The organism is Streptoalloteichus tenebrarius (assembly GCF_024171885.1).
Classification (GTDB): Bacteria; Actinomycetota; Actinomycetes; order Mycobacteriales; family Pseudonocardiaceae; genus Streptoalloteichus; species Streptoalloteichus tenebrarius.
This window is the reverse complement of sequence record NZ_JAMTCP010000020.1, coordinates 1-57,671: the sequence shown is the minus strand read 5'-3', so window position 1 is coordinate 57,671 and position 57,671 is coordinate 1. Positions and strand designations below refer to the sequence as shown.

Below are 57,671 nucleotides of genomic sequence, written 5' to 3'. Positions count from 1 at the left end.
CCCTTGACCAGGTGCTTCCCGGCCGTCCCTCCGTCTCTGCCGTCGGAGGTGGTGGCGACGGCGCGGGGTCAGGGCTCCTCGCCGAACCGCACCGGGTCCATGTCGTAGCCGAAGTACCGGGGGCCGGCGAGTTCGATCCCGCCGGGCGTGTGCCACCGGGGGTCGGCGGGGGCGACGATCACCGTCAGGCGTTGGCCGTAGCGCAGCGCCTCGGTGGTCACGGCTGTTCCGGTCTCCGTGTCCAGCGTGCAGAGCAGGTCCGGCACCGAGGCCCGCACGACGCCGTCGACCTCGGCGATCAGGTGCTCGTTCTGGAACCGCAGCACCAGCTCGCCGCCGGCGTGCTCGTCCGTTCCGGACAGTCGCGCCTCTCCCCTGGCGAATCCGGTGACCGTCCGGCGCGCGACGTCCACCACCTTGCCGGAGAAGAGGCGCCCTCCCCGCAGTCGGGTCACCACCCCGTCCACCGGGTCGCGGTGCTCGGCCTTGCTGGTGCGCAGCAGCCGGCCCAACTCGCGGCACAGCGTGAGGGTCCCGGGGACGAGGCTCTCCCCGGCCTGCTGGCCGGTCATCGGGCACGTGGCGATCACGGCGGTGCAGCCCATGTCGATCGTGGCCGACCTGGCCAGGCGCTCGGCCCAGTGATTGTCCACAGTGTCCAGAACAGCCCGGTTGCCCTTCTCGTCGGCGATCACCATCGGCGTGGTGGGCACGCCGTACAGCGAGGGCAGCACCATCTGGAGTTCGGGAAAGGCGCGGCCCATCATGTCGGCGTCCACCAGGGGCACGTCCAGCCGCGCGGCGGCGACGAACGGGATCAGCGAGTTGACGCCGCCGGCCTCGGCGCACGCGATGTGCGTGACGGCGCGGCCGAGGTAGCCCGCCAGGGTGTCGACCACGAGCGCGACCTGGTCGACCGAGGGAGGTTTCTCCACCATCACGGTGGGCGCGCCCATGAGCGACACCGGCAGCACCACCGCGTCCGAGGGCAGGTCGTCCAGACCGACCAGGCGCACGGGGCCGTGGCGGCGCAGGGCGGCGGCGGCCAGGAGCCGGCCGATGTGGGGGTCCCCGCCCCCTCCGGTCCCCAGGATCGCCGCACCAGCAGCGATGTCCGGCAGGTCCTCGACGTCCACAAAGGACACTTTGGTCGTGGCCATCAGGGCTCCTCGGGGACGGCCGCGCCGGTCCCACCGGGGTAGGCCAGGTCGAGGTCACCGACCGCCCTGACGCGGATCCGGGTCGCGTTGCCCGGCAGGTACGGGAGGGGGACCTCGTCGACGTCGACGACGCGCACGGTGGCGGGGTCCGCTCCCGCGGCGACCGCCCGGTCCACGGCCTCCTGCGTCGCCTCCGCCACGGCCGCGTCCCGTCCGCCCGGCCTGATCGCGAACACGCGGTCGACCTCGCCGCCGATCTGCGCGATCGCGGCGCCGATCGCGTTGGCGACCGGGAAGTGTTCCGGGCGGCGCACGGACCCCGCGCCGGGGAGCGCGTCGGGCAGCAGGACCGAGCCGCCACCCACCACGACCACCGGGAGCGGCTCGGGTGACGTGCGCATCCGGTCGATCGCGTCGGCGACCTGAGCGACCACCTGGTCCATCGTGGCCCGCACCAGGTCCCGGTCGAGGCGGGCGACCCTGTCGGGGTCCCCGATCTCGGCTCGTCCGGCCGCCACCGCGACGTCGGTCGCGGTGAGGGTGTCCCCGCCGAACACCAGCGCGCGCGAGGTCAGCTCGTAGCCGACCGAGTCGGGGCCGACGCGCGCTCCGGTCGTGGCGTCGTCTCTGACCCGGCTGCCGCCGCCGAGCGCGAGGGAGACGACGTCGGGCATGCGGAAGTTCGTGCGGATTCCGGCGATCGTCACCTCGGTGGTGGCCTCCCGGGGGAACCCCCGGCGCAGCACGCCCACGTCGGTCGTGGTCCCGCCCACGTCCACCACGGCACAGGTGTCCACATTGGACAGCATCGCGGCCCCGCGCATCGAGTTGGTGGGGCCGGAGGCGAGCGTGGCCACCGGGTGACGGCGGGTGAAGTCGAGGTCCATCAGGGTGCCGTCGTTCTGGCTCAGGTACAGCGGCGCGGTGATCCCGAACCCCGCCACCGAGGAGGCCAGCCCGTCCACGATCCGCGCGGCCAGCTCGCGCAGCGCCGCGTTGAGGATGGTCGCGTTCTCCCGTTCCAGCAGGCCGATCCGGCCGATCTCGTGGGAGAGCGAGACCGCCACGCCCGGCAGCTCGGCGGCGACGATCTCCGCCGCCCTGACCTCGCACTCCGCGTTGACCGGCGAGAACACCGAGGTGATCGCGACGCTGCGGACCCCGTGGCGTCCCATGTCCTCGGCCGCGCGGCGCACCTCGGCCTCGTCCAGCGCGGCGATGCGCCGACCGTCGAACTCGTGGCCGCCGTGGACCAGGTAGGCGCGGCCGGAGAGGGCGTCCACCATCCTCCTCGGCCAGTCGACCAGCGGTGGCAGCGAGGCCGTGGCCGGCAGGCAGAGCCGGAGGGCCGCGGTCGGGGCCAGGCCCCTGGCCTCCAGGAGCGCGTTGACGAAGTGCGTGGTGCCGATCATCACGGCGCGCACGGCGGCCGGGGCGAACGCGCGCTGGCGGTGGAGGCCGTCGAGCGCCGCCATGATGCCGGACGTCACGTCCTCGGTGGTGGCGGTCTTCACCGTGGCGAGCACCCGGTCGCCGTCCATCAGCACGGCGTCGGTGTTGGTCCCGCCGACGTCGATGCCGATGCGCACGGCGTCCCTCCTCCCGCTCGCCTCGCGGCCGGCGACCCCGCTGGCCCGACACCAGGCAACCACGTTCCGTGCCCGTGGTCGACGGACCCCGAAACGACAACGAAAGGGCACTGGACGGACAGCGGCAGGTGCCGCCCGCTTCCGGCTCGGTGCTCGCACCTGGGCGAACAGTGCGGGCGGGTCCGCGCCGCCCGTTGTCCGGCCACGGGAGGGCACAGGGCTCCAGTCCACTCCATCGGGCTACCGCGGCCGCTCACCGAGGCGCGGGGCCACGGGTACAGCAGGGACATGACGGAGTTCGAACGGACCCAGCAGATGCCGGGGGACGCCGCACTGGTCTTCGCCCTGGCCAGCGACGTCTCCGCGCTCAACGACTGGCTGCCGGAGAACGTGCAGGTGGAGCCCTCCGACCGCGACCCGGGCGTGCTCCGCGCGCACGCGGTGACCGGGACGGAGGAACGCGACGAGATCGGCGTCGTCGACATCGACCGCGAGGAGTTCCGCATGGAGTGGGGCGGCCGGGACACCGACAGGTACACGGGCTGGTTCGAGGTGGCGCAGGGCGCGCCGGGGCACAGCACGGCCACCCTGCACCTGACCTTCCGGGGCGACCTGCCGGAGACGGCCAGCGGCGAGGCGGCCGAACAGGTCGACTCCGGCCTGCGCGCGGCGTTGGACCGGCTCGCCTCCCTGGTCGCCGAGCGCCAGCGGTAGCCGACCGAGGGGCGCGTGTCCGGCGATGACACCGGTCCGCGTCATCTCGGACCCAACCCCAGGTCAGCCCCCACCCGCCCTGGGGGGCGAGCCCCGCTCCAGCCTATCCAGGAACGACCGCCCGTCCAAGAGCATCAGCGCGCCCTGTGGATAACTCGGGCGCCTGTGGACAAACCCATCGCCCAACCGAACGACACGCTTGACACACGGAACACGAACCCTAACCAACGCCGGGGCTGGGAACGGCCTGTTGTCTCGCTCGGCACCGGCCCGTCCGATGCTCCGCTGACGCGGTCCGCCTCTCTTCCCGAGTCGGCGGACGTGCCAGTGACTCGCCGGCCATGCCAGGCGATGGCGCGTGGGCGCGTTCCCGCGACTCCTCCCGATGCGCCAGGATCTGCACGCGTGCCGACGCTCCGGGCGGCACGGGAGGAGGTGCGTGTGTCGCCGTCATCCGTCGTGGCCGGCCCGGACGTGGTCAGGGAGTTGCAGGAGAGGGCGGCCCGTGCGCTGCCCGCGCTGCACGTCGAGGAGGCGGACGGGTGGTGGCTGCGCCACAACCCGGGTTCGGTGTGGTGGGCGGGAACGGTGCTGCCGCATCGCGAGGCCGAGCCCGACGAGTTGGTACACCGGATCGCCCGGGCGGAGAGGTTCTACGCCGCCCGCGGCGCGGTCGCCCGGTTCCAGATCAGCCCAGGAGCCTGCCCCTCACGGCTCGACGCGGAGTTGGCCAGGCGTGGATACCGCCAGGAACGCCTGGTGTCGTTGCGGATGGCTGCGACCGCGCAGGTCCTGGTCCGCCTGCCGGACACGGCGATGCGGGTCGACGTGGAGGACCGCCCGACGCCCACGTGGTTTGACGGTTGGTACGCCGTGCACGGCCACGACAGCGATCCCGGCCTCGAACGGAGCATGCTGGAACGCGTGACGTCGCCGAGTGGTTACGCCCACGCAATGATCGGGAGCGAGGTCGTCGCGGTGGGACGCGCGGTCATCGACACCGGGTGGGCTGGCCTGTTCGGCATGGCCACACTCCCCCGGGCACGGGGGAAGGGCGCGGCCCGTAGCGTGCTGGCCGCCCTCGCCTGCTGGGCCGACGCGCACCGCGCCGACCACATGTATCTCCAGGTGGAACACGACAACGTCCCGGCTCTCCGGCTGTACGAGCGGGCCGGCTTCACCGAGGTCTGTCGTTACCACCACCGCAGCGCGGAATGACAGGGCCAAGCGCTGTTTGTGCCATGCAGCCTCGGTGTCAGACAGAGCCCAGCTCCTCCCGCACGTACCTCGCGGTGTCGGGCTCAAGCCCGGCGGCCACGACGTCGACGAGCCAGCTCTCCAGCGCGCGGTCCGGATCACCGAGTCGCCGCTCGCCGCCCTGGCGGTCCCGGACGACGACGACACCCCGTGACACGACCACCTCGGCGAAGGGGTGCTCGTCCGACTCGTTCACGATCCTGATCCCCCGGTAGCCGAGCCCGGTGGCCGGTGAGCCGTGCGCGGTGCTCGACAGGGCCGCCAGCCGCCGCACCAGTTCGGCGGCGGCTTCCCCGCCGAGTGGGAGCCGAGGGTTCGGCCGTCCGCTGTAGAGGTCGACCTCGATCTCCACGTTCTGCTTCCTCCTCGTCGCGGTGGTCTGCCACGGCCCCCTGTCCGTCGCAGGACGTCAGCACCCGTACCCACGGATGCGCCGCTGCTGTGTCCTACAGCTATAGAAGTACCCGCAGAAGTCCGTGTAGCGGCCGCGGTTCGCCGTCTTCGGGTCCTTGATCACCACATTGCTGTTGTCCAGGTTCGTCACGGCCGTGGCGCCCGGCTTGTGCCCCCAGAACCCGTCGGAGACATAGCGGTACCAGTGGTAGTCGTAACCGGGACCAACCACGAGCGCGATCAGCCAACGCGGCTTCTCCGGGTCGGGGAAACAGTCGATGTAACGGCGCCCCACTCCGTCACAGCGCGCCGCGCGGGTGACCTCGTCGCACCGGAGCGCCTGGTAGACGCTTCCGCAGCCGAGGCCGGGCTGGGCGAAGTTGTCGGTCCGCCAGTTGCTCGCGTAGTTGTAGCAGTTGTTGCACCAACGGACGGTCGAGTCGTTGTTCCAGAATCCCGGGTTGTACGGGGCGTGCTCGTAAAAACAGGTGGCCTGCGGGGCGGCCTCCTCGGGTTGTTCACCGGCGATGTCGGGGACGGACGCGGCGGCCGTGAAGCTCTGACTGGCACTGTAGTCCAGTTCCGTTGTCAGGAACTGCTGGAGGGGCGCCTCCAGCGGCGGAAGCTCGTCCTGCATCCGCACACTGGTGCCCTCCTGGCCCAGCAGACCGATGAGGCGCTCGCCGAGTTCGTCGGATCGAGGTCCCCGTGACTCCCGACCGACCGGCAGATAGACGCTCGACCCCAGCTCGAAGCCCTGGGCGAGTTCGTCGCTGAACAACTGGATTCTGAAACCGCGGAAGCCCAGCCCGCTGTTGGGCGGGACGTCCTCGGTGAGCAGGCTCTCCTCCTGGCTCAACGCGCGCAGGGTCTCCCGGACCCGCGCCTCGTCGTCCACCGTCCACACCGGATTCGGCCTTCCGGAGAACAGATCCGCGGCGATGCGTAGCATGATCGCTCCTCACGGTGGGTGAACCAGTTTTCTCGCACGGGACGAAACCGACGGTGAGCCGCACGCGATCAACGCGAACAAGCACACGGCTCGCCGCACAGCGAATGGCGTCAGGCTTGTCTGGTCCGTGTTCCTCGTCCCGGCGACGCCTACACGCCCGGCCCCGAGCACCATCCCTGTGAGTGAGGGTGGCCCTACGCACTGAACAGTCCCGCTGTTCCCGTCATCCGACGACCGACCCACATTCCTTGCCCCGCGACAATCACCGGCAGTCCTGACAGTCCTGCTGTCGCGCCCGGGAGGCGTGCCGAGCGCAGGTCGCTTCCGCGTCTGCCAGCCATTCGAGATACCGACGATCGAAGGTCACGCGGCCCTGGGAATCCGTTTTCGGGTAGATGCCGTATTCCGCCGCGCGGTCGTCGATCCACACAGCACCGTGATCAGGGCCGTTGACCACGAGCAGGTCGAACGTACCGCAGCCTAGGTGGCACAGGGGAAGCGTGCCATGACACAACGTGAGGTCAGCCCTCGCAGACCGTGTCCATGTCCCGCAGGAGGGCGTCGAGCCGCGCCCGGTCCGTCTCCAGTTGCCGCTCCATCTCCCGCAGTCGCCTCCCCAGCTTGGGGACGATGGAGAGGTCCGTTCCGGGCTCGATCACGAGCCGGGTGAGTTCCCGTCGGAGGTCGAGCACGGTCCGGCGGAGACGGACGAGCCTCTCCGCCTCGTCCTCGGCCACCCTGCGCATCGTCTTCCGGGGGGACTCACCGAATCCGGGGCTGTTCATCGCCTCTCCCTGGAGTTGGTTCGTCGTCGCCGGCGCGCTGCCTGGCCACGCTGGCGGCGCCGGGATGGACGGCGACGTCAGTCCTGGGGCGGGTTGGGCAGGAACGCGATCTCGTTCTGAGGCGCGGTGGGGTCGGAGGCGAACCTCTCCAGTTCGGCCTCCAGCTCGGTGATGTGGTCTCTCAGCCTCGGGACGACGGGCGGGTCCGTCCCTGGTGTGTTCTGGAGGGTCGCGAGCGTCTCCTGTTGCCCGGCGATGTTCTCCCGCGTCCTGAGGAAACGCTGTTCGTGCGCGGCCGCCTCTCGTTCCAGCACCTCGCACAGTTGCTCAGGATCCTTCTGGTTCCCCATGTCCCGCCCCCCTTCGGTCCGTCCTTCTCGAAGATCGCGAGATCGCGCGAGCGTCCTGGAGGGAGAACCCGAACTCCGTGGCGCCTCAGACAGGTGTCACTTCGGCGGCGTCCCCGTGCCGGTGCGCGGTGACCACGAACGGCGTCGCCCGGGGACGGAACACGCGACGTCCCACCTCGAAAGGCGCGACGACGCGGTAGTAGAGCGGGGTCACGCCTGGGCGTGACGCCCCGGTGGCAGTCGCGCTGGGCTCGAACGGGACGAGCGGCAGCGGCTCGTTGCCCACCACGAGACGCGGCACGCTCCCGAACTCGGAGAGGATCCATTCGAGGATCTGGCCCCTCTGGCCCCACTCCCCCGCGCGCACGTCGATGCGGTAGTCCAACCTGACCTGCTGCGGGCGCGGCCGGACGTACACCCCGGCCTCGGTGTCGTTGTCGCACTCCTCGCCACCGTCGGCCGCCAACGGCAGGACGGCCCACGGACTGACGAGGATGTGCGGGAGCCCGTCCACGGCAGGGCTCCCCGGAACGTTCATGATCGCTGGAACGGCCGTCGTGGTTCCGTTGTCCTCAACGAAGATCCGCCCGTGGAGTCGCGCCACGAGGGCGGCTTCGACATCCCGGACGACCTGCGAGCGCCAGGCGCACAGGTCGTCCACGCACGCCTCGAAGGCGTTTGTCCGGCTCGTCCCGCGCAGGCGCAGCACACCGACCGCACCGCGCAGCGCCGCGGGCATGTCCTCCAGGAAGAACCGCTGCAACTCCCACCGGTTCGCCTGGGCCAACCTGATGTAGCGGGACCACCGCGAGGAGCGGTCGTCCACGTCAGCGGCTGCTTCGAGGACGAGGTAATAGGGGCGGTCAGGGCAACCGGTCGCGGCGCGGTCGCCCCGCGTCCACAGGCGCAGCTCCGCGACCTCGCGCAGGTCCAGCGCCGGCTGGAACACCCGGTGCACGGACGGGACGGGTCCCGCCGGGGAGCCCGCGCACGCGATGATCCTCATGCCCGTGCCGTCCTGGCCGAGATGGCTCGCGCTCGCCTCGGCCGTGGCCGTCCACAGTCCCGTGGGGTCCGGAGCCCAGGGCACCGTGAAGTCGTCGACGAACCCGCTGTTCATCTCACGACCTAGGGGAGGGAAGCCTCATGGGGGATCGACGCCATGCCCCGAGAGTTCCCCACCCGTCCGGGGGGTGCGAGTTGGGCAGCCGGTTCCCACCGGAACGAGCGACAGCGGCTCTCCCCGACCGGGCAACGCCGCCCCGCCACCGACACACTCCGTCGCCACAGGCAACGGATCAGACGAGGCCGCACACCACCGGGTGTGGTTGTTCACCCCTGTCGGGCAGCGTTCAGGAAATCCGGCGGTCAGGACGCACGGCGGCCGGGAATTGTCACCCCTTGCCAGCACCATGGGGGCCGAGCGGGTGCGCGGGCGACGGTCCCGCCGCCGGGGGCGGCACCGCGACGAGCGAGCAAGGGAGATCTCTCATGGCTGGAGACACCGTCATCACGGTGATCGGGAACCTGACCGCCGACCCCGAGTTGCGGTTCACCCCCTCCGGGGCGGCGGTCGCCAACTTCACCATCGCCTCCACCCCCCGCGCCTTCGACCGGCAGTCGGGCGAGTGGCGCGACGGCGAGACCCTGTTCCTCCGGTGCAGCCTCTGGCAGCAGGCCGCCGAGAACGTCACCGAGAGCCTCACCAGGGGCACGCGCGTCATCGCCCAGGGACGCCTGGTCCAACGCTCCTACGAGACCAAGGAGGGCGAGAAGCGGACCGTGGTGGAGCTGATGGTGGACGAGATCGGCCCGTCCCTGCGCCACGCCACCGCCAAGGTCAACAAGATCGCCAGGGGTGGTGGCGGGGGCGGCGGTGGGGCGCACGCCCCGGCCAGCGATCCGTGGGCCTCGGCACCGGCCGCCGCGGGGGCTGGCCTGCCCGACGAGCCCCCGTTCTGATCCTTGGTGGTCGTCGTCGGGCGGCATCGAGACACGCCGCCGGGTGGTCGCTTCCGGCGCGGGTCCGGAAGCGACCACCCGAGCGGGAGAGAGGGCCGGCGAGGCCCTCAGCGCGTGCCGGGGTCGTGCCTGGCCGGGACGGCGTCCCGTCAGGAGCAACTGAGTTTGCCGAAACGCGCGTCGTCGGCCCATCCGGTGTTCGCCCACGCGGAGGCCGGAGCGGGGGTGAGACCGGGAGTGATCCGCGTCAGCTCGTTCATCAGCCAGGAGGCGAAGGACGCCGCTCCCATCGGGCAGACGTGGATGCCGTCCTTGCTCCGCTCCGGCTTGCCGTCGCCGTTGCCGTCGAGTTGGAAGCGCGTGCCCCACACGGCCGAGGCGTCCAGGAAGTGCGCCCTGCCGCCCGAGGACGCGGCGACCTGGCGGGCGACCGCGGGCGCCCGGTTCAGCTCGGCCAGGTGCGGGGCGTAGAACGACTCGCCCTCCCTGATCGGCGGGTGGGTGACGAAGACGAGGGTGGCCCCCACGTCGCTCACGGCCCTGACCAGCCGCTCGTAGCCGGCGCGTTGCTCGGCCTCGGCGCCCCAGTCATAGGTGGTGATCTGATAGACGACGAGGTCGGGCCGTGACGAGGAGAGCTGGCCGGGCAGGGTCTCCCAGGTCATCCCGGCGATCGGCCCCACGACGCCACCGCCGCCGGCCGCGGCGGCCGACTCCAGGGTCACGCCGCTGGCCCGCATCGCCGCCGTGAGCGCGGGTTCCTCGGCCTCGGCGATCGAGTCGCCGAGCAGGAGCGCCTTGGACGGGCCGGAGCCGGGCCGGCCGCGGGTCGCCGTCGAACCGAGCGCGGACGTGTCGATCGCGGACGCGGACGGCCGGGGCACGGCGACCCACAGGGCGGCGAGCGCCACCATCACGGCCGTGAGGGCGGCCAGGCCGGAGCGCCCCCTGGCCCAGGCCGCGCGGAACCGGATCGGGTCCTCCACGACCCGCTTCGACACGGCGGCGGCCACCAGGGACACCGCCAGCAGGACCGCCGTCCTCGGCCAGCCGCCGAACCCGAGCCGGTCCTCGGTCAACAACACGAAGATCGGCCAGTGCCAGAGGTAGAGGCTGTAGGAGATCTCGCCGATCCAGCGCACCGGCGACACGCCGAGGAGACGGGACACGGGGGCGTCCGGGGCCTGCGCGCAGAGGGCGACCACCAACGCGGACACCAGCGAGTGCAGGAACAGGCCGCCCTGGAACAACGAGGCCGATCCGGTCCCGTCGACGACGAACCACGAGAGGAGCAGGCCGACGAGCAGCGGCACCAGCACCAGGTTCGCCCGTCCGCGCAGGAAGGAGATCCACTGTCGGACGGGCGGGCTCGCCGCCAACGCGCCCAGCAACAGGGAGAAGGCGCGGGTGTCCGTGCCCGTGTAGACCCGCGTGGGATCGGCCGGGTTCACGAGCAGCGCCATGAGCGCCAGCGAGACCACCGAGGCCAACCCGGCCACGAGCGCGAGGCGCGTGCCGAGCGCCCGTCGGCCGCGGGCGAGGAGCACCAGCACCACGGGCCAGACGAGGTAGAACTGCTCCTCGATCGCGATGCTCCACAGGTGTCCGAAGACGCGCGCCGGGCCGAAGCGGTCCCAGTAGCCGGCGGACTCGGCGATCAGGTGCCAGTTCACCAGGTTCGCCTGCACCCAGGGGCCGTCCGACAGCGCCAGGCTCCGTTCAGCCGGCGTGCCCAGCGCCCACACGAGCAGCGTCGTGCCCACGAGCACCACCGCGAGCGCGGGGAGCAGGCGCCGGAGGCGGCGGGCCCAGAACGAGGGCAGGGAGACGGTTCCGGTCGCGGCGACCTCGCGCAGGAGCAGGTCGGTGATCAGGTATCCGGACAGGGCGAAGAAGAGGTCCACGCCGAGGAACCCGCCCCGCAGATGTCCCGCGTGGAACAGCAGCACGCCGATGATCGCGACACCGCGCAGCCCGTCCAGTGCCGCGATGTGCTTCCGTCGCGTGCCAGCGGAGCTGGCTGACGATCCCTTGTGGACGGTCGCGTCCCCGGGTTGTTGTGGTTGGCTCGCTGTTTTCACGTTATCCCACCCTGCGGTGTGGACGTACCGCTCTCGTCCGAGGAATGTCCCGGGTCTGTCGCGGTCCGGTCCACTGAGATCAACACCGGCAACACCGGCAACACTGGCAACGCCGACAACATGGCAACACCGTCAGCGCCGTCAGCAGCCGGGAACGGCGCGGAACGCGTAGCCCTGCGCGGCGAGGGCGGGCAGGGCCGTGCGCAGCGCCTGGACCGTCTGGGAGCGGTCGCCCCCGCCGTCGTGCAGGAGCACCACCATGCCGGGCCGCACCCGGGAGACCAACCGGTCGGCGATCACGTCGGCTCCTGGCCGCTTCCAGTCCTCGGTGTCGACGTTCCACAGCACCGGGCGCAGTCCTTTGGCCCGCAGCCGGGCCTTCACGGCGTCGTTGGTCGCGCCCTCCGGCGGTCGCAGGCAGCGACTCGTCGAGCCGACCCGCCGCAGCGCCTCGCCGGCGCGGTCGATCTCGGCGTCACCCTGCCCGGCGTCGACCCTGGTCAGGTTCTGGTGGCTCCAGGTGTGGCTGGCGACGACGTGGCCCTCGTTGATCACGCGGCGGGCGAGGTCGTGGTGGGCGTCCAGGTTCTGGCCGATGGCGAAGAAGACGGCCTTGGCGTTGTTCTCCCTGAGGATGTCGAGGATCTGGCCCGTCTCCGTGCCGGGGCCGTCGTCGAAGGTCAGGTAGATCTCCTTGGCGTGCCCCGCGCCCTGGGCGGGGTGGTCGTCCCACGGGGACGGCGAGCCGGCCCACGACGCCGCCGCGTGGCAGCCGGACGTGGCTGCGACCACGGCCGCGATCAGTGGCAGGAGCCGGTTTCGGACGGTGCGAGCGACGCGGGGAGCAGACATGTCCCCGACGCTCCCCGTGATGTGTCCCGATAGGACCCGCGCAATGTCCGAGTTGTGTCGCAAAGCCGCGTGATCGACGGGGAGGCGGGGTGTGCCGCACCTACGATGGGCCCCGTGGCCCGGGTGTTGTTGGTGGAGGATGACGAGTCCGTGCGCCGTGCCCTCTCCCTGGCGCTGGGCCGGCACGGGCACGACATCGTCGAAGCCGCGTCCGGAGAGGACGGACTCGCGGTGCTGCGCGCCGAGCGCCCGGACATCGTGGTGCTGGACCTCATGCTGCCCGGGATGGACGGGTTCGAGGTCTGCCGTCGCATCCGGGCCGAGGGGGACGTGCCCGTCGTCATGCTCACCGCGCGCGGTGACGACCTCGACGTGGTGGGCGGACTGGAGGCCGGCGCCGACGACTACGTCACCAAGCCGGTGCGCCCGCGCGTGCTGGACGCCCGGATCAGGGCGGTGCTGCGTCGGGGCACTCCCCAGCAGCGGCCCGTGGAGACCTACCGGGACCTGGTCATCGACCGCGCCGCGCTCACCGTCGCCAGGAACGGCCGGCCGGTCTCGCTCACCCCGACGGAGCTGCGCCTCCTGCTGGAGCTGTCCCAGAGCCCCGGCCAGGTGCTCAGCCGGCAGCAACTCCTGCGCGCGGTGTGGGAACACGACTACCTCGGGGACTCGCGGCTGGTGGACAACTGCGTGCAGCGGCTGCGCGCCAAGATCGAGAGCGATCCGGCGCGGCCGGTGTTCGTGCAGACCGTGCGGGGCTTCGGCTACCGCTTCGGGCCGGTATGACCGCCCGACGGCGCCAGCTCGTGCCACCGGGGCTGCGGGGGCTGCGGCCCCGCCTGGTCCTCGCCTTCGTCACGGTGACGGTTCTCGGGGCTGGGATCGCGGCGTGGGCGAGCTACGTCTCGGCCAGCGAGTCGCTGGTCGCCGAGACCCAGACCAGGGTCACCGAGAGCACGCGGCGTCAGCTCGCCGCCGTGGCCCCCGACACGGCGTACCCGCCGGACCAGGCGGCCCTGGACCGGCTGCGGGCGGTCGTGGGCGGACAGGCCCTGGTGACCTACGGCGGGTCGCGGTCCTCGTCCGAGCCCGAGGTCCACCCCCTCACGCCCGAGATCCGCGCCGCCGTGCGGGAGCGGAACCGCCTCGTCGTGCAACGCGTCGCCTCGGACACCGGGCCGAAGCTGCTCGTCGGCGCCCCGGTGTTGATGATCGGCATGGACGGCGCCCGACGGCCGTCCGGCATCGAGGTCTACCTCGTGCACGACCTGGCCCCGACCCAGCGGCAGATCGACGCGCTGGCGCGGTCGGCCGCGCTGACCAGCGCGGCGGCGCTGCCCCTCGCGGTCCTGATCGCCCTCCTGGCCGCGCGCGGCGTCCTCCGCCCGGTGCGCGAGCTGCGCGACACCGCGCGCCGGCTGGCCGAGGGCGACCTCGGCGCGCGCCAGCGACCACGCGGTGTCGACGAGCTGGCGGAGCTGACCGCCACGTTCAACCAGACCGCCGAGGCGCTGGAGCGGCTCGTGGCCCGCCACCAGCGGATGGAGGCCGACGCCCGCCGGTTCGTCGCCGACGTCTCCCACGAGCTGCGCACGCCGCTCACCACGCTCACCGCCGTGGTCGAGGTGCTGGAGTCCGAGGTCGACCGGATGCCGCCGGACGCGCGCGCGTCCACGGCGCTGGCGGTGGAGGAGACCCGCAAGCTGACCCGGCTGGTGGAGGACCTCATCGAGGTCTCCCGGTTCGACGCGGGCGTGGTCCGGCTCCGGGTGGAGGAGACGGACCTGCGCCGGGCCGTGCTGGACTGCCTGGAGGCCAGGGGGTGGCGGGACGAGGTCGACCTGGACGCTCCCGAGGGTGTCACCGCGCCAGTGGACCGGCGACGCCTCGACGTCGTCGTCGCCAACCTCGTCGGCAACGCCCTCCGGCACGGCGCGCCGCCGGTCGTCGTGCGGGTGCGGGCGGAGGAGCCGTGGGTCGTGGTCGAGGTGACCGACCACGGCCCTGGGCTGCCCGGGGACCTCGCCGAGCGGGTCTTCGAGCGTTTCACCAAGGCCGACCAGGCGCGGGCGCGCTCGGAGGGCAGCGGGCTGGGCCTGGCGATCGCCAGGGAGAACGCCAGGCTGCACGGCGGGGACATCGAGGCGGGGAACGCGCCGGGCGGCGGCGCGCGGTTCGTGGTGCGCCTGCCTCGGCGACGCGCGGAGGAGGACCAGTGACCCGGTGGCCGCGGCACGCGGTGCTGGTCCTGTTGTCCCTGCTCGTGGCGGGGTGCGGCGCGCTCGGCCCGACCGGGGTCGCCGACGGTGGCGACGCGCCGGCCGGTGTCGCCACCGGTGCGCCGCTCTACTTCCTCGACAGCGCCGGCGCGCTTCGCGCCTCCCCGAGGGCGACCGGCCGGCTCGGTGACATCCGGGGCGCGGTGGAGCTGCTCATGACCGGGCCCTCCCCCATCGAACGCGACGCCGGTCTGCGCACCGAGATTCCCCGCCAGGAGGTGTTGCGGTCGGTCGTGTACCGCAGGGAGCGGGACATCGTGGTCATTCTCCCGTTCGCCAGTCGCGAGCTGCCCGCCAAGGGGGCGGACCAGGTCGTCTGCACGGCGCTCGCCGTCCATCTCCTCAGCGGGGGCGGTGTCAGGGACACGCACGTGATCCTCGGTTTCACCGATGGGGAGTCGGAACCGCGGAGCTGCCCCGTCCTCCCCGGCTGACCGCGCATGCGCCACGTCAGCGGCGGCACCGCACCTCCACTGTCCTCTGTGGACTGTCTTTCCGCCCTTCAGGGACTGCTCTCCGACACCTCCTCGTGGGACCCGATCGTCGTCCGGCCGGTCGACGACGGCGTGAGAGGAAGGTGCAGAAGGTCGGCCGTGCAGTGGCAGGGCCTGCCGCACCGCAGGCATCGGGAGCCGGCATCCATCGGATCCGACGACCAGTAACCGGGTAGGGAGCGGACAACGGTGAAGCCCGCCGAGAGGAGCAGCGGTTTGCTGCTGGCGCCGGGGAAGGACGGCCAGTGCAGGACGTAGACGTCACGGCACCCCTGGCCTCGTAGCCAGCCCAGCAGGCTGTCCAGCAGGCGTTTTCCGACGCGATGACCGCGGTGCGCGGGGTCGACGGCGATGAGGTCCAGCAGACCGGGGCGACCACTGTCGTCCCACGCGGGCAGCGTGTCAGGGGGCAGGGTCGCGGCCAACCGCCGGTATCCCTCGGCGGTCAGGAGGCGGACGGAGGCGGCGCCCAGCACCGTGCCCGGTGGCACCGAGTGGGCGGCGAACGCGGCGAACGCGGGGTCCGCCAGATCCTGGAGCATCTGGGCGCGGGTGCCGGGGCCGGTTCCCAGACCCAACTGCTGGTCGAACAGGCGCATGATCTGGTCGAGGGTTCGCCTGTCGGACCCGTCCACCCGGCGGATCGTGTACTGGCTCACCTGGCCCTCCGTCCACTCAGGCCGGTCGTGGGCCCCCGCTCCTGAGTCGGGAGCCGGCAGCGTTCACTCGGTTCTCGTGTCGGCACCTCCGGAGGTGATCTCGTGGTAGAGCATCACCGGTCGTCCGTCGGGATCGGCCACGTAGGCGAGACGTTCCCCCGAGGGGTGGTCGGCGGGTCCATAGAGGACGGGCAGGCCGTCGGCGCGAAGCCGATCGACCGTGCGGTCGACGTCGTCGGTCTCCAGGCACAGCACGAACGAGGCCTCGTGCTCGCCGGAGGTGACGGGCTGTCGGCCGTGCAGGGGATCGTTCGGCAGGGACAGCCAGACCTGGTCCTCGCCGTGGACCAGTTGGATCAGCTCCGCCGGTTCCGGCTCCTGGGGCCACCGCCACTTCTGGTGAAATCCGAAGACCTCCGTGTAGAAGTCCGCGAGGCGGTGGAGATCGTCGGTGTAGATCATGATCATGGGTCGGGCGAAGGTCATGACGACACCCCCGGAACGGGTTCGTGGTGTGCGAGAAGTGTTTCCGCCGCCGCCACTCCGGACGTGAAGGCGGCCTCGTGCAGCCCGAGGCTGTCAGGTCCGAGGGGCGGCGTCTGGACGTAGGCGCCGGCGACGCTGACGCGCCCCTCGGTGTTCAGCGCCATGATCCCGTGCTGGAGGTGGATCGCCTCCGCGACGAACACGGGATGCCGGAAGTGTGTCTCGGCCACGACCAGGTCGTCCCGGATGGGCAGGGGGCTGTCCGGGGTGCGGAAGTAGTCCCGCGTGCTCCGAAGGCCCTGGGTCTGGTTGACGTAGGTCGTGTGCCAGGTCCGGAGGTCGCCGAAACGCCTGGTGCGACCGAAGTTGGAGGTGCCCCAGCGATGCCGGTCGGGGGCCATGACCACCGGGTCCCGGTGCAGGAGCAACGTGCACGCGTGATACGGGACGGCCGCGAGCCCGCGTTGGAGGGGGCTGGGCCGTTCGAGGAGGGACAGCGCCTCGTCGGCGTGGGTCGCGATGATCACGTGGTCGAAGGATTCTGATTTGTCGTGCGTGCGCAGCCGGACGCCGTCCGCCCGCTCCGCCACGCCCGTGACCCTGGTCGTGCGGATATGGCATCCCTGGCCCAAGAGCACGGCGCGGACCCGGCGCAGGTAAGTCGCCGTCCCACCTTCGATGGTGCGCCAGGGCACGGCGGCGGCGCCGGGGCCGTCCTCGGTCATCAGGCACAGGACGCTGCGCGCGGGCAGGCCCAACACCGTGGCGGAGGGCAGGTTCCACTGCGCGGAGGCGAGCTGGACGACGAAACTGTGGCGAAAGTCGGGGCCGAGACCGGTGTGCTCGGCGTACTCGCCCAGTGACAGATCGGGCTCGGTCAGCGCGGGGTGGGAGGCGCCCTCGACCCGGAACCGACGCGCCTGGTGGTGCAGGGCCGTGAACTCCGCGCTCGTCCCGCTCGGCGGTTCGCCGTCGAGGAAGTCGTAACCCGCCGGGGTGTAGGTGTCCCCCGTGTCGGCGTCGAAGAAGCACGGCCGTTCCCGGTAGGGCCTGCTGGCGACGCCCAGCTCGGTGAGAAAGGCCGCGAACCTCGGGAAGAGGGTCTCCTGGAACGCGAAGACCCCGATGTCGACCGCGAGCGCGCCGTCGCCGTCCTCCACGGAGATCGTGCGGGCGTCGCCCCCGAGATCGGCGGCCCGCTCGAACAGCGTGACGTCCACGCCGGTGTTCGGGGTGCGGCACAGCCGGTACGCGGCCGCGATCCCGGCGACACCAGCCCCCACGACCGCCACCCGTCGCACGTCTCGCACCGTCACCGGTTCTCGTGCGGGAAACGTCGAGCGTTCACTCATCGGCCGCCGGCCCTCCCGGGAGCTGGAGTGGTTCGGCCCTGGGAATCGGCCGGCGGAGGCTCTCCAGGCTCAGCCGCTCCCTGAGCGAGACCAGGACGCCCGCCGCCTCCAGGTAGTTGCCGACCACGTGGATCTCCGGCCGCACGCCGTCGCCCGGCGGAACGAGGTCCTCGGGCCGCAGTTCGCTGATCGTCTCGTTCTCCGTCACCAGGACCAGCGGAATGCCCTGCGCGAGCGCGGCGAACGCGGGGACGCCGCCGACGGCGGAGGCGGGGAGGACCACCGCGCCGACGTCCTCGGCGGTGAGGCGGGTGTCGCCGGGGACGACCGGCGCGTCCGCCGCGACGGGCTGGGGCGCGGCGGCGAGGCCGCGCAGGACCGAGACGAGGAAGGTCATGGAGATGACCTCGGCGGCGTCGCGCGGGTCCACCGGACCCTCGACCCTGAGTTCCTCCCAGAGCGTGAGCATGGGCGCGTGCGCGGCGGGAAGGCCGACGACGGTGGTCACGGCGTGGGTGAGCAGCGCCTCCACACCGCCCCACGGGTTGGGGACCTCCTTGCCCGCGTAGTAGTCGGCGCGCAGGCCAGGGTCGACCGCGATCTCACTGGTGATCGCGAGGGCGTCCACCGAGCGGGCCGCCTGCGAGGCGAGGTCGAGGATCTCCCCGAGGTTGGTGACGTCGCCGAGGGCGCGCCCGGAGTCGCTGTAGAACACGCTCGCGCGGAGCGGTTTCCCGCACACCCACACCGGCCCCAGCTCCAGTCCGCCCACCGCCCTGGCGGCGTTGACGGCGTTGAGGACGTTGTTGAGCAGGTCCTCGCCCCTCGGGGAGTCGACCAGGAGGCCGAGGCGGCGCGTCTGCCGGGGAAGCAGGTGGATCATGCCCGTGAGGAACCGGCTGAGCAGGTTGCCCTCCAGGTACAGGACGTTGTCGCGCGCCCAGTACAGGTCGGAGGCGGTGACGCAGTTGGGGTGGGTCAGGACGTAGTCGCACACGGCGGCGAGGAGGTTCGTCGCCGGGGTGGCGTCGCCGGAGAACCCGCCGATCTCCGCGCGAACCCCCGTCGGGACGACCTGGACGGCGACGAACCGCCCCGTCCGCTGGGGGCGGCGGGGGCGGAACTCCCACAGCGAGCCCCAGCGCTGCCCTCGCCCGCCGACTCCCTTCAGGACCGACATCTCGAACCGCAGCCGCGCGTCGTCGGCGGCGACGAGGGCCAGGCGCAGCGGGAACTCGTCCTCGGTGGAATGCGGAGCCAGCAGCCCGGCCACCGTCGGCCAGGTCAGGGGCTGTGCCGGGCGCGCGACGTCGACCAGGCGGTGTTCAACGCTGCCCATGGCTCCTCCAGAGACTGCGGTAGGCGAGGTCGCTGGAGCCCTGGGCGGTCAGCAGCTCGCCGGTGCGGGTCAGGCGGTGGACCGAGGGCCAGGGCAGTCCGGTGAAGGACGACCACCGGGCCTGGGCGTAGGCGCCGAGCTGGAGGAAGAACAGCGGCTGCCCCACGCGCAGCGGGTCGCGGAACCGGTACCGGCCGAACACGTCGCCGGCCAGGGGCGAGCATCCCGCGATCTCGTACTCCCGGCCGGACTCGGGGCTCGGCTCGTTGCCGGGCGCGTGGACCTCGGGCGCCCACGCGTACTCGAACACCTCCGGCGCGTGCCCCACCGTCGTGTCGACGACCGCGACCGTGACGTCGTCCGTGTCGATCACGTCGAGCACCCGGGTCGCCAGGACGCCGGCGTCCCGGACCACGCCGGTCCCCGGTTCGGTGAGGATCGTCGGCACCCCCAGCGCGCGGACCCCGCGCGTCATCTCCGCGAAGTCCTCGCGTCCGTCCACGACACCGGGGCGCAGCCAGCCTCCCCCGACGTTGAGGTACTCCAGCCGGGGCAGCAGCGGCGCGGCCACGGTGGTCAACCAGTCCAGACTGGACACGACCGCGCCGAGGCTGGAGGACTCGCAGGCGATGTGGAAGTGCAGGCCGGAGACTCCCCGCCCTCCGTCCTCGACGACCCATCGCTCGAAGAGGCCTGGGGGCACACCGAGCTTCGACCCGGGTCGAGCCGGGTCGTACCGGAGGTCCTTGGCGGTGGAGAACTTGGGGTTGACCCGCAGGCCGACCCGGGGCTTCAGTCCTTTGTGGACGGATCGGACACGGTCGAGAGTGGACAGTGAGTTGACGTTGACGTAGTCCGCCACGGCCGCCACCTCGGGCCAGGTCTGCTGGGAGACGCCGAGCCCGGTGAGATGAACGGGCTTCGCGCCGGGACCGAGGATCTCGCGCACGAGGCGGGCCTCGGCTGTCGTGCACGCGTCGAACCCTGCCGTGCGGCCGGCGAGCTGGGTGACGACGAAGTCGAGCGTGCAGGGTTTCACCGAGTACAGCAGGTCGACCTGGAGCGGAGCGAGGAAGTCGAGGTACTCGTCCACGTTCGCGTGCAGCACGGCGTCGAGGTAGAGGAGCGCGGGTGTGCGGATCTCGCCGAGCCTCGGCACGACGTCCCGCTCCAGGCACAGTCGGATGTCCTGGAAGCGCTGCTGCTCGCTGCTACCGATCGAGAACATGTGGGAGTTCCTTGGTCGAGCAGCGGGGTGGCCTCGGCCCGGACCACTGCTCGTTCGCGGTGCGGTGCTGCGGCCACCGCCTCCGCCTGACCTCCCGTGGGATCCACGGTTCTCGGGGCGGAGAGTGCGCGGCCCGGCACACCCTGTCCTGGCGCAATCTTCTGACACTGGCATCGCGCGGCCACGCACGACGGACTACGCCCGCGTTCGGTGACCTCTTGCGCCATCTCACTATGCGACAGGCCACGCGAAGGCGGTACAGCACCCGGGAAAGACCCCGAGAAACCCCCGCTTCTGGTGACAACCTTCCCGCGCTTTTCACCCTTTCGGGGGCCCACGAGGGTGGACGACCACGACGACCGTCGCTGTCACCCGAGCAGGGGTCTCCGAGGCCGAGGCCGGTGGGTAGACCAAGGACACGGAGAGGCCGACTCCTCACTCACGGCCCACCCGGAATCGGTCCCAGCTCAGGAGCCCCCATGCTGTCCCACGAGGGGAAGAAGGCCGTCATCACGGGCGGAACCGGCACCATCGGCCTGGCCATGGCCGAGCTGCTGCTCGCCAGGGGCGCCGACGTCATCCTCACGGGGCGTGACGAGGGGAGGATGCGGGACGCCAGGACCAGGCTGGGATCACCGGCGGCGCACGTGGTGCGGTTCGACGCGACGAGCATGGACGACATCGACACGCTCGGGGCGCTCGTCCAGCGCGTGTTCGGGCAGCTCGACGCCGTCTTCGTCAACCACGGCGTCTTCGAGCCGGAACAGCTCCTGGAGCGGGTGACCGAGGCGAGCTACGACCGGCACTTCGCCATCAACACCAAGGGCGCCTACTTCACGGTGCGACGCCTGGCCCCGCTCGTCCGGGACGGCGGCGCGATCATCCTCATGACCGCGGCCCACGACCTCGGCTACCCCGGCACCAGTGTCTACTCCGGAAGCAAGGAGGCCCTCCGGGGATTCGCCAAGGTGTTCGCCGCCGAGTTCCTCCCCAGGAGGATCAGGGTCAACTGCGTGGCGCCGGGCTATGTCGAGTCGACCACCGCGAACCCGGACCTGCCCGAGGAGTACCGGGCGGAGTTCGAGCGCCGGGGCGCCGAGACGACCCCGCTCGGCCGTGCGGGCACCGCGGAGGAGGTCGCCGCCGCCGCGCTGTTTCTCGCCTTCGACGCGACCTTCACCACCGGCGCGGAACTGCTCGTCGACGGCGGAATCTCCCGATGCGCCCTGGACGCCCCGACGCCGAGATCCGGGCCGAAGGGTGAAGGGCGGGCCGAGTGTCCGCCCGGGCGCGAACCCTTCTCACGAGACGGACCGGCGCGCCGGACCTGACACCCCCAGAGGGGCGTCAGGCCCTTCGGCCCGCCGGACTTCGTTCGGTTGCGGGATCGCGGCGTGACCTGCGCTCAGGTCAGATGGTCGAACTCGCCGCTGGCCCAGCGGATGTGTCTCTCGGCCGCGCGGCGCACGACCTGCTTCGCGTTCTCGTTGATGGTGTCGCCGCCGAGCGTGTAGAGCCGGTCGTACTCGAAGGCGTCCAGCCGGTCGACGATGCGGCGCACCACCGAGGGCGAGAGCGGCACGAACTTGGGGAAGTTGCGGGTGAACGACACCCACGCGGGGTGGGCGGGCACGCCGGTGACGGTGTCCCCGACCAGCAGGGTGCCGTCGCTCGTGCGGGCGACCGAGCTGCCCCGCATGTGCCCTCCGACCTCGACGAGCTGGATGCCGGGGAGCGGCTCCACCTGGTCCCGCCAGTACCGGATCACGGGATCGGGGCGCGGCACCCACTCCTCGTCGTTGGCGTTGACCAGCACCGGGACGCCGCCGAACGCGTGGCTCCACGAAACCTGCGCGGCGAACATGTGCGGGTGGCTGGTGGCGACCACCGCGACCCCGCCCAGCTCGCGCACCTTGCCGAGGATCTCGTCGTCCAGGTAGGCGGGCGGGTCCCACAGCAGGTTGCCGTGCGGGGTGCGCGCGAGGAACGACCAGTGGCCGATGGCGAATCTCGGCTCCCTGCGCAGGCTGTGCACGTCGCGGCCGTGGTCGCGGTGCAGCACCTCGTGCGGCCGCGCGGCCAGTTCCTCGTGGGTGGTCCACCCGGTGCCGTGCGGCCCGAGGTCGCCGCGCTCCTCGATGCCGACCTCGCCCCGGTTGAGGACGCAGGCCTCGGGCGGCGCGGGCGACTCGGGGTGCTCCAGTCCGCAGCCGTCGCAGATCCATGTCTTCATCCGAGCATCGTCAGACCTCAAGCGCACTGGAGATCAACGGACCTCGCACCGGACCGACCGCCCGGAGCGCGTGGGACGGGGCCGGCCTCGGCCGAACCGGTGACACCCCCCTTGCTGCTTAGGTAAGGCTTTCATAACATGACTGACCATCGGTCAGGTTCTCCTCCGATCAACGGTCGCACGGCCCCGACGGTCCGTGGTCCGACAGCACGCGAGGAAGGCGCATGACGACGAACACGGCCAGGGCCGACGTCTCCCCCACCGTCGACGACCAGCGGAAACAGTCCCCCGACGAGGAAGTACCCCAGTTGATCGGCATCGGCGCCACAGCGCGCCTGCTGCGCCCCGTCTGGCCGCACCTGATCGCCTGCGCGACGTTCTCCGCGGTGGCGGCGGCCGCGGGTGCCGTGCCGTTCGTGGCGATCGCGGAGATCAGCCGGGTGCTGGTCACCGAGGGGACCGAGGCCGCCTCGGCGACGGTGTGGGCATGGGCGGGCGCCGGGGCCGCCTGCGCCTGGCTGCGCCTGCTGCTGCTGGGACTGTCCACCCACGTGGGCCACAAGGCCGACACCCAACTGGTGCGCCACCTCAGACTGCGGATCGTGCGGCACCTGGGCGTGGTGCCGCTCGGGTGGTTCCGCGCCGTGGGGTCCGGCCGCGTGAAGAAGGCGGTGAACGAGGACCTGGAGGCGATGCACGAGCTGGTCGCGCACGCCGTCGGCGGGCTCGTCGGGGCCGTCACCTCGATCCTGGTCGGGGTGGGCTACCTGGTGTCCGTGGACTGGCGGATGGCGCTGGTCACGCTGGCGGTGCCGGCGCTGGGGGTCCTCAGCTACCGGTGGGGGATGCGGTCACTGTCCGCCCAGATCCCCCGGCTGCTCGCCGCCGAGAGCCAGATCAGCGCCGCGAGCGTCGAGTACGTCGACGGCATCAGCGTGGTCAAGACGTTCGGCGGTGGCGGCGGTGGACGAGTTCTCGACCGCTTCGCCGACGCCGTGCGCGAGCACGTCGCGGCGCACAACGCCTGGCTGGCGGGAGTGCGGGCGAGTTCGATGCTGAACCGGGCCCTCGGCTCGGAGCTGACGGTGCTCGCCGTGGTGCTCGCCGCCGGACTGGGCTTCGTCGGCGCTGGATGGCTCCGCTTTCCCGACGTGCTGCCGTTCCTCGTCGTCGGCATCGGCCTGCCGACCTCGTTCGGTCCGGTTCTGCACGGGGCGCACGGCGTGCGCATGGCACGGGTCGCGGCGGGAAGCATCGAGCGCCTGCTGGCGCAGGAGCCGCTGCCCGAGCCGGCCAACCCGCGGCGCCCCACCGGCCACCGGGTGGAGCTGGACCGGGTGACGTTCTCCTACGACGGGGTGAGCAACGCGGTCGAGGAGATCAGCGCGGTCTGCGAGCCCGGCACGGTGACCGCCATCGTGGGTCCCTCGGGTGCGGGCAAGTCGACGTTGGCGAGCCTGGTGCCGCGGTTCTACGACGTGACCGGCGGCGCGATCCGCATCGGCGGCGTCGACGTGCGCCAGATGTCCTCGGCGACGTTGCTCTCCTCGATGTCGTTGGTGTTCCAGGACGTGGTGTTGCTACGCGACACCGTCAGGGAAAACATCCGGATCGGCCGGCCCGACGCCACCCACGAGGAAGTCCTTCAGGCCGCCAAGGCCGCGCAGGTCCACGACGTCATCGAACGCCTCCCCCACGGCTACGACACGATGTTGGGCACCGGCGAGAGCGGGCTGTCCGGCGGCGAACAACAGCGGCTGACGATCGCCAGGGCGATCCTGTCGGGCGCCCCCATCGTCATCCTCGACGAGGCCACCGCCTCGCTGGACCCCGACAGCGAAGCGGCCGTCCAGCAGGCGCTCACCGAACTCGTGGCGGGCAGGACCGTGCTGGTGATCGCGCACCGCCTGCACACCATCACCGCCGCCGACCAGATCCTCGTCCTCGACCGGGGCCGGCTGGTGGAGACGGGCACCCACCAGGAACTCCTCGCCAGGAACGGGCTCTACGCCCGCATGTGGCGCGCCCAGCGGAACGGAGACAACGCGTGATCCGCAAGATCTACCGTCTGTGGCCGCAGCGCGGGCTCCTGCTCCGCATCTGGTCGCTCACGGCGGCCCTGGCCGTCCTCCAGGGACTGCTGCTCGGTCTGCTGGTGCCGATCCTGCGCGCGCTGCTGCGCCCCGAGCCCGACTTCGCCGCCGCGACCCCGTGGCTGGTCGCCGGCGCGGTCGGTCTCGTGCTGCACCAGGTGCTCTTCGTGCTCTCGACGCCGGTCGAGTTCGGGGCGGGCACGAAGCTGGCCGCGCAACTGCGCCACCACCTGATGCGCCAGGTGACCACGCTGCCGCTGGGCTGGTTCACCACCGAGCGCAAGGCCGAGTTCGCCCGCACCGTCACCAGCGTGGTGGGCACGCTCGCCCCGCTCACGGTCCTGGTCGGCGGGCCGGCGATCACCGGCGTCGTCCTGCCCCTGACCGTCACGGCGGTCACGTTCGCCGTGGACTGGCGCCTCGCGCTGGTCCTCCTGGGGACCCTGCCGCTCGCGGTGCTCGCGCTCCGCCGCTCGCGGCGGATCGTCGCGGAGGTCTCCGTCGACATGGAGGTGGCCGGGAACGAGGTCGCCGGCCGGACGATCGAGTTCGGCCAGGCCCAGCCGGTGTTGCGCGCGGCGGGCCACGGGTCCACGGGCGGGGCGCGCATGCGGGCGGCGCTCGACGACCACTGTGGACGGAGCCTTCGCGCGCTGGACCGGATGCTGTTCCCCGACCTGTCCTACAGCGGCATCGTCATGGCGGGGTACGTGCTCGTGCTCGTCCTCGCGCTCCAGTTCCTGTTCACGGGGACGCTCTCGGCGCCGGACACGGTGGCCCTGCTCGTCCTGGTCGTGCGGTTCCTCGAATCGCTCGGCGGCATGATCGACCACGCCTCCGGGATCGGGGCCATGGACTACCTCGCCGACCGGGTCGAGGAGGTCCGGCACGTCCCGGCGCTGCCGAGAGCCGCGCGGCCGGTGCGCCGCGTCGACCGGGCCGACATCGAGTTCTCGGACGTGACCTTCCGCTACGAGCGGGGCAGGCCCGCCCTGTCCGGGGTTTCGTTCCGCTGCCGACCCGGAACGACCACCGCCCTCGTCGGGCCGTCTGGTTCGGGCAAGACCACCGTGATCCGCCTCATCGCCCGGTTCTTCGACGTCGACTCGGGCAGCGTCAGGGTCGGTGGCGTCGACGTGCGCGACCTCGACCACGACGTGCTGCTCGGCGAGATCGCCATCGTCTTCCAGGACGTGTACCTGTTCGACACCACCATCGAGGAGAACCTGCGCGTCGCCCGGCCCGACGCGACCGACGCGGACCTCGCGGCGGCGGCGCGGGCCGCCCGCCTCGACGAGGTCCTCGACCGCCTGCCGGACGGCTGGCGCACGCGCGTCGGCGAGGGCGGCCACCAGCTCTCCGGCGGGGAGCGGCAACGCGTGTCGATCGCCAGGGCCTTCCTCAAGCGGGCCCGCGTCGTGCTCGTCGACGAGGCCGCCTCGGCCCTCGACCCCGAGAACGAGAGCGCGGTGAACGACGCGATCGCCGCCCTCGCCGAGGACCCGGAGCGAACCGTCATCGTGATCGCGCACCGGCCCACCACGCTCACCTCGGCCGACCAGGTGATCGCCCTCGACGCGGGGCGCGTCGTGGAGACCGGGACCCCGGCCGAACTCCGGGACACCGGCGGGACCTTCGCCCGCATCTACCACCAGTACGAGAACGCACGAAGCTGGCGCATCAGCTCGTGAGGAAGGACCGCCATGACGACACACGCGGCGCCGGCCACCGCACGACGGGCCGGCCTGCGGGAGTGGTTCGGGCTCGCCGTGCTCGGCCTGCCGCTCGTGGTTCTGGCGATGGACACCAGCGTGCTGTACCTGGCCGTCCCCCACCTCGGAAACGACCTCCACCCGAGCGGCACCGAAACCTTGTGGATCATGGACGTCTACGGTTTCGTGATCGCCGGCTTCCTGGTCCCCATGGGTGCGCTCGGCGACCGGTTCGGCCGGCGCCGGCTGCTGATGGTCGGTGTCGCGCTGTTCGCCGCGGCGTCGCTGCTCTGCGCCTACTCCTCCTCCGCGTCGATGCTCATCGGCGCGCGTGCCGCGCTCGGCGTGGCCGGGGCGATGGTGATGCCGTCCACCCTGGCGTTGGTCAGGACCATGTTCTCCGATCCCAGGCAGCGCACGTTGGCCATCGCGATCTGGTCGGTCGCGTTCACCTGCGGCATGGTCGCCGGTCCCGTGGTCGGCGGCCTGCTGCTGGAGCGGTTCTGGTGGGGCTCGGTGTTCCTCGTCGGGGTGGTGGTGGCGGCGGTCCTGGTGGTCGCGCCGGTGCTGGTGCCCGAGTACCGCGACGCCGAGGCCGGCCGACTCGACCTGATCAGTGTCGTGCTGTCGCTCTGCGCCATCCTGCCGGTGGTCTACGGCGTCAAGGAGATCGCGGTCGGCCACGGCTCCCCGGCGTCCTGGCTCGCCGTCCTGGCCGGCGTCGGCATCGGGGTGCTGTTCGTCCGCCGACAGCGGCGGATCCCCCACCCGGTGATCGACGTGCGGCTGTTCGCCAACCGGTCCCTGTCGACCGCGCTGATCCTGATCGTCGTCGGGATGACGACCTTCAACGGGGTGAACTTCCTCTACCCGCAGCTTCTCCAGATGGTCAGGGGAGCCTCCCCGTTCCACGCCGGCCTGTGGATGCTCCTGGTCACGGCGGCCACGGCGGTCGGCAACATCGCGGTGCCCTTCCTCGCGCGCCGGGCGCGCCCCACCCACGTCCTCGTCGGCGGCCTGGTGGTGTCGTTGCTGGGTTTCCTCCTGATGACCCGGGTCCAGCCGGACACGGGCATGGCGGTGGTGATGGCCGCCGCCGTGGCGGTCATGCTCGGCAGCACGCCGATCGGCGTGCTCGGCACGGACATCGTGGTGAGCGCGGCCCCGCCGGAGAAGGCCGGGGCGGCCGCGGCACTGACCCAGACCTGCGCCAAGCTCGGTGTCGGGCTCGGGATCGCGGTCATGGGCACCGTCCTCACCGCCACCTACCGCCACGACCTGGCCGCGTCCGCGCCGAGCACGCTGCCGCGCGGGACGGTCGAGTCCGCCCGGGAGAGCCTCAACGACGCGATCACCGTCTCCTCGCGCCTGCCAGGCGGGCAGGGTGACCAGCTCCTCCACGCGGCCAAGGAGGCGTTCACCAGTGGCCTCAACGTCGTCGCCATCGTCTGCGCCGCATTGGTGGCCGCGCTGGTGATCCTCGTCCTCGTGCTCCTCCGAGGCTCGTCCTCCCGCGACAGGAACACCGGCCCAGGAGCCGAGAAGACCACAGCCTCCTGACCCTGGGCACTTGTGGAAGGTGGACAGTGAGTTCGCAACACATCGAGGTCGCCGAAGCACTCATCGGCGTCGGCAACGGAAACGAGGCGGAGATCTCGGCCACCGCGCGGCGGCTTGGGTTCGACAGTGTCGCCTCCTACCTGCTCGCGGAGCTGGCACAGCGGTGCACTCCGATCACACTGCCCCGGAGGGTGGCCACGCACGTCCGCCTCGGCTGGGGCGAGCGAATGTGGGACCACGGGTTCGTGTTCGGTCCGAACGGAATGACCAACGCACCCGGTGTCCCCTCCGACGCGCACGCCCGTATCAGCGTCTCCCTGGTCGACCTGGTCCACATGCTGCTGGGGACCGGGCGCGTCCGCGAGTCCGCGCGGTGGACCCATCGCCTGCTGCCGGAGTCACCGGCACCGGAGCGCGGCGCGAACGCGGACGCGGCGCAGACGGACTACGAGTTGGTTCTCCTGGTGGGAAAGGCGTCCCAAGCCATCCTGGGTGGCGCTCGCCAAGCGCCCACCCTGACCGACCTGGCGGTGCGCTTCGACTCCGACAAGTGGGGCAGCACGCACTGGTACGCGCAGCACTACCAACGTCACTTCGAGTCCCGGAGGGACGAACCCGTACGCGTCCTGGAAATCGGCATCGGTGGTTACGACCAGGCCGAGCTGTCAAAATGTTCCCTACACATGTGGCAGCACTACTTCCACCGAGGGCTGGTGTTCGGCGTCGACATCGGGAAGAAGAGGGTGCCGGGAACGCGGGTCCGCACGTTCACCGGCGACCAGGGCGACCCGGGGTTCCTGTCCTCGCTGGCGTCCGAGATCGGGCCGCTGGACGTCGTCATCGATGACGGCAGCCATCGCAACGATCATGTGCTCACCTCCTTCCGCACCCTCTTCCCCCTGTTGCGGGACGACGGGATCTACGTCATCGAGGACCTTCACACCTCCTACTGGCGCACCAGCGGCGGGGACCCGGACGACCTCAACTCCACCCGGACGTCCACCGGTTTCCTGAAGACGCTGGTGGACGGCCTGCACCACCAGGAGTATGAGAACGGCCGCGCGACCGGCGACCCCGGCGTGGTGGAGCTGCACTTCTACCACAACATCGCCTTCATCCAGAAGGGCGTGAACGACGAGTGCGGCCCGGAGTGGATGCGCAGGTTCGGCTACGAACCACAGTGAGCAGCAAAGGGGCTTGTACCGTGAGAGTCCTGTTCTCCAGTCTCGATTCCTACGGGCACTTATGTCCTCTGGTCCCCTTGGCCTTGGCCGCGAGTGAGGCGGGGCACGAGGTCGTCTTCGCGACAGCCGAGACCCGACACGCGGCACTGCGCTCGGTCGGGCTCCGGCCGGTCGCGGCCGGCCCCTCCGTCGAGGAGACCTTCCACTTCTTCGCCCGACAGTCCTACGGCGTCACCGAGGGCCTGAGGAGCGGAGAACTGTCCGAGCATCAACGCAACGACCTCATCGCCTTCGTGACCGGGTCATTCCTCCCACGGCGTCTCACCGAGCAACTCCTACCGGTCATCGCGGACTTCGCCCCGGACCTGGTCGTCTGGGAGTGTTACAACTTCGGCGCGGCCTTCGCCGCCAAGCTCAGCGGAACACCGTCCCTGTGCCACGGGATCTGCCGTATCACGAGCTTCGACCTGCACGACCACATCGTCAGCGCCGCTCGGAACACCGGTGTGGAGTTGCTCGGACCCGACTGGGCCCCGGACTGGGGACACAGTCTCGGCGACCGGCTTCTGGACATCTTTCCCCCGTCGCTCCAGGGCCTCGACTTCCTGGCGGCGGAGTACCGGCTGGAGCTGCGACCCGAGTCGGCCGAGGCGGCGAACCCCGGGGACCCCGTGGCCGCCTGGGCGGGCACCCGGCCCCGTCCGCTCGTGTACCTGACGATGGGCACGGTCTTCGGTTCGGAACAGGTGCTGCGGCAGGCCGTTCGGGGGCTGGGCGAGCTGGAGGTCGACGTGCTGGTGGCGACGGGGCCGAAGGTGCGACTGGACACGTTCGGCTCCGTCCCGGAGAACGTCCGTCTGACGTCCTGGATTCCCCAGTCGGCGGTGCTTCCCCACGCGGATCTCGTGGTGCACCACGGTGGCAGCGGAACGACCCTGGGCAGCGTGGCGGCCGGTGTGCCGCAACTGTTCCTGCCCCAGGGCGCCGACCATTTCGTCAACGCCGACGCCGTGTCGGGGGTGGGCGCGGGGCGACGTCTGTCGGTCGAGGACCTGACAGCCGAAACGATCGCGGGCGCGGCACGGGCGCTGCTGGACGACGAGGCTGCCCACCACGCGGCGGGCCGCGTGGCCGCGGAGATCGCGAAGATGCCGTCGGCCAAGGAGACCGCCGCGCGGCTCGTCGACCTCGCGCCGTGATGAGCCCACACCCCGCTGGTTGAGCCCTCCCGCCTCCGTCCGGGAATCGGCGTGGACATCAGGAAAGCGCGACGAAGGCGCTCCTGGTCCCGGCCTGCGGTCTGTCGCGGTCATGGACCGGGAGCGCCTCGCGGGTGCCTGCCAGGACCACCGTGTTGTGCCGACGAAAAGTCGACGCGACGGTTCGTACAAGCCGGGGGACAACTTCGTCTTCGCCGGCCAGTGCCTGGACGACCGCGCGCACCAGGGCACCTGGACGGCGCCGGACGACGGTCGCCCGGTGCTGCTGGTCTCCCTCGGCACGTTCTACAACAAGAAGCCGGACTTCTTCCGGCAGTGCGTGGCCGCGTTCGGCTCGCTGGACTGGACGGTGGTCATGTCGGTGGGCAACCACGTCGACGTGACCGACCTCGGTTCGCTGCCACCGAACATCAAGGTCCACCCCTCGGTGCCGCAGATGTCTGTGTTGTCCCAGGCCACCGTGTTCGTCACGCACGCGGGAATGGGCAGCACGATCGAGGGCCTGTACTGGGGCGTGCCGATGGTGGCCGTGCTACAGGCGATGGACCAGTACGTCAACGCGGCGCGCATCGCCGACCTCGGGGTGGGCCGGCACGTCCCGCAGGAGGAGGCGACCGCCGAGGTGCTGCGGGACCTGGTCGTGGCGCTCGCGAACGACGAAGACGTCACGCGACGCTGCGCCGAGATCCGGCAGGAGGTGCGCCGCTCGGGCAGCACGGCGAAGGCCGCCGACTTCGTCGAGAGCTGTCTGACCAGGCCGAAGGCTGACTGAGCGCCTCCTCGTGTGCCCGCGTCGCCCCGGCGCGGGCACACGAGCGGCGCGGGGCGACCGGGCCCGGCTGGTGGATGCGCTGGGTAGTGACCGAACGCGCACTGTCATCACCCGTCCGAGGTGGTCGGGCGAGCCGGACGGGTCGGGAGCACCCTGACTACCGTGGACGCACGGGACCTCACGGCGGCCGAGGTCGCGTTGGCGCGCCGGGTGATCACGGACGCCCTGACCGAGGCCAGGGACCGGGCCGAACGGCTCGGCGCCGGCCGGCGCCGCAACCAGGTGCACCAGTGGCTGACGGCCTGGTCGACACGCGGTGACCTCGACGAACAGGCACTCCCCGTCGTGCTGCGCTTCGCCGTGCGGGAACAGGGCGCGCTGGTCGACCGGATCATGCGGGGCCGGCCGGTGGACCAGGCCGACCTGGACGCGGCCCGGCACAAGGTCGACGTCGTGCGCGCCTACCTGCGACGGGTCGAGCCCCCGGCGCCCCGGCGCGGCGAGTGAGCGGCCCACCGGAAATGCCCGCGTGAACGCCCACCCGGATGAGGCATGCTGGGGGACGTGGACGGTGACCTGCGCGTCAGCTCCGCGGTGGTCATCCCCCGCGCGGAACTCAAGGAACGCTTCTCCCGCTCGTCGGGCCCCGGCGGCCAGTCGGTGAACACGACCGACAGCCGGGTCGAGCTGTCGTTCGACATCGGACGGTCGGCGGCGCTGACCGAGCACGCCCGCGAGCAACTCCTGCGCCGGCTGCGGCACCGGCTCGTCGACGGGGTGCTGACCGTGGCGGCGATGGAGCACCGCAGCCAGCTCATGAACCGGCAGGCCGCGCGGGAACGGTTGACGGACCTCCTCCGCGCCGCGCTGGCCCCTCCGCCCCCTCCCCGGCGGCCGAGCAGGCCGAGCCGGGCCGCCAAGGAACGCCGGTTGGCCGCGAAGCGGCAGCGAGCCACCATCAAACGCGCCCGCCGTGGCCGACACGACGACGACTGACGCCAGGACAGCAAGACGATCAAGGCATCCGCGCACCACCACGCGACGGCACACCCGACACAACGGCACGACCAAGGGCATATCACCGCGAGGCGGGGCTTCTCGGGTGTCCGATCCGCTGCGCCGGCCTGGCGTCCTTCCCGTCTCCGCAGCCAGGATTGACATCAACGCGCGATGACAACGCCGGCGAACAGACGATCGTCGAAGGGGTCAGCCTCAGCGAGCGAATGCTGGGAACACCCGCACCAGGGACCGGGTGGCTACGGGGCATGAGTCCGGCAACGTTCGATGCGTGGGGTCGCTCATCCAAGCATCCATCCCCGTCCGCGACAAAGTGGTGCGGAATCGTCCGCTCCGACACGGGAAAAGCGACCCAAGCAGGCCCTTCATTTCCGCCGCCCGGCGGTTCCTCGGGCACTAGCACCGCCGCTGACCTGGGACGGCCCATGTCATTTGTCATGTGTGGAACGCGCGGAGTTCGCGCGGTTCGGGTTAGGGTGTCGCCATTCGGGATGGAGCACGCCCACCACGGAGGCCACCATTCGAGGGTCGGCCGGCGCGGCTTGTGCGGTACAGACCGGACCCCTCTTCCCCGTTCGACAACCGGTGGACGCCGTGGTCGTGCTGGCGTGCGTGGTCCGCCCGCGCGGCCCTGGCTCCGCCCATCCCAGACGAGGTGAGTTTCCGCATGACGACGAGCGTCTCCGTCCACGAAGGACACATCGACTTCCGGGGCCACCGCACGTGGTACCGGGTCACGGGCGACCTGCGCGGCGACCGCGCGCCGGTCGTGGTGGTGCACGGCGGCCCGGGATCCACGCACGACAGCGTGTTGTCCTTCACCGACCTGGCCGCCGACGACCGCGCGGTCATCCACTACGACCAGATCGGCAACGGCCGGTCGAGCCGGGTCCCCGACGCGCCGGAGGAGTTCTGGCGGGTGGAGCGGTTCCGGGACGAGCTCGTCGCCCTGCTCGCGGAGCTGGGCGTCGAGGACCGGTACCACCTGCTCGGCCACTCGTGGGGCGGAATGCTCTCCGCCGAGCACGCCGTTCACGGCCCGAGCGGGATGCGCTCGCTGGTCCTGGTCAGCGCGCCGGCCTCGGTGGACCTCGGCGTCGCCGAGCAGCGCCGGCTGTACGAGCGCCAGCCGGAGGCGATCCAGAAGGCACTGGGCAGCCACGCCGCCACCCGCTCCGACTCCCCGGAGTACGAGTTGCTCCAGCGGGAGTACTTCGGCAAGCACCTGTGCCGCGTCACGCCGTGGCCGGACGAGCTGGTGCGCTCGCTCGACGCGGGGACGCAGGACCCGACGGTCCTCAGGGCGACGTACGGGCCGCGAATGGGCGAGGTGACCGGGACGCTGCGGGGGTGGAGCGTCGTCGACCGGCTGGAGGGGATCACCGCGCCGACGCTGCTGCTGTCCGGCAGCTACGACCACGTCGCCCCGGCCGCGATGCTGCCCTTCCACCAGCGGGTCCGTGACGTGCGGTGGGCCGTCCTGCCCGACTCCGGCCACTTCCCGCACATCGACGAACGCGAGTTGTGCATGCGGTTCGTGGCCGAGTTCCTGGCCTCCCACGACTGATCCGGTCGGGACACCGGTCCCGTCCCGGGGACCTCGCGGGGACCGCCCGGGGACCAGCGGCTGATTGGCGGCGGGGGCCACCAAGCCTGGCCCCGCCGCCGGCTTCTGTAACAAGGTCAGCTCAGGTCGAGCCGACCGGCCTTCACGGTATTGACGAACGCGGCGAACGCGGCCGGCGCGAAGACGAGCGCCGGCCCGACCGGGTTCTTCGAATCCCGCACCGCAACGACCTTTGCTACCGACGCCACCTCGACGCACTCTCCGTTACCTGTTGCCCTGTTGCCACTGGTCGGGTTCGGTGACGCCAGCGGCCAGGCAGAGTTGGGCGCGGAGTTCCCCGGCGTTCGGGCTGGTGCCCGCCGCTGGGGCGATTTCGTGGGCGAGGTCGAGGAAGCGTCGTTTGACGCGGGTGGAGTCCAGGCCGGTGGCGACGTTGATGGCGTGTTGGGCGTAGGTGTGGGCGGCGTCGACGTCGCCGACGAGGTCGAAGGCGCGGGCGGCGGGCCTCAGAAGTCCGCAACCATCACTTCGAGATGATCGTGACCCAACATCGCGACCGGTGCGTCGATCTCGCTGACCTTCCTGACGGCCAGAGCATTGATCCCCTCGACCACCCGGCGACGTTCCATGAAGTCGTTGCCCTCCATGCCGCAGGGAACACAGGGGGTCACTGTCGAGCGCATCCGCCATGGCGCGATCATGGAGTGACGTACAGTCCCCGCCCGTCCCATGGATGGCAAGAGCAAATGGTCAAAACCCGTGCCTTGGTCGGATAGAACACCAGGTCAGGAAGTGTCGGCCCCGCCCATGCGGGGATGGTTCGTTCTTCAAGGCCGTGCGACTGGCCGGCGCGAAGTCGGCCCCGCCCATGCGGGGATGGTTCCCTCGGTTGCCCCGGCCGCGCGCAGCTCCTCCAGTCGGCCCCGCCCATGCGGGGATGGTTCCCCTTCGCTACTGCTTCAGCGCGTCGCGGATCTGTCGGCCCCGCCCATGCGGGGATGGTTCGAGCTGCATCACCAGCGTCAGCCCCAGGAAGCCGTCGGCCCCGCCCATGCGGGGATGGTTCCCTCGGTTGCCCCGGCCGCGCGCAGCTCCTCCAGTCGGCCCCGCCCATGCGGGGATGGTTCCCCTTCGCTACTGCTTCAGCGCGTCGCGGATCTGTCGGCCCCGCCCATGCGGGGATGGTTCGAGCTGCATCACCAGCGTCAGCCCCAGGAAGCCGTCGGCCCCGCCCATGCGGGGATGGTTCCAGTTTGGTTCGGTGCTGTGCCACGGCGTCAAGGTCGGCCCCGCCCATGCGGGGATGGTTCAGCATGCCGCCGGGTGGGCTGGTCGACTTCCAAGTCGGCCCCGCCCACGCGGGGATGGTTCCGTTTGCCGTGATCGGGGTGGTCTCGACTCACCCTCGGCCCCGCCCACGCGGGGATGGTTCGGCATGTTCGCCGTGGGCACCGGTCTGTTCACCGTCGGCCCCGCCCACGCGGGGATGGTTCGCTCAGCACGGTGAACGGTCCCACGAGCCCGTCGTCGGCCCCGCCCATGCGGGGATGGTTCGCCGGCGTGGAAACTCGTGCCGGTGCGCATCAAGTCGGCCCCGCCCATGCGGGGATGGTTCCTTGCTCAGCCTGGTGCTGGTCCAGCTCATTGCGTCGGCCCCGCGCACGCGGGGGTGAGTCTGCGTACGCGGGGGTGGGTTTGCGGCTTTGCCTGGCACTGCCGCTGCTTCTGGGGCTGTCACGTTCGACGAAGAGGCCTCGGCACCCTCTGGTGTCGAGGCCTCTTCGTCGAGTTGCTCAGGTAGCCGTGCTGCCCACGCCAGTGCACGCCTCGCGGCTGCCGGGTTTCTGATGACGGCCCAGCGTGTGACCGGGGCTTCCGCCGCCACCACGTCGACGTCGCCGTGTACGTCGACGCCTTGTGGGGACTCGGACGCCTCGCCCCAGCTTGCGACGGAGTGCGCACGGTGCTGGCGATGCACGTCGTCGGCCACGACCAGGACCTCGCACCGGCCTTGGAACGCACCGACCTGGTGGTCGCGCCGTCGACCACGGTCCTCGGCCAAGCCCACAACCGGGGCTACGACAGCACCTGCTGGCGGATCGTGCCCAACGCCCTGCTTGACGACCACAGAGCACCCGACGCCAGCCAGCGCGAGGCGCTACGGCGGAGCGGGCCGGTGCGGGTGCTGGCCCGGCTCGGGCCGGAGAAGAACGTCCGCGCCCTGCTCGACGCCGGGCGCCTCGTCGACCGCGGCGTCGAGGTCGTCCTCGCCGAGGCCGGGTTCGAGCACGCTGCCGGCGCCCAGGCCGCCGAGTACCGCCGCTGCGCCCACTCCGCCGCCCACCTGCTCATGGGCGGCATCCGCGACGGCGCCTGCCCTGGGCCCAGGTCCAGCCGTGGCTCGCTGAAGCAGCTGTCGTGATCGTGCCCTCGACGGAGGAGACCTTCGGCCTCGTCGCCCTGGAGGCCATGAGCGTCGGCACCCCGGTCGTCGCCTTCGACGTGGACAACCTTCCCGCGCTCATCGGCACCGGAGAAGGAGCGGGCGGGATCGTGGTGCCCCGCGCCCACGGCGAGTTCGGCCTGTGGGGTGCCGCTGAAGTCCTCCTCGACGATCCGGTACGCGACGCAGCGCTATCACGGGCTGCGTACTACCGCTCGCGGGACTATCTGCCCACCACAGTCGCCCATGACTTCCTCAAGGCGGTGCGGTGATGACCGATGTCCCACTTCTGCTGGTCGACGGCCACAACTTGCTCTGGCGCGGAGCCTTCGGCTTCCCCGCCGCGATCTATTCCCGCGACAAGACCCGTGATCTGACCGCCGAGTTCGCCTTCTTCGCGCTACTGCGCGTGGCCGTCCGGGAGGAGTTCGCAGCACCGCCGGAGGTGATCGTGGTGTTCGACGGCCAGCACGGAGCGGCCGAACGCCAAGCCACAGACAGCGACTACAAGGCCAACCGTGTCCTCGACGAAGCCGCGTTCAAGCCCATCCGCGCCATCCCGCACGTCCAGGAAGCGCTGACCGCCCACGGGCTGGCGTGGATCGAGATCGACACAGCCGAAGCCGATGACGTGATCGCCACCCTCGTCACTCACGTCCGCTGTGAGGACCCCGATCGCCCGGTGTGGATCATGTCCGGCGACCGTGACTTCTACCAGCTCATCGACGACCGCGTCCGGGTGCTCAACACCGCCATGAGGCGAGGCCGCCGCCACATCGAGCCCGACACCGTGTTCGACCGCTACCAGGTCCAGCCAACCCAGTGGGCGGACTTCCGGGCCCTCACCGGCGACCCGGCCGACAACATCCCCGGCGTACGCGGCATAGGCGCGGGCACCGCCGCCAAGCTCCTGGCCGGCGGCCTCACCCTCGACCAGCTCGCCGACGCCGGACGGCTCACCGGCACCAAGGGCAAGGCCGCCCTCGAAGCCTGGGACCAGGTCCTCGGCTGGCGCGACCTGATCAGAATGCGCACCGACCTCACCCTGCCCCTGCTACCCATCGGCCGCAGCAGCCGGCCCCTGCCCAAGCCTGCCGACGTCATCGACAAGCTCGGGCTGTGGTGATTCCAGTGGTCGCGTTCATCCCACCCGCCTCGGTGTTGACCGTGATGGCCCACCCCGATGACGCCGAACTCTGGGCCGGCGGAACGCTCGCCCTCTGCGTCGCCGCCGGAACCGACGTCACCATCGCCGTCCCACGTCACCCCGAGCCCCGCGCCAGCGAGGCCGCCGCCGGCGCCGCCGCACTCGGCGCCGGGCTCCATCAGTTCAACGAGCCGACCGCGGTGGCCGTGCGCGAGCTGCTGCTGGACACCCGCCCCGAGGTGGTTCTCACCCACCCCCTCCGCGATGTGCACCCGGACCACTGGCGGATCGCCGAAGCCGTGCTGGAGGCACTTCCCGAGGTCGTCATCGCCAGCGGACACCCTCGCCGGGTCTACACCACCGACACCTACAACAGCCTCACCCTCGCCGGCCCCGTTCCCGCCCACACCACCGTCGACATCACCACCACCTGGGCCACCAAGCAGCGCGCCCTGGCCGCGCACGCCTCCCAGCCCATCACCGGACACTTCGGCCCGATGGCCGAGAACCTCGCCCGGCTGTGGGGCGCGCGCATCGGCGTCGACCACGCCGAGAACTTCGTCCCGCTTCCTGTCCTCGGACGCCTTCCCGCCGCTACAGCCCTGTGACCTCGACCAGCCCCTCGATCATGTGACGGACGAATTAACGTGTACCACCTCAGATGTTCGATGTACGAGTAAGCCAGAGGCCGCCGACTCAAAACGCCGACCACCACCAAGGCGGCTCGATCTCGCCACGCAGGCACGCCACCCGGTGTTGTACTTGTTGGGCTGCTTCCGTGCTGGTCTTCGCTTTGCCGAGAACGAAGGCTGTCCAACGTAGTTCTTTGATCGTCGCCAGGGTGCGGTAGCCATGCCACGCTGTCATGTCATAACCGCCGTAGGCGTCCACGAAGGCCTGGTAATCCGAGTCCGTGATCCGGGCGAAGTCGGTGTAATCGACCGCCAACGAGACCAGGTCCCACTCCCGAAGCCCGATCCCGATGTGGTCGAGATCCAGCAACACAGGGGTTCCACCCGCCCTGGGGACAACAACGTTGCCCTGCCACGCATCGCCGTGGATGACGCACCGAGGCAGTCCCGGAACCAACGCCGAGTACTCACGGTGCAGCCGACTTGCGAGATCTCGAAGCCAGGCCCGGTCATCCTCGGGCAGGACGGTTCCGCCGTCGATTGACTCGCGCAGCCCTTCGAAGGGGTCGACAACGGGGAACGAAGGCGACTCCGGTACCTCCAGGGCGTGAAGGTGTCCCAGTACCGCGCCGAGCTCCGCCGGCGAGGCGTGACGATGGACAGGAAGCTGTACCCACCATGTGACGGGTCGATTCCCAACAACCGTGGGCTGGTCGATGTCGTCGACGGCACGCACGACGGGGATCCCGACGTCAGCCAGCCAACGCGACGCCTGGATTTGACGGGCGGCGACAAGCTGCGAGCCTGGAGGGCCCACACGAGCCACAACACCACCAGCCAGCTGGTAGATGACGTTCGTGCCGTCACGGATCAAGGCCGCTTCCGCGGTAGGCACACCAGCTTTCCTGCCCGCTGACGTCAGCACGTCACCCGGATCTCCCGACATGACCAGCCCGGTATCCACATCAGACATTGGTCATAGCCGATGCCGCGAAGTCGGCGAGCTCAGCCACTTCTGGTATTGACAGGTGCCCTTCACACGAACGGACCAGTTTGGACAGTTCCTCGTTCATCCGCTGAGAGTGCAACATTGCGGCATCGGCGACGGCTCGATGTCCAATGTGGACTGCCTCACGCGGGTCGCCGATCGTCATGTGCAAAGTCGCCAACCGCGTTCTGGAGAATGCTCGTGAACGCGGGTAGGCGTCGCTGTGCAAGCGGATTGCCGTTTCGAGACGTTCGGCGGCATCATCCGGCCGCTTCTCGGCCACAGCGAGTGGAGTGAGTGCTCGCGCACTGCTGCCTGCGTGTTCAGCCTCGTCGTAGTAGACCAACCATGGCGGGTCGGCCGCCGCTTGACGCCCGACGAAGTGCATGTCAGCGCGGTCGACCTCGGCTCGCGCTTCGTCGTGGCGTCCCAACATCGCGAGCAACCGAGCGCGGACGACGCCGATCATGGCTCGCGCGGTGGCGCTCAACCGGTCGGCTCGGACCTGAGCGAACTCGATCAACGACAGAGCGTCGTCCAGTTTGCCCAGGTAGATGGCTTGGCGCGCCATGTCGGCGAGAGTCGCAGCACGTAGCTCCCACGACCCACCCTGCTCTGCACACCAGAGGCCGAAACGGAAGCATCGTGCTGCGGCGTCATGGTTACCGACGTCGAAGGCTGAGAACGCCACAACCCCTGCCAAGTTCCCGACCGCCTCGAACATCCCTGCTTCGACGCCGTTGTTGGCCTGGGAGTCCAGCAGGCGGCTGGCCCACCGCAGGTGCGCGAGCCCTGCCTCACCGGCCATGGCTCCGCCGTAGAGGTTCTCGCTGGCAGCCAGCGTGCGCGTCATCAGCTTTACCTGCTCGACCTCGGCCCACCCGACACGCCGGGGAGGCTCCACGTTCAAGGTCAACGACTTGAGGAACTCTGCCGGGTCAGCGCCTACGGCAACATGCTCGGTCGGGTCGTGGCCGTTCACGCCAATGGAAGCGGAGCCTTGCAGCGCCAGCGAGATCTCGGATTGCCCAGGCACTTCTTGTCCGGCGTTCAACTGTGACGGACTTGTCAAGGCGTCAGCTGAGCCCTGTCCGAGCAAGGCATCCAACTCGTCGAGGGAAACATCGAGCGCGGTCGCGATCCGGGGCCTACGCCACGGTTGAGGGGTCAGGGCACCGCGCTCCCAACGGCCAACGGTAGAGAACTCCACACCGACAGCAGCAGCGAGGCTCTCCTGGGTGAAGCCCATCGCCTCGCGTCGAGCTGCGAATGCTTCACGCCTGTTTCCCACGCGCTTACCTCACTCCACCCGTTCACACGTCCGCCACGCCGAGGGCATGAAGGCGGTGCCGCCCCTACCGCCGTATGGGCTTAGACGTCCTGTTCGATGCGCTCGAAGATGTCGATGTCCGTGGCCTTCTGCCAGTCCGGCAAGTCGTTCCAGTCCGCGACGTAAGACGGCTTCGGGTCAGGGAAGTGCTTGTAGATCTGGCCGATCCAGCACAGCGCCACGAAACGGCCTTTCTGGTCCTGGGTGAGCTTGGCGGTGGCGCCGTTGGTGGCCTTGATGAAGGCGAGGACCTGGTCGTACACGGCGGTCGCGGCGTCGCGTTCCCAGTCCGGGGTTTGCTCCCACGGGGTGATGTATCCGGGCTTGGGCTCGCCGGGGTAGTGCTTGGTGACTCCGGCGATCCACGCCTCGCGGAACACGCGGCCACGGTCGTTCTGCATCCTGTCGTCCTCCATCATGCGGCGCGGTTGCCGACGAGTTCGGTGATCTCGGCGTCGAGTCGTTGGATCTGTTGATCGGTGAGCAAAGGGGCCAGGTTCGGCTGTAGGCCGCGCAGCTTGCGTGCGATGACTCCGGAGCCGGTCTGGCGGGCGGTTGCCAGGGCGGCGTCGACGTAGCTCGCGACCTGGTCAGGATCGCGCCGATGTACTCCGATCATCCCCAGGTCGGTGAGCACACCGGCTTTCCGGCGGGCGGTCAGGTCGCCGGCCAGCGCATTGGTCAGGGCGGCTTCAGCGAGGTCGTAGCGGCCCAGGTTGACGTAGCAGGTGCCGCGTTCCTCGGCCAGGCGGGAGCCGTCGAACCGGAGCCAACCGCCGTTGTGGACCGGGCCCGGCAGGTGCTGAACCTCGGCGGCCGTGTCGAGTGCGCGCTGGCAGGCATCCAGGTCACCGAGACCGGCGAAGGACTCCGCCTGCACTGCGGCGATCCATTGTCGGGTCGACAGGCTGGGGTCGCCTCGGCGGGCCAGGTTGGCGGCCAGGTCGAGCAGCGGTACGGCCTCGGCGAACCGACGCTCGTACACGGCGATGAAGGCATGTCTGGTCAACGCGCAGGCCCACAGGTCGGAAGCGGCGGCCTCCCGGCCCGCTGTCGCCACCAGGGCGTAGCAGTGAGCGGCATCGGTGTACTGGTCGCCGTCGAAGAAGATCTCGCCAGCCAGCTGATACAGGTCGGCAGTCAGTTCGCACAGCCGCCGCCGAATGGCTGATGTCTGCGGCTGGCGTAGAGAGTCGGTGAGCACGTGGAGCTGGGCCCGCACCAGTGGTAGCACCTGCGCCTTGGTCGGTGACAGGGCGAACACGCGCCACAGGTGGGAGTTGAGTTGGGCGAACTCCGCTGCCGCGGCCGTGTCCACCATGCCGGTGGGAGCCGCCGCAGCGAGCCGGTCGACATCGCCGAGAGCTAGCTCGTCAGCCGGCAGCGCGAGCAACGCGCCCGTCATGCTGAACAAGCGCAGCAGGTCTCGACGGTTCATGTCGTCGGCCTCCGCAGGGTCGGGTGGTACAACGGCAACGGTAGAAGGTTGCCGGGTTGGTGTGAGCAACGCACCCAACTCGTCGAGGCTCACACCGAGCGCCTTCGCGATACGACGGCGACGGTACGGCTGCGGGGTCAGCTCGCCCCGTTCCCAGCGTCCAACGGTGGAGAACTCCACCCCACTGCCGCCCCGAAGCTCTCCTGGGTGTAGCCCATCTGCTCACGCCGCGCGGCGAAGGCTTCTCGCCGGTCGCCCATGAACACCACCTCGCCTGTTGGTCACCTGCCACGATAACCAGCTACTGGTCAAGACTGATCACCCGCTCGGCGAGCAGCACCCGTTCGGACTACCGCCACAAAATCGGCGTTTCCGCAGGTCAGGTCGGGTGACGCCTCATTGCCGCCTCATTGCCGCCGCGCCGTCGCTCTGGTTGCCGTTGATCACCGAGAGTTGACTGAGGTCGCTGCGGTCTGGGCGAGCTTCCGCTTCCGGCGCAGTCCGAGTACCCGGAAGCGTCTTTCACCGGGACGCGCCGCTGAGGGGTGTGTGGTGGTGTGGCCGCCCTCCACTTCGAGGGGTTCCCGCTTGCGGGTGTGTTGGTGGGAGCAGTTGGTACACCGTGTCGAACTCCAGGCTGGTCCGCCTGCTGGCGGCGAGTCATGGCCGACGCACGGGGACTCGGGGCGTGAAACCCACGAAGGAGGATCTGTGACGGTTCAAATGGAGTGGTCGCCGACCACGGTGACCACGCCCGCTGCGGAGGTCGCGACGGGCGCGGAGTTCGACCTCGACATCACGCTGGTCGAGGTGGTGGACCCGGCGCATCTGATCAACATGACGGATGACGGCTGCGGGAGTACGTGCGAGAAGTCGACCTGCATCACCTCCGCCTGATTGTCACGAGCGACTGGACACCCGCCCGCGGCCTCGCGGGCGGGCGTCCAGACTCCATCTGTCGCTTTCTGAAAGGTGCCCGGTGTCCACGGCCTTGCCCGATCGCGTCGGTTTCCGAGCCGCGGATTGCGTGTTGGTCCGAGCCGTTGCCCAGAGCGATCTCAAACTTCCGCCGTGGCCAGCGCTGACGGCTACCGGGGCTGACACTGTCACGGAGTGGGTGGATTGGCTGCGCCGAGTGTGGGAGGTCGAAGCTGCCCGCGATGCCATCGGCCTCGCCAGTCCCATCCTTGCTGACCGCATCCGCAACCTGTTTGGCGCAACGGTTGCCGGCGAGCGTGACGTACGACGCGCGGTGTTGTCCGTGGTGCGCTACCTGGCGCGGCTGACTGGCCGTCCGACTCCCAACGGCCTGTTCGCAGGGGTCGCCGCCGGGCGGTTCGCCTCGGTTCCGTCCCGGCGTTCGGGCGATGATCACCAGGCGGTTGCCGTGGCTGACGCCGGATGGCTGGCCGAGGTCATCAGTCATCTGGAAGATCACCCCGCGGTCCTGGAGCGATTGCTCGTCGTCGCCAACACCACGTTGACGGTGCGAGGTGAGCGTCTTGTCGTGCCGTACCAGCCGACCATCAGCAACCGGGGCACCGGTGCTGTCGAAGTCGAGCTTCGATACACGGGCCCAGTACGCACGGCCGTGTGCGCTGCGCGCGAACCGATCCGCTTCGATGACTTGCGCGCGAAAGTCCAGACCGAGTTCCCACATGGAGCTGCGGGCACGGTGACTGGCTTGCTCACCACGCTGGTCGCACACCGTGTTCTCGTCACCAACCTGCACGCACCGAGCACCGAGCCCGATGCACTGGGCCACCTGGCGCGCGAGCTGGTGGAGGTCGGCGAGGCTGCCGCCGAGCAGTGCGCGGCGCTGAACGACATCCACGACCTGTTGCGGCAGCATCAACACGGCTCTGCCGAAACGCGGCACACGCTACGGGCCGACGCCGCCGCCTCCATGAGCCGCCTGGCTCCGTCGCGGCGGAACCCCGTCACAGTCGGCCTACGGCTGGACCTAGACGTCGTGCTCCCCGAGCCGGTCGCCCGAGAAGCCGAACGCGCTGCGCTGCTGCTGGCGCGCCTGACCTCCCGCCCCAGGGGCACCACAACCTGGGCGGACTACCACCGGCGCTTTTACCAGCGGTTCGGCACCGGCACACAGGTGCCGCTGCTGGAAGTCGTCGCGGACAGCGGGATCGGCTGGCCTGACGGCTACCCCGGCACCACCAGGACCGCTCCTCGCCCACAGCGGACGCCTCGGGACGACCGGCTCCTGGCCGTCGCCCAAGCCGCCGCGTTGGACGGGCACCGCGAAGTCGTTCTCGACGAGAAGTTGATCTCCGAACTGGAGCAGGCGCCTGTGCGCTCGGTGCGGCTGCCCTCGCACCTCGAGCTGTGCGCACGCGTCGATTCCTCGAGCCTGCGGGCCTTGAAGGAGGGCAGGTTTCAGCTCGCGGTCACCTCGGTCTCACGGTCGGCCGGCGTCGTCATCGGCCGCTTCCTGCACCTGCTCGATCAGCAGGATCGCCGGACGTTGACAACGCCGCTGCTGACCTCGCCGGAACCGGAGGAGGTCCTTGCGGCCCAGTTGTCATTCCCACCGCTGGACCCCGCCACCGCTCACGTCAGCCGCAGCGTCCAGGTCCTGCCGACTGTCATCAGCCTCGCCGAACACCGCGGCACTGCCTCGGCTGCGGTGCTCACGGCGGCGGACTTGGCGGTCAGTTGCGATAGCGACCGGCTGTATCTGACCGCACCCGGCCTCGGTGCGAGAGTCGAGGCATGGGGGATGCACGCGCTCAACCTGCGCAAGCATACGCCGCCGCTGGCCCGCTTCCTGATCGAGCTCACCCGCGCCCACCGCGCGGAGGTCACCGACCTCGACTGGGGCGCGGCGGCCACCCTGCCGTTCCTTCCCCGAGTGCGCTCCGGCCGCGTCGTACTGTCCCCGGCCCGCTGGCGGCTGGCCGCTGCCGACCTCCCCGATCGGACCGCCGACTGGGCGACCTGGGACGCCGCGGTGACCGACTGGCGCACCCGTCGTCGGCTCCCGGAGGCAGTGCTTCTGGTCGACGGTGACTGGCGGTTGCCGCTGGACCTCGCCGAGGAGGCGCACCGGGTGCTGCTACACGAGCACCTGACCACTAATCCGTATGCGGTGCTGGAGGAAGGCCCCGCCGAGGATGCCGCCGGGTGGCTCGACGGCCGGGCCCACGAGGTCGTCGTGCCCCTAGGCGCCCGCCAGCCGCAGGCCACGGCACGACCGCCGCGCCCGACACCTCGGCGGATTGTCCGGCCTGGTGAGCACGGCCTGCCGCCCGGTGCGTCGCCGCTGCTGTTCGCCAAGCTCTACGGCGACCGGCAACGCCAGAACGCCGTGCTCGGCGCGCATCTGCCCGCGCTGCTGGCGGAGTGGGGCGAGGACCAGCCGCAGTGGTGGTTCCTGCGGTTCTGCGAGGGCGACGAGCACTACCTGCGCCTGCGTATCGCGCTGCCCAGCTCCGACCCCGCGGTGTTCGGCGAGGCCGCCGGCCGGGTCAGCGCCTGGACCGACCGGCTGCGCCGTCTGGGCTTGCTGCGCGAGGTGGCCTTTGCGACCTCCTACCCGGAGACCGGCCGCTGGGGCTCGGGAGCGGCGTTGACCGCCGCCGAGGCCGTCTTCACCGCCGACTCCCGCGCCGTGGTCACCCAACTCGCCCAGCCCATGCGTCCTCACCATCACGCCCTGGCCGCGGCGAACTTCGCCGCCATCGCGATCGCTTTCACCGGAGGGACCGAGGCCGGGATGCGGTGGCTGATCGACCATGTCCCGGCCAAGCCGCCGGCCGTCGTGCCTCGGCCGGTGTTCACCGAGGCACGGCGCCTGGCCGACCCCAGCGAGAACTTCCGCGCCCTGCGCGGCGAACCAGGCGGGGAAGCGATCGTCGTGACGTGGGCCGAACGAGCCGAGGCCCTGGCCGCCTACCACGCGCACCTGTCCGGGGCCGACGCCGAGGGCGTTGACCCGGACGCAGTCTTGGGGTCGTTGCTGCACACCCATTTCCTGCGGGCGTGTGGCATCGAGCCCGAGGACAAGGCGGTGTGCCTTTACTTGGCCCGGACCGCGGCCCTGACCTTCGCTGCCCGCGCGGGAGGACCTCGATGAACGCCGACCTCGCCTCAGACACTGCGGTCGAGTTCGCGGTGGAGATCGCCGACCGTCTCGCCCGGCCCGACGCCGCCGACTTGCCCACTGATCAGCCGTGGTGGCACCAGTCGCTGGCCCACGGGGCTCCTGGTGTCGCGTTGCTGCACATCGAGCTGGCGGCGGCCGGGATCCGGCCGTTCGACCGCGCCCACGAGTGGCTGACCGTCGTCGTCGGCAAGCCGGTCACCGCCGGGGCGAGCACCGGCGGGTTCTACGGCGCGCCGGCCGTGGCCCGCGCCCTCGCGGGCGCCGCCACGGTCCGCCCCGGCACGTATCGATCCGCGCTCGCGCCTCTGGCCCAGCAGATCGCCGCCGATGCCCATGCCCGCGTCGACACCGCGCACACGCGCATGGACGCCGGGATGTTGCCGCTGATGGCCGAGTTCGACACGATCCGCGGCCTCGCCGGTCTCGGCGCGTACCTGCTGCACCACGATGCCGGTGGCACCGCCCTACGGGCTGTGCTGGGTGCCCTGGTGCGCCTCACCCAACCGGTGATGATCGAGGGAGAGGAGCTGCCGGGGTGGTGGACCCTGACCGGTCCCACCGGTCGCGTGGAGGACGAGTTCCCCGGCGGCCACGGCAACTTCGGCCTCGCGCACGGCATCAGCGGCCCGTTGGCGCTGCTGGCCCAGGCCCTGCGCCGGGGCGTCATTGTGGACGGGCAGCGCGAGGCGCTCGAGGCGATCTGCGCGTGCCTGGATTCCTGGCGCATCGACACCCCCGGCGGGCATCGCTGGCCCTACATGATCACCAGGGACGAGGCGCGATCGAGACCCGCGCCCGTGCGGCACAGCGGAGCCGACCGCCGCCCGAGCTGGTGCTACGGAACAGCCGGTATCGCCCGCGCCCTGCACCTCGCCGCCCTGGCCCTCGGCGACGCTCCTCACGGCCAGATCGCCGAAGACGCCCTGATCAGCGCGGTGACCGACCCGGCCCAGGATGCGTTGGTCAGTGACACCTCGCTGTGCCACGGCTACGCCGGACTCGCCCGCATCACCGCCCGCGCCGCCACCGACACGACCGGACCCGCCGCGACCCGGCTCCACGCGCTAGCCACCGACCTGTTCCACCGCGCCCGCACCCAGCCCGTCCCCGACGGCCCCGGCGTGCTGGAGGGCGCCGCCGGAGTCGGCTTGGCCGCCCTCGCCGCCGCGACCGAGCCCGCCACGGGCTGGGACACCTGCCTGCTGATCACCTGACCCACCCCGGAAGGAGACCCCGCGCCGATGCCGCCGGACAGCCGCTGGCACCACTACCTGGTCGAGTTCGCCGACCCGCCCACCGCCAAGCACACCGCCGCGACCCTGCTCGCGCCCGCCCTCGACCAGGCCCAGCAGGACGGTGAACTGGACACCTGGTGGCACCTGCGCAAGACGCCCGCCTGGCGGCTGCGCTACCAGCCGGTCAACCCCGACACGACCGTGGTCGACACGCTGCTGGCCGAGTTGGAAGCTGACGGGCAGGTCGCCCGCTGGACCCGCGGCATCTACGAACCGGAGACCGTCGCCTTCGGCGGCCCGGCCGGGATGGACATCGCGCACACGCTGTTCCACCACGACAGCCGCCACTGCCTGGCCCGCACCACGGCACCTGCGGCCTTGGGTCAGCGGGAGACCACCGTGCTGTTGTTCAGCGCGATGCTGCGTGCCGCCGGGCTGGACTGGTTCGAGCAGGGCGACGTCTGGGCCAAGGTGGCGGCGCTCCGGCCCGCCGCCCACACCAACCACATCGACTCCGAGCGCACCGAGCGGTTGCGTCAAGCCGTGCGACGGCTGATGACCACCAACACGCACAGGATCACCGACGTGGCGCCCGACGCGGTGCCGGAGACATGGTGGGCGGCGTTCGACACCGCTGGCCGCCGACTCGCCGACCTCGCCCGCGACGGACACCTCGAGCGGGGCCTGCGCGCGACCTTGGCGCACCACTTCATCTTCCACGCCAACCGCGCTGGTCTCTCCGGACCCGATCAGGCCACGCTCGCCGCGCTGGCCGTCGACACCGTCTTCCACGCCAACTCCCAGGGCACGCCTACCCGGCAGGCACCAGCCGGGACCACCACCGCCGACACCGTGAGGGTTCCCGCAATGACGACTACTGTGAGTGACGCCTCCACCGACTCGGCCGACGAGCTGCGCGCCCAGCTCGCCGACCGTCTCGTCAAGGACGGCACCGTCCGCACTGACGCGGTCGAGGCCGCGTTCCGGCAGGTGCCGCGCCACCTGTTCCTCCCCGGCCTTCCCCTGGCCGAGGCGTACGCCGACGACCCCGTCTACACCAAGCACGAGGGCGACGGCACCCGCATCAGCGCCGCATCGCAGCCCAAGATCGTCGCCATGATGCTCGAACAGCTCGGCATCCAGCCCGGCGAGCGGCTGCTGGAAATCGGCGCGGCCACCGGCTACAACGCCGCCCTGATGGCCACCCTCACCGGCCCGACCGGACGCGTCACCACGATCGACATCGACGAGGACCTCGTCACCGGTGCCCGCGAGCACCTCGCCGCCGCCGGCATCAGCAACGTGAAGGCGGTCGCCGCCGACGGCGCGCTCGGCCACCCGGAGACCGCGCCCTTCGACCGCGTCATCGCCACCGTCGGCGCCCACGAAGTCCCGGCTGCCTGGCTCGACCAGCTCGCCCCCGGCGGACGTCTGGTGGCCCCGGTGCGCCTGCGCGGGTGCGCCTCACGCAGCATCGTCTTCGAACGCGACCAGGACGGCTGGAGCAGCCTCGGCAGCGAGATGGCGATCTTCATGCCCCTGCGGGGCCTCGGCGACGACGCCCGTCGCGTCCTCGACCTCACCAGCACCGGACTCAACCCAGGCGACGTGACGTTGCAGACCCACAAGGACAACAACCACGCCACCAACCCGGACACCCTCGCCGGAGTCTTCGACACCCCCGCCCGCGAGGTGTGGACCGGCGTGCACTTCGTCCCGAGGGAGTCCTTCGAGTGGCTGGACCTGTGGCTGGCCTGCCACCTGCCCAACCCCCTCATGCGCATGGAGGTCGCCCCGGCGGCGAAGGACAGCGGCCTGGTCCGGCCGATGTTCCCCACCGTGGCGATGGCCACCACCGCCGCCGACGGCAGCCTGGCCTACCTCACCATCCGCCCCGCCGAGTCCGGCCAGGACGGCGGCCGGCGCTACGAGGTCGGCGTCATCGGCCACGGCGCCAGCGGTCAGGAACTCGCCGAGCAGGTCGCAAGCGAGGTCACGACCTGGGACCAGGGCTTCCGCTCGTCCACGGTCCGCTTCGCCATCCCGGACGCCGCGCCCCAGCCGGACACCAACCCCGGCCGCGTGGTCCTGGACCGCCCCACCAAGCCCATGACCGTCACCTGGGAGTAATGGTCATGGACCCCACCGGCCGGTTCGCCCGCCGCTTCCCTCTCGTCGCCCGCACCCGCCCAGCTTGCGTCCCGCTGGCCCGGCGGGTGGCCGAGCTGTGCGACCGAGCCCGGGAGGCCGCACGCACCGGCGACATCACCGAGGCAGCCGCGGTGCACAACCAAGCAGCGCTCGTCGCCTCCGACTGCGGCCTGCCCGACCTCGCCCGGCAGTGGTGCCACCAGCAGGTGAACATCTACCTGCGCGCCCGCCCCTTGGGCGCGCAGGTAGCCCGCCTCGCCCTCGAACCGATCACCAACCTCGCCCGCCTCTACATCCGCGAGGGCCAAGGCGAGCGCGCCTTCGCGCTGATGGACACCCTGTTCACCGCGGTCTCCTCCCGCACCGATGCCGACGTCGACGGCATCGAGATCCCCGCCGACCTCACCGACTCCGCCGAGACGCACCAGCACATCCGCAGCTGGCTGTGGGCCGTTCTGCTGGCCACCGGTGGCCGGGCTCTCGCTGCGGCCGGACGCTGGGCGGATGCACGGGCTCGGCTGGGCGAGTACAAGGGCATCGGCCGCCGGATGCTCGACGGCCGCCAGGTCGCGATCATCTCTCACGCCGTCGACGGAGACACCGACAGCGCCCTCGCCCTCCTGGCCGACACAACGCCAGGAGAGCCCTGGGAGAACGCCGTGACCGCATGCCTGACCATCCAATGCCACGGCGCATCGGGGTGCGTTGACCTGACGCCACTTTTGGACCAGTACCACGGCCTCGACACCTCTACGCCCGGTTTGGCGGTCTTCCGAACGCGGCTCGGTTTGTCCTTCGTCGACGCCCTCGGCACCGTCGACGACCCGCTCGCGCGCCGGATCGCCGTCGAAGTGATCGACTACGCAACCGCGACACGAGACGGATACGCCGCCCGTGACCTACTCGCCCACAGCGGCTGCCGCGAATTGCTCACCCACAACCAAACCCGTGAACTGACCGAGCTGGTCGACGCCTGTGCGCTCGGCTGCGGCACGCTCCCCGCCACACTGCTGGAAGATCTCACCCAGGCGCTGACTAGCGCCGAAGAGATCATGCCGCGCAGCATGACCGCGACCGCAATGTCCTGCAACGCCCACGCCCCGGCAAGCTCGTAGTGGCTTATTCACGACCGGAACCGTTGCGCTGCAAGGGCTTCGCTCTCCAACGGTGGGGAACCAGACGCGCGTTGACCACTGACGACGACTGACCAACCCGAAGATCGGCGAACACGAAGGGAAACGATGCAGACCACGACGTCGCCTGACGCGCTGCGTGCGGAGATGGTCGACAGGATTCGCAAGTCGGGCCACGCGCAACGAAGCGAGGTCGAGCGGGTTCTGCGTGACACAGCGCGGCACGAGTTCGTGCCGGACGCCGACTTGGCGGTCGTCTACGACCCGTGGCAGGCGGTGGTCACTCACCGGTTCGAGGACGGCCGGTCGTTGTCGTGTGCGTCGGCGACGTTGTCGTCGCGGCGCGGGGAACCCTGGCCGTGGTTCGCTCCACAGTGGAACAGCGGTCAAGCCGCTACATCGGCCACCATGGCTCGCTCACAACCGAGGAGCAACTCGTCCCGCTCCTGACAGCCTCCAATACGAACTAGCCGGGAACCGGGCTCTGTGCGGACCGCTGTTCCGTTGTGTGGCAGAGAAGAATGCCGCCTCGGCAACTGATGCGGAAGGCACCGTCCCGATCGATCATGTCGTCCAGTAGCTGTCGGGCACGCTCCAGGGTGGCGTCGAACGGGACACCGGCAGCGTTGGCCCACGCGCGATAGGAAGCCAGATGAGCGATCACGGGCTCGGGTTCGCGCACGGTGATGGTGCCAGGCAGTTCCAGTACCCGAACGTCAACGAAGTAGGGCCGAAGCACGTCCGGAGCGTCGTCGAGGGCGAATCGACTGCTCAATGACAGGCGTCGTGGTCCGCGCTCGACACCGAGGACGTCGGCCGCCGCGGCGGCCCATAGGTCGTCGAGTTCCTTCTTGTCGTCACGGGCGTTGGTCGACGCGATGAACGTGCCACCCGGTGCGAGGACGCGCGCCGCGTGCTCGAGAGCGGCGTGCACGTCCTCGACGTGGTAGAGCATGTGCATGGCCAGTACGGCAACGGCGCAGTGATCGGCGATCGGCAGCCTGGCGGCGTCCGCCACGACGACCGGCGGCCCGACGTTGGCGACGATGCCGGCCGAGATGTCCAGTCCGATGACGGTGAGGTCCGGGCGTTGCGAGCGCAGCCGCGTCAGGTACTTGCCGTTCCCACAGCCCACATCGAGCACGACGCCGTGCGTGGCCGGAAGGTGTTCGAGCACGAGGCCCGGCATGTCGTAGCTGGGCTGCTGCCAGCGGTACAGCGACTGGCGCGCCGCGAGGTGGCGGTCGTCGCGGTAGGCGCTCTCGGCCAGGATGGTGTGGCTGGTGGTGTCCGGACGGCTCACGCTGGCTCCATCGTCGGTGCGGGCGGCAGCGCCGGGGGCGGTGCGCAGAACGATGCGATCTCGGTGCGGATTTGCTTGCCTTGCGGCGAGTGCGCGTAGCGAGACTGCGTGAGGTCCTCGCCAATGCTGGCGGCGCGTTTGACGATGCTGGCAGTGCGCCGAACCTGGGGAACGGCGAGCACGACGTTCAACTGGTCGGCGAGACCGTCGAGATCGTCATGCATGAGGTAGGCGCGGGCCAGGTCGAGCCGAGCCGCGAGCATGTCGCCGGTCGACCGGTCCGCTGGCGCGGCGGCTTCATAGAGCTGCAATGCGTACGACGACTCCTGCGCGGCCCGCGTGGTGGTGTCACGGTCGCCCAACGTCAGCAGGGTGGTCCCGGCGTACACGGCTTGCTTGGCCGCCGGGAAGGTGAACACGCCCGCGTCATCGTCACGGTCGCCAACAACGACGCGGGCGTGCTCGGCGCGTTCGAGGGCGGCGAGCGCGCCGCGCTTGTCGCCACGTCCCGCCGATGCTCGCGCTTCCAAGCTCGGAAGACGGGCCGCGATCGAGCCGTGCGAGCAATGGCGCGCACCGTCTCGAGCGAACTCCACGGCGTCGGCCAGTTGGCCGTCCCAGTAGGCGATGAGGCTCTGGAGACCGCGAACCCACGCGCGCATTCCGTTGTGACCAGCCAATTCCGCGCACAGGAAGGCGGTGTGCGCGTGGGTATGAGCCGCGCTGTAGTGGCCGAGATCGAGGCAAACGTGCGCTTGCAGCCCACCCAGTCGGCTCGCTGCCAGGTAGAGCTCGCGCATCTGGTTGGGGAACCTGTTGCACTCCACCAGGTTGACAACCTCGCCGCGTAGCTCACGAATGTCGACGAAGAGTTCCGACAGCGGCTTGGAGACGTAGTCCGTGGCGAAGCGACGAATCTCCACGCTGATCTGTTCCAGGGCCGAGCTGCTGACGCTGGCCGCGCTGATCTGGCGGGCGAACCACGCTGCGTCACGGGCGTCATCCACGACTACAGCGCGGTCAAGTCGCCTTTCTGCCTCCAGCCTGACGGGCACGTTCGTCGCTAGCGCGCCGCCTGGATCGGCCGTGACAGGGGTGAGCAACTCGTCCAAGCGCTCGAGGGAGACATCGAGCGCTTCGGCGATACGTCGGCGGCGCCACGGCTGTGGTGTCAACGTGCCGCGTTCCCACCGGCCGACGTGGACAGCTCCACACCCAGCCGAATCGCAAAGCTCTCCTGGGTGAAGCCCAGAGCTTCGCGCCGTGCCGCGAGGGCATCCCGTCGGTTCGCCATCAGCACCCCCGGTCATGGACACCCCACCTTAGCCAGTCGCTATAAGTGCTGGTCACTGGCGTGTAGAGGCCACCCATTCGGGTCAACCAGGTGTTCCGATGGTGAACCGTCTGGTCATTGTTGGCAATGGTGCCAACCGCCCTCGATGGTCTGGCCGTCGCGGGCGGTTGGCATCGGTGGTCAGTGCTCGCGCCCCAGGAGCATGTGCGGGTAGCCGCGGTTGACCGGTTCGCCGAGCTTGATCCCGAGGGAGGCGATGAAGGAGTCCAGCCGGGCAGTGGCGTCCTCGACGTTCTCCGCGTCGCCCTTGAACTCGAACTCCACGAAGTCGCCGGCATCCACCACGTGATCGAAGACGACCTCGACCTCGGGGAGTTGCCACTCCTCGCGGGTCTTGTCCACGGTGACCATCGGCTTGAAGTCCAATGCTTCGAGCAGCTTGCGGACGGCCTCGATGTCGTCGACCTTGGACTCGTACTCGTCGGCGTGGGTCTTGATGAGGGCCTCGACGGGATGCCAGCGCTTGAAGTTGATCGAGCTGCCGCGGTCCTCGGTGCGCAGGCGCAGCCAGTCCGAGATCACGGTCGGGGCGAGGAAGTCGCGGTGCGGGGCGTTGTAGTAGGCGTCGACCTGCCGGGTTGGCTCGCTCGGCTTCGCGCCGAGCTCGTCGAGCTTGGCCTTGAGCGCGGCGGGGTCGGGCAGGGCGAACTTCTTCTCGACCTCGGTGTACTGCACCTGTTATTCCCTTTCGTCAGTTGGTTGATGGATGAAGGAGCGCCCGGATCTCGGTGATCTCCTCATCGCTGAGTGGGTCACCCAGACAGGTCAGCGTGGTGTTGATCTGGTCAGCATCGCGGAAGCCAACCAGGACAGCGGCATCGGGGGCGTGCTGTAGGACGTACCTCAACGCCACACGGGCCAGGTCTGCCGGTCGGGCGCCGTACCGGTCGCGTAGTGGCGCCAGTCGAGCATGCACAAGTCGCCGATTCTCTTCAGTGAACATCGGATCGGCGTGGCGGTGATCGCTGCCGCTGAATGTCGCCAGGAGCCGCTGGTCGTTGCGGAGGAACAGTCCTTGGCCGAGGGCCTGCTTGATCAAGACACCGACGCCCTGGCTGAGGGCGAAGGCGAAGATGTCGGTCTCGCCGTCGGCATACAGCGGACTCAGGAGGTTGTAGCGAGTAGTGACCACGTCGGGCTGGATCTCGTGGAACAGGGACAGCCAGCGAGCGATCTTGTGCTCCTCGGGGTGATCGCTGGCGGCCCACTGTTCGGCGAAGGTGTGCGGTGCCCGCATCCCGATCGCCCGGATGAGGCCCTGCTCACGCAAGTCTTGCATCACGTTGATGGCGCCGGCCAGAGACTGGTCGTCGTCTCCGAAGTCGCCGCTGTGCAGGAAGTAAACGTCGAGGTGATCGGTTGCGAGGTTGTCCAGAGTCGTGGCGAACTGGCGGCGCATCTGTCCTGGGTCGTACGGGTGGCGGGCGGTGCCGGCGAAGTAGCCAACCTTGCTCGAGATCACCAGCTCGTTGCGGCGCACCTCGCGAAGCAGGCGACCGAGCAACCGCTCTGACCGGCCAAGCCCGTAGACATCGGCCGTGTCGTACAGGGTGACGCCCAGTTCGTGTGCGCGGACGAGTCCTGCGTACGCGCGACCGGGGTCAACGTCGTCCCAGCCGATCGGCACGCCTCGGTTGGTCGCCGGGCCGCCGATGGTCCAGCAGCCTGCGCCGATCACGGACACCTCGGCGTGGAGGCCGGGGAGGACTCGCCGCTCCAGAGTGGGCAAGGCCGTACTCCTTCCGACTCAGGTGCCGCAGGGATCGGCGACGTTGATCAACTTCCATGTGGACGTAGTCCTCCACCCGTCGTGCTCGTGTTCGAGCAACGTGCTGTGCCGGGGTGGTAGATCGTCGAGCAAGGCGGTGATGGCAGGTTCCAACTCGGCGTGCAGGTCACGGATCATCGCTTCCGCGATCGCCTGACAGCCCGCCTCCAGTGCGGTGTGATCCTCGGCGAGGGCATCGGCGCGTCCCAGTGCCTCAATCATCCTGCCGAGCAGCAGGTAGGCGGCGTTCTTCAGAAGTTGGCGCACGCGACGCGCCACCTGGTACAGATGGCCGTCAAGGATCTTTTCCAGGCTCTTCAGCGTGTAGTCGAGCGCGAAGTTCCGGTCGATCCACAGCTGCGACCAGCGGGACAGCACCCCGATGCGCCAGTCCTGGAACCGGGCCTCCACACGCCCCATCGACGGGTCGGCCTGCCCGGTCAGACCGGCAGCTTCAGCCCTTCGCGTGTACGCAGCCCCGATCAGGCATTCCATCGACACGAGCATGTAGGAGATGCCGGTGTAGAACGGACGGCCCGTGGTGTGCTCGGCCACCCACTGCTCGTCCCGAACGCCGTCGATGATCTCCTCGACACTGAGGTCTGGTTGGTGTCGCAGGAGCAGGTCGGTGCGTCCTTGGAAGGCGTGGGTCTCTCGCAGTTCGGCTTCGGACATGAGCTGGTCGAAGGTGATGTAGGTGAACCGGGGTGGCACGCCCAGCGCGGTCAACGTGCGAATGGCGAGGGTGTTCTGTTCGCCCGTCGTCTCCTTGTTGAACCGGTCCAGGATCGAGGTCACTCCGGACTCGACACCGAACAAGCAACGGCGCAGCTTCCGCTCAACCAAGCCGCGCCACAAGTGACCCCGCTCGATGTGCCAGTTCCGATCCCGGTCGAGGCGCACGACCTGGTCAACCCGGCAGCTCGTCTCCCAAGCGAACCCAGCCTCGGCGAGCGTGTCCGCGACGGTCAGGGCACGGCCGACGGCGTCATCGCCACGCCCGATGAACTCTTCGTCCACCAGGTACAGCGTTCGACTCAGCTCCGGATGACGAGCGAAGACCGCACCCATCTCGTTCAAGATCCACGGCAGCGCCTCGGGTGCCGCTCCTGCCCACTGCCCCTTGTGACCGCGCGGACAGAAGCTGCAGAAGTTCGTGCATCCCCTGCTGGACTCGAGCTGGGCGACGCCGTTGTGTCGAAACGTGCGATCCAGCAGGTCCAGCTCGGGCCACATGTCGGTCTGGATGCGGTTCGCGACGGTAGCTGTGTGCCGGACCCGGCCGATCGACATTGTGCCCGGTCCGCGGGCGGCGCCGCGATATCCCGCTCCACGGACCTGGTCGAGCGTCAGGTCCCCGTGCCAGTGTGCGAGCACGTCGGCGATGGTCGGTTCGCCCGCGCCTCGGCCGATGAGCAGATCTGGGTAGCGCTCCAGCAGCATCCGTTCGTTGCGCACGGTCAGGCTGCCGCCGGCTACCACGAGCGGCGGGTGGTCGAGGCGGCTCACCTCGTCCAGGAGCTTGGTCATGAGGTCGTGCTGTCCGAAGGTCGCGGACACCCCGAGCACGTCGACCTCGCCCGAGGTGATGCGGTCGAGAATGTCGTCCAGGCTTATGCCGAGTTGCATGTCCATGAGCTCGATCCGACCCAGCAGCGTCGCCCGCGCCGCGCGGGCGAGGTCGCTGATGGCCAGTGGGAACCGCGGGAGCGGGAAGTACTCGCGGTGATAGAGCGAGGTCAGAAGCAAGCGGGGACGCAGCAGCCTGTGGCGCCCTTCAGCGGTGATGATCACGGGGGAAAGCCACTCGTCAGGATCAGCGACTCTTATGTTGGCCTGCGCCCAACCAGGCCAGGCTCGGGTTGAGTGCGGCTGGCCGGAGAGGTCGGCAGCGGTCCAGGATTCGCCGTCCTGGTGTTCGATCAACACCAGCCGCCGATCCAAGGTGCCGGTCACAACGATGGTCCGTTGATCACCTAACGTGTCCGCGAGCGCGTCGTGGACAGCGGCTGGCTCGGTCAACGGGACTGAACGCAGCGGGGCGTTCGGTGAGGGCGTCGTCCCGGTGACATGGCCAACGGCGTGAAGCAACCGTTCGTGGGCGGATAAGGCCAACGTGCGCATCGCATCCTCCAGCAACAGGGCTGTGGGCAGGAGTGATCGCCGGATGCGGGTCAGGCATCCGGTCGAGGGCGTGAAGCGAGAGCCGGGAAGGCGGCAGGATGGGGCCGTCTTCCCGGCTTGTTAGGGAGCCGCCAGCGTCGCCACGCTGGTCTGATCGGCGGTTAGGGCGTGCGGACTCCTTGACGAGCGAACGTTCTCGCCGACCAGGTGCTCATGCGCGGTCGTCCAAACCGAGCAAGGACGCGTCCTTCTGCGCAACCACCACCTGCTCAGGCATCGAGGACACCGTCCGCCCGCGTCGGGCTCGTGCTGTTCCAACAGAGCCCGCCACGCCGTCGTCATCCGCGTGATCTCCGTCGTGGCGAGCGACGTGCGGGAGCGCTCGTCGCCTTCGGTAGCCAGCAGGTCGAGATGGTCCAGGCGCTCCAGCACGGCCTCGCGCAGCGAGGAGCGGGGAGCCGAATCAGCTTTCCCGCTGGTCATCACAGGTATCTCCGTCGCTCTGGGGTCGTCACGCACCGATACCTGTAGACAACCGTCAGCAGCGACGGATGACCAGAGCGGACATACGGCTGGCGGGCGGCGCCCATGAGGCGTCGACCATCCTGATCAGCGAGGACGCGATCTCGGCGACTGCGAGAGCAGCTCCGGTTAGGGTCCAAACGTCCGAGTCTCGGCTACACCCAGGAACGCTGGTTGATCGGCCTCGGCCTGAGCGTCATCGCGGAAGGTGGCGACATGGTCAACCGGGAAGTGAAAGTCCCGCCATCCGCCAGGGGCCGCTCAACAGCGCGCTGGTGTCGGAGTCGAGTCGTCCGGCGAACGCCTGTGAGACAGCCGCGCCCCACAGCGCGTTGACGACCGACGGGTCGGTAGGCGACTCGCCAACGGCGTCCTCGGCGGCTGGCACGGTTTCCCAGTAAAGAGAGCGGGCACGGAGCGGGAAGCCCCACGTGATCGATGCCTCGGTGACGGCATGACATGCCGCTTCCCAGCTTTGCCCGTCGATCTCCGCGCACACCCGGCCCATGCGGCGCACGACCTGTTCCGGTGTGGCTTCCGCATGGCGCAGGACTCGCTGCGCGGCCTGGCCGGTCACGGCGTCGACCACGAGCGGCTGCGCTACCAACCCGGGATCCGGCTCACCAAGTACGTCGAGACGCTGCTGGCGGGGCCGGACCCCGACCTACCCACCCCTCCGCCGTTGTC

Annotated in this window: 52 protein-coding genes and 1 CRISPR repeat array; of the genes, 25 read left to right on the top strand and 27 right to left on the bottom strand. The window is 70.3% G+C overall.

The features are described 5' to 3' along the window. Positions 1 to 68 precede the first annotated feature (68 nt). Together LX15_RS17595 and LX15_RS17590 are read right to left on the bottom strand one after the other, a co-directional pair. A complete protein-coding gene (locus LX15_RS17595) occupies positions 69 to 1,160 on the bottom strand; it encodes an S-methyl thiohydantoin desulfurase family protein (RefSeq protein WP_253670699.1) in 1,092 nt (363 codons plus the stop codon). Then, on the bottom strand, positions 1,160 to 2,749 hold the full coding sequence (locus LX15_RS17590) for a hydantoinase/oxoprolinase N-terminal domain-containing protein (RefSeq protein WP_253670698.1): 1,590 nt from the start codon (positions 2,747 to 2,749) through the stop codon (positions 1,160 to 1,162). The genes LX15_RS17595 and LX15_RS17590 overlap by 1 nt, the downstream gene beginning before the upstream one ends. Positions 2,750 to 3,037: 288 nt before the next feature. Here LX15_RS17590 and LX15_RS17585 point away from each other — a divergent pair, with 288 nt between their 5' ends. Together LX15_RS17585 and LX15_RS17580 are read left to right on the top strand one after the other, a co-directional pair. After that, the gene (locus LX15_RS17585) at positions 3,038 to 3,463 is read left to right on the top strand and encodes an SRPBCC family protein (RefSeq protein ID WP_253670697.1); all 426 of its coding nucleotides are present in this window, start codon (positions 3,038 to 3,040) and stop codon (positions 3,461 to 3,463) included. A 441-nt stretch (positions 3,464 to 3,904) separates the two neighbouring features. After that, entirely contained in the window at positions 3,905 to 4,681 is a 777-nt protein-coding gene (locus LX15_RS17580; protein WP_253670696.1) for a GNAT family N-acetyltransferase, read from the top strand. Between the two features lie 37 nt (positions 4,682 to 4,718). Here LX15_RS17580 and LX15_RS17575 read toward each other — a convergent pair whose 3' ends face one another. The 5 genes from LX15_RS17575 to LX15_RS17555 form a co-directional block, all read right to left on the bottom strand. Next, positions 4,719 to 5,072, bottom strand: coding sequence for a hypothetical protein (locus LX15_RS17575; RefSeq protein WP_253670695.1), 354 nt, complete (start codon positions 5,070 to 5,072; stop codon positions 4,719 to 4,721). 57 nt (positions 5,073 to 5,129) lie between these two features. Further along, positions 5,130 to 6,065 (bottom strand): hypothetical protein, encoded by a 936-nt coding sequence (locus tag LX15_RS17570; RefSeq protein ID WP_253670694.1) that lies wholly within the window; start codon positions 6,063 to 6,065, stop codon positions 5,130 to 5,132. A gap of 521 nt (positions 6,066 to 6,586) precedes the next feature. Beyond that, positions 6,587 to 6,850 (bottom strand): hypothetical protein, encoded by a 264-nt coding sequence (locus LX15_RS17565; protein ID WP_253670693.1) that lies wholly within the window; start codon positions 6,848 to 6,850, stop codon positions 6,587 to 6,589. Positions 6,851 to 6,927: 77 nt separating this feature from the next. Next, on the bottom strand, positions 6,928 to 7,200 hold the full coding sequence (locus tag LX15_RS17560) for a hypothetical protein (RefSeq protein ID WP_253670692.1): 273 nt from the start codon (positions 7,198 to 7,200) through the stop codon (positions 6,928 to 6,930). Between the two features lie 85 nt (positions 7,201 to 7,285). After that, positions 7,286 to 8,320 (bottom strand): hypothetical protein, encoded by a 1,035-nt coding sequence (locus LX15_RS17555; RefSeq protein WP_253670691.1) that lies wholly within the window; start codon positions 8,318 to 8,320, stop codon positions 7,286 to 7,288. A gap of 371 nt (positions 8,321 to 8,691) precedes the next feature. Here LX15_RS17555 and LX15_RS17550 point away from each other — a divergent pair, with 371 nt between their 5' ends. Beyond that, a complete protein-coding gene (locus tag LX15_RS17550; RefSeq protein ID WP_253670690.1) occupies positions 8,692 to 9,162 on the top strand; it encodes a single-stranded DNA-binding protein in 471 nt (156 codons plus the stop codon). 149 nt (positions 9,163 to 9,311) lie between these two features. On the opposite strand, the gene LX15_RS17545 is transcribed toward LX15_RS17550, so the two are convergent. Next, positions 9,312 to 11,243, bottom strand: coding sequence for an SGNH/GDSL hydrolase family protein (locus tag LX15_RS17545; protein WP_253670689.1), 1,932 nt, complete (start codon positions 11,241 to 11,243; stop codon positions 9,312 to 9,314). Between the two features lie 141 nt (positions 11,244 to 11,384). Then, positions 11,385 to 12,095, bottom strand: a complete 711-nt coding sequence (locus LX15_RS17540; protein ID WP_253670688.1) for a polysaccharide deacetylase family protein — start codon at positions 12,093 to 12,095, stop codon at positions 11,385 to 11,387. 114 nt (positions 12,096 to 12,209) lie between these two features. Here LX15_RS17540 and LX15_RS17535 point away from each other — a divergent pair, with 114 nt between their 5' ends. The 3 genes from LX15_RS17535 to LX15_RS17525 are packed head-to-tail and all read left to right on the top strand — an operon-like array spanning position 12,210 to position 14,811. After that, complete coding sequence (locus LX15_RS17535) at positions 12,210 to 12,884, top strand: response regulator (protein WP_253670687.1); 675 nt, start codon at positions 12,210 to 12,212, stop codon at positions 12,882 to 12,884. Further along, on the top strand, positions 12,881 to 14,317 hold the full coding sequence (locus tag LX15_RS17530; RefSeq protein WP_253670686.1) for an ATP-binding protein: 1,437 nt from the start codon (positions 12,881 to 12,883) through the stop codon (positions 14,315 to 14,317). The genes LX15_RS17535 and LX15_RS17530 overlap by 4 nt, the downstream gene beginning before the upstream one ends. Beyond that, complete coding sequence (locus LX15_RS17525) at positions 14,314 to 14,811, top strand: hypothetical protein (protein ID WP_253670685.1); 498 nt, start codon at positions 14,314 to 14,316, stop codon at positions 14,809 to 14,811. Before LX15_RS17530 ends, LX15_RS17525 begins: the two co-directional genes overlap by 4 nt. Before the next feature lie 68 nt (positions 14,812 to 14,879). On the opposite strand, the gene LX15_RS17520 is transcribed toward LX15_RS17525, so the two are convergent. The 5 genes from LX15_RS17520 to LX15_RS17500 form a co-directional block, all read right to left on the bottom strand. Beyond that, positions 14,880 to 15,530: a GNAT family N-acetyltransferase gene (locus tag LX15_RS17520; protein ID WP_253670684.1), complete on the bottom strand. Its 651-nt coding sequence runs from the start codon at positions 15,528 to 15,530 to the stop codon at positions 14,880 to 14,882. A gap of 63 nt (positions 15,531 to 15,593) precedes the next feature. Further along, positions 15,594 to 16,016 carry a VOC family protein gene (locus tag LX15_RS17515; RefSeq protein WP_253670683.1) on the bottom strand — a complete coding sequence of 141 codons (423 nt, stop codon included), beginning with the start codon at positions 16,014 to 16,016 and terminating at the stop codon, positions 15,594 to 15,596. Then, the gene (locus tag LX15_RS17510; protein ID WP_253670682.1) at positions 16,013 to 17,317 is read right to left on the bottom strand and encodes an FAD-dependent oxidoreductase; all 1,305 of its coding nucleotides are present in this window, start codon (positions 17,315 to 17,317) and stop codon (positions 16,013 to 16,015) included. Before LX15_RS17510 ends, LX15_RS17515 begins: the two co-directional genes overlap by 4 nt. 43 nt (positions 17,318 to 17,360) lie before the next feature. Then, entirely contained in the window at positions 17,361 to 18,707 is a 1,347-nt protein-coding gene (locus LX15_RS17505) for a DUF3326 domain-containing protein (RefSeq protein ID WP_253670681.1), read from the bottom strand. After that, positions 18,694 to 19,935: a type III PLP-dependent enzyme domain-containing protein gene (locus LX15_RS17500; RefSeq protein WP_253670680.1), complete on the bottom strand. Its 1,242-nt coding sequence runs from the start codon at positions 19,933 to 19,935 to the stop codon at positions 18,694 to 18,696. Before LX15_RS17500 ends, LX15_RS17505 begins: the two co-directional genes overlap by 14 nt. Before the next feature lie 479 nt (positions 19,936 to 20,414). On the opposite strand from LX15_RS17500, the gene LX15_RS17495 reads away from it, so the two are divergent. After that, entirely contained in the window at positions 20,415 to 21,266 is an 852-nt protein-coding gene (locus LX15_RS17495; RefSeq protein ID WP_253670679.1) for an SDR family oxidoreductase, read from the top strand. A 74-nt stretch (positions 21,267 to 21,340) separates the two neighbouring features. Here the strand turns inward: LX15_RS17495 and LX15_RS17490 are convergent, their stop codons facing one another. After that, a complete protein-coding gene (locus tag LX15_RS17490) occupies positions 21,341 to 22,168 on the bottom strand; it encodes an MBL fold metallo-hydrolase (protein WP_253670678.1) in 828 nt (275 codons plus the stop codon). A 224-nt stretch (positions 22,169 to 22,392) separates the two neighbouring features. Between LX15_RS17490 and LX15_RS17485 the strand changes: the two genes are divergently transcribed. The 9 genes from LX15_RS17485 (at position 22,393) to LX15_RS17445 (ending at position 33,293) form a co-directional block, all read left to right on the top strand. Beyond that, entirely contained in the window at positions 22,393 to 24,219 is a 1,827-nt protein-coding gene (locus LX15_RS17485; protein ID WP_253670677.1) for an ABC transporter ATP-binding protein, read from the top strand. Then, the gene (locus LX15_RS17480; protein WP_253670676.1) at positions 24,216 to 25,952 is read left to right on the top strand and encodes an ABC transporter ATP-binding protein; all 1,737 of its coding nucleotides are present in this window, start codon (positions 24,216 to 24,218) and stop codon (positions 25,950 to 25,952) included. The genes LX15_RS17485 and LX15_RS17480 overlap by 4 nt, the downstream gene beginning before the upstream one ends. A 12-nt stretch (positions 25,953 to 25,964) precedes the next feature. After that, positions 25,965 to 27,533 (top strand): MFS transporter, encoded by a 1,569-nt coding sequence (locus LX15_RS17475; RefSeq protein WP_253670675.1) that lies wholly within the window; start codon positions 25,965 to 25,967, stop codon positions 27,531 to 27,533. A gap of 26 nt (positions 27,534 to 27,559) precedes the next feature. Then, positions 27,560 to 28,717, top strand: coding sequence for a class I SAM-dependent methyltransferase (locus LX15_RS17470; protein ID WP_253670674.1), 1,158 nt, complete (start codon positions 27,560 to 27,562; stop codon positions 28,715 to 28,717). A 77-nt stretch (positions 28,718 to 28,794) separates the two neighbouring features. Then, positions 28,795 to 29,916 (top strand): glycosyltransferase, encoded by a 1,122-nt coding sequence (locus LX15_RS17465; RefSeq protein WP_253670673.1) that lies wholly within the window; start codon positions 28,795 to 28,797, stop codon positions 29,914 to 29,916. A gap of 157 nt (positions 29,917 to 30,073) precedes the next feature. Next, positions 30,074 to 30,709, top strand: a complete 636-nt coding sequence (locus LX15_RS17460) for a nucleotide disphospho-sugar-binding domain-containing protein (RefSeq protein ID WP_253670672.1) — start codon at positions 30,074 to 30,076, stop codon at positions 30,707 to 30,709. 162 nt (positions 30,710 to 30,871) lie between these two features. Further along, a complete protein-coding gene (locus LX15_RS17455; protein WP_253670671.1) occupies positions 30,872 to 31,216 on the top strand; it encodes a hypothetical protein in 345 nt (114 codons plus the stop codon). Positions 31,217 to 31,261: 45 nt separating this feature from the next. Beyond that, the gene (arfB, locus tag LX15_RS17450; RefSeq protein ID WP_253670670.1) at positions 31,262 to 31,705 is read left to right on the top strand and encodes an alternative ribosome rescue aminoacyl-tRNA hydrolase ArfB; all 444 of its coding nucleotides are present in this window, start codon (positions 31,262 to 31,264) and stop codon (positions 31,703 to 31,705) included. 688 nt (positions 31,706 to 32,393) lie between these two features. After that, the gene (locus LX15_RS17445) at positions 32,394 to 33,293 is read left to right on the top strand and encodes a proline iminopeptidase-family hydrolase (RefSeq protein WP_253670669.1); all 900 of its coding nucleotides are present in this window, start codon (positions 32,394 to 32,396) and stop codon (positions 33,291 to 33,293) included. A 116-nt stretch (positions 33,294 to 33,409) separates the two neighbouring features. On the opposite strand, the gene LX15_RS17440 is transcribed toward LX15_RS17445, so the two are convergent. Beyond that, the gene (locus LX15_RS17440; protein WP_253670757.1) at positions 33,410 to 33,601 is read right to left on the bottom strand and encodes a DUF397 domain-containing protein; all 192 of its coding nucleotides are present in this window, start codon (positions 33,599 to 33,601) and stop codon (positions 33,410 to 33,412) included. Between the two features lie 198 nt (positions 33,602 to 33,799). After that, a complete protein-coding gene (locus LX15_RS17435; RefSeq protein WP_253670668.1) occupies positions 33,800 to 33,940 on the bottom strand; it encodes a hypothetical protein in 141 nt (46 codons plus the stop codon). Positions 33,941 to 34,087: 147 nt separating this feature from the next. Continuing rightward, positions 34,088 to 34,969: a CRISPR direct-repeat array (repeat unit 28 nt; unit sequence GTCGGCCCCGCCCATGCGGGGATGGTTC). Positions 34,970 to 35,247: 278 nt separating this feature from the next. Between LX15_RS17435 and LX15_RS17430 the strand changes: the two genes are divergently transcribed. From LX15_RS17430 to LX15_RS17415, 4 genes are read left to right on the top strand one after another with little or no spacing between them, the layout of a single operon-like run. Continuing rightward, a complete protein-coding gene (locus LX15_RS17430; protein WP_253670667.1) occupies positions 35,248 to 35,715 on the top strand; it encodes a hypothetical protein in 468 nt (155 codons plus the stop codon). Beyond that, positions 35,712 to 36,008 (top strand): glycosyltransferase, encoded by a 297-nt coding sequence (locus LX15_RS17425; protein WP_253670666.1) that lies wholly within the window; start codon positions 35,712 to 35,714, stop codon positions 36,006 to 36,008. The genes LX15_RS17430 and LX15_RS17425 overlap by 4 nt, the downstream gene beginning before the upstream one ends. Beyond that, positions 36,008 to 36,862: a 5'-3' exonuclease gene (locus LX15_RS17420; RefSeq protein ID WP_253670665.1), complete on the top strand. Its 855-nt coding sequence runs from the start codon at positions 36,008 to 36,010 to the stop codon at positions 36,860 to 36,862. Before LX15_RS17425 ends, LX15_RS17420 begins: the two co-directional genes overlap by 1 nt. A gap of 5 nt (positions 36,863 to 36,867) precedes the next feature. Beyond that, entirely contained in the window at positions 36,868 to 37,491 is a 624-nt protein-coding gene (locus LX15_RS17415; protein ID WP_253670664.1) for a PIG-L deacetylase family protein, read from the top strand. 88 nt (positions 37,492 to 37,579) lie between these two features. Here LX15_RS17415 and LX15_RS17410 read toward each other — a convergent pair whose 3' ends face one another. From LX15_RS17410 to LX15_RS17395, 4 genes are all read right to left on the bottom strand, one after another. Then, positions 37,580 to 38,488, bottom strand: coding sequence for a phosphotransferase enzyme family protein (locus LX15_RS17410; RefSeq protein ID WP_253670663.1), 909 nt, complete (start codon positions 38,486 to 38,488; stop codon positions 37,580 to 37,582). After that, the gene (locus LX15_RS17405; protein ID WP_308213481.1) at positions 38,481 to 39,794 is read right to left on the bottom strand and encodes an NsdA family TPR-like regulatory protein; all 1,314 of its coding nucleotides are present in this window, start codon (positions 39,792 to 39,794) and stop codon (positions 38,481 to 38,483) included. Before LX15_RS17405 ends, LX15_RS17410 begins: the two co-directional genes overlap by 8 nt. 80 nt (positions 39,795 to 39,874) lie before the next feature. Further along, positions 39,875 to 40,234 carry a hypothetical protein gene (locus LX15_RS17400; protein ID WP_253670661.1) on the bottom strand — a complete coding sequence of 120 codons (360 nt, stop codon included), beginning with the start codon at positions 40,232 to 40,234 and terminating at the stop codon, positions 39,875 to 39,877. 14 nt (positions 40,235 to 40,248) lie between these two features. Then, positions 40,249 to 41,451, bottom strand: a complete 1,203-nt coding sequence (locus tag LX15_RS17395) for a helix-turn-helix domain-containing protein (protein ID WP_253670660.1) — start codon at positions 41,449 to 41,451, stop codon at positions 40,249 to 40,251. A 531-nt stretch (positions 41,452 to 41,982) separates the two neighbouring features. Here LX15_RS17395 and LX15_RS17390 point away from each other — a divergent pair. The 5 genes from LX15_RS17390 to LX15_RS17370 all read left to right on the top strand — a co-directional run bounded on the left by LX15_RS17390 (position 41,983) and on the right by LX15_RS17370 (position 49,895). Then, a complete protein-coding gene (locus LX15_RS17390) occupies positions 41,983 to 42,168 on the top strand; it encodes an FxLD family lanthipeptide (RefSeq protein ID WP_253670659.1) in 186 nt (61 codons plus the stop codon). Positions 42,169 to 42,388: 220 nt separating this feature from the next. After that, the gene (locus LX15_RS17385; protein ID WP_253670658.1) at positions 42,389 to 45,364 is read left to right on the top strand and encodes a lantibiotic dehydratase; all 2,976 of its coding nucleotides are present in this window, start codon (positions 42,389 to 42,391) and stop codon (positions 45,362 to 45,364) included. Continuing rightward, positions 45,361 to 46,608 carry a lanthionine synthetase C family protein gene (locus tag LX15_RS17380; RefSeq protein WP_253670657.1) on the top strand — a complete coding sequence of 416 codons (1,248 nt, stop codon included), beginning with the start codon at positions 45,361 to 45,363 and terminating at the stop codon, positions 46,606 to 46,608. Before LX15_RS17385 ends, LX15_RS17380 begins: the two co-directional genes overlap by 4 nt. Positions 46,609 to 46,635: 27 nt before the next feature. Next, positions 46,636 to 48,759, top strand: a complete 2,124-nt coding sequence (gene fxlM / locus LX15_RS17375; RefSeq protein ID WP_253670656.1) for a methyltransferase, FxLD system — start codon at positions 46,636 to 46,638, stop codon at positions 48,757 to 48,759. 5 nt (positions 48,760 to 48,764) lie between these two features. Then, the gene (locus LX15_RS17370; protein WP_253670655.1) at positions 48,765 to 49,895 is read left to right on the top strand and encodes a hypothetical protein; all 1,131 of its coding nucleotides are present in this window, start codon (positions 48,765 to 48,767) and stop codon (positions 49,893 to 49,895) included. Between the two features lie 484 nt (positions 49,896 to 50,379). On the opposite strand, the gene LX15_RS17365 is transcribed toward LX15_RS17370, so the two are convergent. From LX15_RS17365 to LX15_RS17340, 6 genes are all read right to left on the bottom strand, one after another. Beyond that, the gene (locus tag LX15_RS17365) at positions 50,380 to 51,216 is read right to left on the bottom strand and encodes a class I SAM-dependent methyltransferase (RefSeq protein WP_253670654.1); all 837 of its coding nucleotides are present in this window, start codon (positions 51,214 to 51,216) and stop codon (positions 50,380 to 50,382) included. Beyond that, positions 51,213 to 52,526 (bottom strand): helix-turn-helix domain-containing protein, encoded by a 1,314-nt coding sequence (locus LX15_RS17360; protein ID WP_504978125.1) that lies wholly within the window; start codon positions 52,524 to 52,526, stop codon positions 51,213 to 51,215. Before LX15_RS17360 ends, LX15_RS17365 begins: the two co-directional genes overlap by 4 nt. Positions 52,527 to 52,690: 164 nt before the next feature. Beyond that, entirely contained in the window at positions 52,691 to 53,245 is a 555-nt protein-coding gene (gene cyaB, locus LX15_RS17355) for a class IV adenylate cyclase (protein ID WP_253670652.1), read from the bottom strand. A 16-nt stretch (positions 53,246 to 53,261) separates the two neighbouring features. Next, entirely contained in the window at positions 53,262 to 54,299 is a 1,038-nt protein-coding gene (locus LX15_RS17350; protein WP_253670651.1) for an aldo/keto reductase, read from the bottom strand. Between the two features lie 18 nt (positions 54,300 to 54,317). Beyond that, positions 54,318 to 56,462 (bottom strand): B12-binding domain-containing radical SAM protein, encoded by a 2,145-nt coding sequence (locus LX15_RS17345; RefSeq protein WP_253670650.1) that lies wholly within the window; start codon positions 56,460 to 56,462, stop codon positions 54,318 to 54,320. Between the two features lie 742 nt (positions 56,463 to 57,204). Then, complete coding sequence (locus LX15_RS17340) at positions 57,205 to 57,501, bottom strand: hypothetical protein (RefSeq protein ID WP_253670649.1); 297 nt, start codon at positions 57,499 to 57,501, stop codon at positions 57,205 to 57,207. Between the last annotated feature and the right edge of the window lie 170 nt (positions 57,502 to 57,671).

Bases quoted from the DNA above. Each gene is read 5' to 3' on its own strand.
- LX15_RS17595 (WP_253670699.1), bottom strand. From the start codon at position 1,160: ATGGCCACGACCAAAGTGTCCTTTGTGGACGTCGAGGACCTGCCGGAC.
- LX15_RS17585 (WP_253670697.1), top strand. From the start codon at position 3,038: ATGACGGAGTTCGAACGGACCCAGCAGATGCCGGGGGACGCCGCACTG.
- LX15_RS17570 (WP_253670694.1), bottom strand. From the start codon at position 6,065: ATGCTACGCATCGCCGCGGATCTGTTCTCCGGAAGGCCGAATCCGGTG.
- LX15_RS17565 (WP_253670693.1), bottom strand. From the start codon at position 6,850: ATGAACAGCCCCGGATTCGGTGAGTCCCCCCGGAAGACGATGCGCAGG.
- LX15_RS17560 (WP_253670692.1), bottom strand. From the start codon at position 7,200: ATGGGGAACCAGAAGGATCCTGAGCAACTGTGCGAGGTGCTGGAACGA.
- LX15_RS17555 (WP_253670691.1), bottom strand. From the start codon at position 8,320: ATGAACAGCGGGTTCGTCGACGACTTCACGGTGCCCTGGGCTCCGGAC.
- LX15_RS17550 (WP_253670690.1), top strand. From the start codon at position 8,692: ATGGCTGGAGACACCGTCATCACGGTGATCGGGAACCTGACCGCCGAC.
- LX15_RS17540 (WP_253670688.1), bottom strand. From the start codon at position 12,095: ATGTCTGCTCCCCGCGTCGCTCGCACCGTCCGAAACCGGCTCCTGCCA.
- LX15_RS17530 (WP_253670686.1), top strand. From the start codon at position 12,881: ATGACCGCCCGACGGCGCCAGCTCGTGCCACCGGGGCTGCGGGGGCTG.
- LX15_RS17515 (WP_253670683.1), bottom strand. From the start codon at position 16,016: ATGACCTTCGCCCGACCCATGATCATGATCTACACCGACGATCTCCAC.
- LX15_RS17505 (WP_253670681.1), bottom strand. From the start codon at position 18,707: ATGGGCAGCGTTGAACACCGCCTGGTCGACGTCGCGCGCCCGGCACAG.
- LX15_RS17500 (WP_253670680.1), bottom strand. From the start codon at position 19,935: ATGTTCTCGATCGGTAGCAGCGAGCAGCAGCGCTTCCAGGACATCCGA.
- LX15_RS17495 (WP_253670679.1), top strand. From the start codon at position 20,415: ATGCTGTCCCACGAGGGGAAGAAGGCCGTCATCACGGGCGGAACCGGC.
- LX15_RS17490 (WP_253670678.1), bottom strand. From the start codon at position 22,168: ATGAAGACATGGATCTGCGACGGCTGCGGACTGGAGCACCCCGAGTCG.
- LX15_RS17485 (WP_253670677.1), top strand. From the start codon at position 22,393: ATGACGACGAACACGGCCAGGGCCGACGTCTCCCCCACCGTCGACGAC.
- LX15_RS17475 (WP_253670675.1), top strand. From the start codon at position 25,965: ATGACGACACACGCGGCGCCGGCCACCGCACGACGGGCCGGCCTGCGG.
- arfB (WP_253670670.1), top strand. From the start codon at position 31,262: ATGCTGGGGGACGTGGACGGTGACCTGCGCGTCAGCTCCGCGGTGGTC.
- LX15_RS17445 (WP_253670669.1), top strand. From the start codon at position 32,394: ATGACGACGAGCGTCTCCGTCCACGAAGGACACATCGACTTCCGGGGC.
- LX15_RS17435 (WP_253670668.1), bottom strand. From the start codon at position 33,940: ATGGAGGGCAACGACTTCATGGAACGTCGCCGGGTGGTCGAGGGGATC.
- LX15_RS17420 (WP_253670665.1), top strand. From the start codon at position 36,008: ATGACCGATGTCCCACTTCTGCTGGTCGACGGCCACAACTTGCTCTGG.
- LX15_RS17410 (WP_253670663.1), bottom strand. From the start codon at position 38,488: ATGTCTGATGTGGATACCGGGCTGGTCATGTCGGGAGATCCGGGTGAC.
- LX15_RS17400 (WP_253670661.1), bottom strand. From the start codon at position 40,234: ATGCAGAACGACCGTGGCCGCGTGTTCCGCGAGGCGTGGATCGCCGGA.
- LX15_RS17380 (WP_253670657.1), top strand. From the start codon at position 45,361: ATGAACGCCGACCTCGCCTCAGACACTGCGGTCGAGTTCGCGGTGGAG.
- fxlM (WP_253670656.1), top strand. From the start codon at position 46,636: ATGCCGCCGGACAGCCGCTGGCACCACTACCTGGTCGAGTTCGCCGAC.
- LX15_RS17370 (WP_253670655.1), top strand. From the start codon at position 48,765: ATGGACCCCACCGGCCGGTTCGCCCGCCGCTTCCCTCTCGTCGCCCGC.
- LX15_RS17360 (WP_504978125.1), bottom strand. From the start codon at position 52,526: ATGACCGGGGGTGCTGATGGCGAACCGACGGGATGCCCTCGCGGCACG.
- LX15_RS17345 (WP_253670650.1), bottom strand. From the start codon at position 56,462: ATGCGCACGTTGGCCTTATCCGCCCACGAACGGTTGCTTCACGCCGTT.